Source organism: Streptomyces sp. NPDC058685 (genome assembly GCF_042714725.1).
In the GTDB taxonomy this organism is placed as follows: Bacteria; Actinomycetota; Actinomycetes; order Streptomycetales; family Streptomycetaceae; genus Streptomyces.
In genome coordinates, this window is the sequence record NZ_JBHXSL010000003.1 from 192,121 (window position 1) to 249,506 (window position 57,386).

Annotated in this window: 46 protein-coding genes, 2 tRNA genes and 1 pseudogene (2 of these 49 only partly in view); 28 read left to right on the forward strand and 21 right to left on the reverse strand. The window is 70.0% G+C overall.

Annotation, left to right across the window (positions count from 1 at the left end; all coding sequences use genetic code 11):
- Positions 1-53, reverse strand: the 5' end (the start) of a protein-coding gene (locus tag ACFWU3_RS04030) for a transketolase (protein ID WP_384431020.1). The gene continues 598 nt to the left of window position 1, outside the view; 53 of the gene's 651 nt are visible here — the first part of the coding sequence; it begins with the start codon at positions 51-53; its stop codon lies beyond the left edge, outside the window.
- A gap of 323 nt (positions 54-376) precedes the next feature.
- Between ACFWU3_RS04030 and ACFWU3_RS04035 the strand changes: the two genes are divergently transcribed.
- The 4 genes from ACFWU3_RS04035 (at position 377) to ACFWU3_RS04050 (ending at position 3,502) form a co-directional block, all read left to right on the forward strand.
- Positions 377-453 (forward strand) — tRNA-Pro (locus ACFWU3_RS04035).
- A gap of 83 nt (positions 454-536) precedes the next feature.
- On the forward strand, positions 537-1,292 hold the full coding sequence (locus ACFWU3_RS04040) for a sulfite exporter TauE/SafE family protein (RefSeq protein ID WP_384430714.1): 756 nt from the start codon (positions 537-539) through the stop codon (positions 1,290-1,292).
- A 147-nt stretch (positions 1,293-1,439) separates the two neighbouring features.
- A complete protein-coding gene (locus ACFWU3_RS04045; RefSeq protein WP_384430719.1) occupies positions 1,440-2,663 on the forward strand; it encodes a cytochrome P450 in 1,224 nt (407 codons plus the stop codon).
- Positions 2,664-2,740: 77 nt separating this feature from the next.
- Positions 2,741-3,502: a cobalt-precorrin-6A reductase gene (locus tag ACFWU3_RS04050; RefSeq protein WP_384430722.1), complete on the forward strand. Its 762-nt coding sequence runs from the start codon at positions 2,741-2,743 to the stop codon at positions 3,500-3,502.
- On the opposite strand, the gene cobF is transcribed toward ACFWU3_RS04050, so the two are convergent.
- The gene (gene cobF / locus ACFWU3_RS04055; RefSeq protein ID WP_384430726.1) at positions 3,471-4,226 is read right to left on the reverse strand and encodes a precorrin-6A synthase (deacetylating); all 756 of its coding nucleotides are present in this window, start codon (positions 4,224-4,226) and stop codon (positions 3,471-3,473) included. The genes ACFWU3_RS04050 and cobF overlap by 32 nt on opposite strands.
- 72 nt (positions 4,227-4,298) lie before the next feature.
- On the opposite strand from cobF, the gene ACFWU3_RS04060 reads away from it, so the two are divergent.
- The 3 genes from ACFWU3_RS04060 to ACFWU3_RS04070 are packed head-to-tail and all read left to right on the forward strand — an operon-like array spanning position 4,299 to position 7,053.
- A complete protein-coding gene (locus ACFWU3_RS04060) occupies positions 4,299-5,009 on the forward strand; it encodes a (Fe-S)-binding protein (RefSeq protein ID WP_384430729.1) in 711 nt (236 codons plus the stop codon).
- Complete coding sequence (locus ACFWU3_RS04065) at positions 5,006-6,424, forward strand: LutB/LldF family L-lactate oxidation iron-sulfur protein (protein ID WP_384430732.1); 1,419 nt, start codon at positions 5,006-5,008, stop codon at positions 6,422-6,424. The genes ACFWU3_RS04060 and ACFWU3_RS04065 overlap by 4 nt, the downstream gene beginning before the upstream one ends.
- The gene (locus ACFWU3_RS04070) at positions 6,421-7,053 is read left to right on the forward strand and encodes a lactate utilization protein C (protein WP_384430735.1); all 633 of its coding nucleotides are present in this window, start codon (positions 6,421-6,423) and stop codon (positions 7,051-7,053) included. Before ACFWU3_RS04065 ends, ACFWU3_RS04070 begins: the two co-directional genes overlap by 4 nt.
- Before the next feature lie 10 nt (positions 7,054-7,063).
- On the opposite strand, the gene ACFWU3_RS04075 is transcribed toward ACFWU3_RS04070, so the two are convergent.
- Entirely contained in the window at positions 7,064-7,531 is a 468-nt protein-coding gene (locus tag ACFWU3_RS04075; RefSeq protein WP_384430739.1) for a DUF309 domain-containing protein, read from the reverse strand.
- 124 nt (positions 7,532-7,655) lie between these two features.
- On the opposite strand from ACFWU3_RS04075, the gene ACFWU3_RS04080 reads away from it, so the two are divergent.
- Positions 7,656-7,732 (forward strand) — tRNA-Pro (locus tag ACFWU3_RS04080).
- Positions 7,733-7,860: 128 nt separating this feature from the next.
- Here the strand turns inward: ACFWU3_RS04080 and ACFWU3_RS04085 are convergent.
- Positions 7,861-8,230 (reverse strand): annotated as a pseudogene (locus ACFWU3_RS04085) (thiamine pyrophosphate-binding protein); the annotation flags it as partial.
- A 144-nt stretch (positions 8,231-8,374) separates the two neighbouring features.
- Here ACFWU3_RS04085 and ACFWU3_RS04090 point away from each other — a divergent pair.
- The 4 genes from ACFWU3_RS04090 to ACFWU3_RS04105 all read left to right on the forward strand — a co-directional run bounded on the left by ACFWU3_RS04090 (position 8,375) and on the right by ACFWU3_RS04105 (position 11,407).
- Complete coding sequence (locus tag ACFWU3_RS04090; protein WP_384430742.1) at positions 8,375-8,500, forward strand: hypothetical protein; 126 nt, start codon at positions 8,375-8,377, stop codon at positions 8,498-8,500.
- Between the two features lie 69 nt (positions 8,501-8,569).
- Positions 8,570-9,532 carry a TIGR03557 family F420-dependent LLM class oxidoreductase gene (locus tag ACFWU3_RS04095; protein ID WP_384430745.1) on the forward strand — a complete coding sequence of 321 codons (963 nt, stop codon included), beginning with the start codon at positions 8,570-8,572 and terminating at the stop codon, positions 9,530-9,532.
- Between the two features lie 13 nt (positions 9,533-9,545).
- Entirely contained in the window at positions 9,546-11,078 is a 1,533-nt protein-coding gene (locus tag ACFWU3_RS04100) for an FAD-dependent oxidoreductase (protein WP_384430748.1), read from the forward strand.
- Between the two features lie 140 nt (positions 11,079-11,218).
- The gene (locus ACFWU3_RS04105; protein ID WP_384430751.1) at positions 11,219-11,407 is read left to right on the forward strand and encodes a CsbD family protein; all 189 of its coding nucleotides are present in this window, start codon (positions 11,219-11,221) and stop codon (positions 11,405-11,407) included.
- A gap of 131 nt (positions 11,408-11,538) precedes the next feature.
- Here the strand turns inward: ACFWU3_RS04105 and ACFWU3_RS04110 are convergent, their stop codons facing one another.
- The 3 genes from ACFWU3_RS04110 to ACFWU3_RS04120 all read right to left on the reverse strand — a co-directional run bounded on the left by ACFWU3_RS04110 (position 11,539) and on the right by ACFWU3_RS04120 (position 13,155).
- On the reverse strand, positions 11,539-11,808 hold the full coding sequence (locus tag ACFWU3_RS04110; protein WP_384431023.1) for a DUF3140 domain-containing protein: 270 nt from the start codon (positions 11,806-11,808) through the stop codon (positions 11,539-11,541).
- Between the two features lie 301 nt (positions 11,809-12,109).
- Positions 12,110-12,343 (reverse strand): hypothetical protein, encoded by a 234-nt coding sequence (locus tag ACFWU3_RS04115; protein WP_313942828.1) that lies wholly within the window; start codon positions 12,341-12,343, stop codon positions 12,110-12,112.
- Between the two features lie 62 nt (positions 12,344-12,405).
- Complete coding sequence (locus tag ACFWU3_RS04120; protein WP_384430755.1) at positions 12,406-13,155, reverse strand: SDR family NAD(P)-dependent oxidoreductase; 750 nt, start codon at positions 13,153-13,155, stop codon at positions 12,406-12,408.
- Between the two features lie 263 nt (positions 13,156-13,418).
- Between ACFWU3_RS04120 and ACFWU3_RS04125 the strand changes: the two genes are divergently transcribed.
- Entirely contained in the window at positions 13,419-15,473 is a 2,055-nt protein-coding gene (locus tag ACFWU3_RS04125) for a PQQ-dependent sugar dehydrogenase (protein ID WP_384430758.1), read from the forward strand.
- 71 nt (positions 15,474-15,544) lie between these two features.
- On the opposite strand, the gene ACFWU3_RS04130 is transcribed toward ACFWU3_RS04125, so the two are convergent.
- Positions 15,545-17,074 carry an amino acid permease gene (locus ACFWU3_RS04130; RefSeq protein WP_384430761.1) on the reverse strand — a complete coding sequence of 510 codons (1,530 nt, stop codon included), beginning with the start codon at positions 17,072-17,074 and terminating at the stop codon, positions 15,545-15,547.
- Between the two features lie 100 nt (positions 17,075-17,174).
- Positions 17,175-18,170 carry a hypothetical protein gene (locus tag ACFWU3_RS04135; protein WP_384431025.1) on the reverse strand — a complete coding sequence of 332 codons (996 nt, stop codon included), beginning with the start codon at positions 18,168-18,170 and terminating at the stop codon, positions 17,175-17,177.
- A gap of 278 nt (positions 18,171-18,448) precedes the next feature.
- On the opposite strand from ACFWU3_RS04135, the gene ACFWU3_RS04140 reads away from it, so the two are divergent.
- The 5 genes from ACFWU3_RS04140 (at position 18,449) to ACFWU3_RS04160 (ending at position 24,812) form a co-directional block, all read left to right on the forward strand.
- On the forward strand, positions 18,449-19,915 hold the full coding sequence (locus ACFWU3_RS04140; protein ID WP_384430764.1) for an FGGY family carbohydrate kinase: 1,467 nt from the start codon (positions 18,449-18,451) through the stop codon (positions 19,913-19,915).
- Positions 19,912-21,309, forward strand: coding sequence for an FAD-dependent oxidoreductase (locus ACFWU3_RS04145; protein WP_384430767.1), 1,398 nt, complete (start codon positions 19,912-19,914; stop codon positions 21,307-21,309). Before ACFWU3_RS04140 ends, ACFWU3_RS04145 begins: the two co-directional genes overlap by 4 nt.
- Positions 21,306-22,514 (forward strand): NAD(P)/FAD-dependent oxidoreductase, encoded by a 1,209-nt coding sequence (locus ACFWU3_RS04150; RefSeq protein ID WP_384430770.1) that lies wholly within the window; start codon positions 21,306-21,308, stop codon positions 22,512-22,514. The genes ACFWU3_RS04145 and ACFWU3_RS04150 overlap by 4 nt, the downstream gene beginning before the upstream one ends.
- Before the next feature lie 88 nt (positions 22,515-22,602).
- Positions 22,603-24,066, forward strand: coding sequence for a DNA-3-methyladenine glycosylase 2 family protein (locus ACFWU3_RS04155; RefSeq protein ID WP_384430772.1), 1,464 nt, complete (start codon positions 22,603-22,605; stop codon positions 24,064-24,066).
- Positions 24,063-24,812 (forward strand): 2OG-Fe(II) oxygenase, encoded by a 750-nt coding sequence (locus ACFWU3_RS04160; protein WP_384430775.1) that lies wholly within the window; start codon positions 24,063-24,065, stop codon positions 24,810-24,812. The genes ACFWU3_RS04155 and ACFWU3_RS04160 overlap by 4 nt, the downstream gene beginning before the upstream one ends.
- A 30-nt stretch (positions 24,813-24,842) precedes the next feature.
- On the opposite strand, the gene ACFWU3_RS04165 is transcribed toward ACFWU3_RS04160, so the two are convergent.
- Entirely contained in the window at positions 24,843-25,265 is a 423-nt protein-coding gene (locus ACFWU3_RS04165; RefSeq protein WP_384431028.1) for a DUF350 domain-containing protein, read from the reverse strand.
- Positions 25,266-25,473: 208 nt separating this feature from the next.
- Between ACFWU3_RS04165 and ACFWU3_RS04170 the strand changes: the two genes are divergently transcribed.
- Positions 25,474-25,992, forward strand: coding sequence for a DoxX family membrane protein (locus tag ACFWU3_RS04170; protein ID WP_384430778.1), 519 nt, complete (start codon positions 25,474-25,476; stop codon positions 25,990-25,992).
- Between the two features lie 859 nt (positions 25,993-26,851).
- Here ACFWU3_RS04170 and ACFWU3_RS04175 read toward each other — a convergent pair.
- Complete coding sequence (locus ACFWU3_RS04175; protein ID WP_384430781.1) at positions 26,852-28,837, reverse strand: N-6 DNA methylase; 1,986 nt, start codon at positions 28,835-28,837, stop codon at positions 26,852-26,854.
- Positions 28,838-29,002: 165 nt separating this feature from the next.
- On the opposite strand from ACFWU3_RS04175, the gene ACFWU3_RS04180 reads away from it, so the two are divergent.
- The 4 genes from ACFWU3_RS04180 (at position 29,003) to ACFWU3_RS04195 (ending at position 39,086) form a co-directional block, all read left to right on the forward strand.
- Entirely contained in the window at positions 29,003-29,923 is a 921-nt protein-coding gene (locus tag ACFWU3_RS04180) for a serine/threonine-protein kinase (RefSeq protein ID WP_384430784.1), read from the forward strand.
- Positions 29,924-30,103: 180 nt separating this feature from the next.
- Complete coding sequence (locus ACFWU3_RS04185; protein ID WP_384430787.1) at positions 30,104-31,366, forward strand: serine/threonine-protein kinase; 1,263 nt, start codon at positions 30,104-30,106, stop codon at positions 31,364-31,366.
- Between the two features lie 158 nt (positions 31,367-31,524).
- Entirely contained in the window at positions 31,525-34,767 is a 3,243-nt protein-coding gene (gene drmD, locus ACFWU3_RS04190; RefSeq protein WP_384430790.1) for a DISARM system SNF2-like helicase DrmD, read from the forward strand.
- On the forward strand, positions 34,764-39,086 hold the full coding sequence (locus tag ACFWU3_RS04195) for an Eco57I restriction-modification methylase domain-containing protein (protein ID WP_384430792.1): 4,323 nt from the start codon (positions 34,764-34,766) through the stop codon (positions 39,084-39,086). The genes drmD and ACFWU3_RS04195 overlap by 4 nt, the downstream gene beginning before the upstream one ends.
- 84 nt (positions 39,087-39,170) lie before the next feature.
- On the opposite strand, the gene ACFWU3_RS04200 is transcribed toward ACFWU3_RS04195, so the two are convergent.
- Entirely contained in the window at positions 39,171-39,377 is a 207-nt protein-coding gene (locus ACFWU3_RS04200) for a DUF397 domain-containing protein (RefSeq protein WP_384430794.1), read from the reverse strand.
- Positions 39,374-40,258, reverse strand: coding sequence for a helix-turn-helix transcriptional regulator (locus ACFWU3_RS04205; RefSeq protein WP_384431030.1), 885 nt, complete (start codon positions 40,256-40,258; stop codon positions 39,374-39,376). Before ACFWU3_RS04205 ends, ACFWU3_RS04200 begins: the two co-directional genes overlap by 4 nt.
- 208 nt (positions 40,259-40,466) lie before the next feature.
- Between ACFWU3_RS04205 and ACFWU3_RS04210 the strand changes: the two genes are divergently transcribed.
- Entirely contained in the window at positions 40,467-40,931 is a 465-nt protein-coding gene (locus ACFWU3_RS04210) for an ATP-binding protein (protein WP_384430797.1), read from the forward strand.
- Between the two features lie 67 nt (positions 40,932-40,998).
- Here ACFWU3_RS04210 and ACFWU3_RS04215 read toward each other — a convergent pair whose 3' ends face one another.
- Positions 40,999-41,367 (reverse strand): hypothetical protein, encoded by a 369-nt coding sequence (locus tag ACFWU3_RS04215; protein ID WP_384430800.1) that lies wholly within the window; start codon positions 41,365-41,367, stop codon positions 40,999-41,001.
- Positions 41,368-41,547: 180 nt separating this feature from the next.
- On the opposite strand from ACFWU3_RS04215, the gene ACFWU3_RS04220 reads away from it, so the two are divergent.
- Positions 41,548-43,194 (forward strand): hypothetical protein, encoded by a 1,647-nt coding sequence (locus tag ACFWU3_RS04220; protein WP_384430803.1) that lies wholly within the window; start codon positions 41,548-41,550, stop codon positions 43,192-43,194.
- A gap of 175 nt (positions 43,195-43,369) precedes the next feature.
- The gene (locus ACFWU3_RS04225) at positions 43,370-44,425 is read left to right on the forward strand and encodes an EcsC family protein (protein WP_384430805.1); all 1,056 of its coding nucleotides are present in this window, start codon (positions 43,370-43,372) and stop codon (positions 44,423-44,425) included.
- A 36-nt stretch (positions 44,426-44,461) separates the two neighbouring features.
- Here ACFWU3_RS04225 and ACFWU3_RS04230 read toward each other — a convergent pair whose 3' ends face one another.
- The gene (locus tag ACFWU3_RS04230; protein ID WP_384430809.1) at positions 44,462-45,148 is read right to left on the reverse strand and encodes a hypothetical protein; all 687 of its coding nucleotides are present in this window, start codon (positions 45,146-45,148) and stop codon (positions 44,462-44,464) included.
- A gap of 79 nt (positions 45,149-45,227) precedes the next feature.
- Here ACFWU3_RS04230 and ACFWU3_RS04235 point away from each other — a divergent pair, with 79 nt between their 5' ends.
- A complete protein-coding gene (locus tag ACFWU3_RS04235) occupies positions 45,228-45,647 on the forward strand; it encodes a hypothetical protein (protein ID WP_384430812.1) in 420 nt (139 codons plus the stop codon).
- On the opposite strand, the gene ACFWU3_RS04240 is transcribed toward ACFWU3_RS04235, so the two are convergent.
- The 6 genes from ACFWU3_RS04240 to ACFWU3_RS04265 form a co-directional block, all read right to left on the reverse strand.
- Positions 45,642-48,944: a type ISP restriction/modification enzyme gene (locus tag ACFWU3_RS04240; RefSeq protein ID WP_384430815.1), complete on the reverse strand. Its 3,303-nt coding sequence runs from the start codon at positions 48,942-48,944 to the stop codon at positions 45,642-45,644. The two genes, ACFWU3_RS04235 and ACFWU3_RS04240, sit on opposite strands and share 6 nt — an antisense overlap.
- Positions 48,945-49,113: 169 nt before the next feature.
- Positions 49,114-50,199, reverse strand: a complete 1,086-nt coding sequence (locus ACFWU3_RS04245; protein WP_384430817.1) for a MerR family transcriptional regulator — start codon at positions 50,197-50,199, stop codon at positions 49,114-49,116.
- A gap of 175 nt (positions 50,200-50,374) precedes the next feature.
- Positions 50,375-51,214, reverse strand: coding sequence for a hypothetical protein (locus tag ACFWU3_RS04250; protein WP_384430820.1), 840 nt, complete (start codon positions 51,212-51,214; stop codon positions 50,375-50,377).
- Between the two features lie 14 nt (positions 51,215-51,228).
- A complete protein-coding gene (locus tag ACFWU3_RS04255; protein WP_352208829.1) occupies positions 51,229-51,837 on the reverse strand; it encodes a hypothetical protein in 609 nt (202 codons plus the stop codon).
- A 36-nt stretch (positions 51,838-51,873) separates the two neighbouring features.
- Positions 51,874-54,420, reverse strand: coding sequence for a DUF262 domain-containing protein (locus tag ACFWU3_RS04260; RefSeq protein ID WP_384430823.1), 2,547 nt, complete (start codon positions 54,418-54,420; stop codon positions 51,874-51,876).
- Between the two features lie 103 nt (positions 54,421-54,523).
- Complete coding sequence (locus ACFWU3_RS04265) at positions 54,524-55,357, reverse strand: hypothetical protein (RefSeq protein ID WP_384430826.1); 834 nt, start codon at positions 55,355-55,357, stop codon at positions 54,524-54,526.
- 335 nt (positions 55,358-55,692) lie between these two features.
- Here ACFWU3_RS04265 and ACFWU3_RS04270 point away from each other — a divergent pair, with 335 nt between their 5' ends.
- On the forward strand, positions 55,693-57,386 hold the start of the coding sequence (locus ACFWU3_RS04270; protein ID WP_384430829.1) for an AAA domain-containing protein. Its footprint extends 4,402 nt past the window's final position; only the first 1,694 of its 6,096 coding nucleotides appear in the window; it begins with the start codon at positions 55,693-55,695; its stop codon lies beyond the right edge, outside the window.

Below are 57,386 nucleotides of genomic sequence, written 5' to 3' on the forward strand. Positions count from 1 at the left end.
AGCGTGGAGGTCGCCGCGGGTCCGTGCTTCTCGTCACCCGTCATCAGGGCCATCAGCCGACGGAGGTCCGATGTGTCGAGGTCGGGTGCTCCGAGGTCCGATGTGTCGGGGTGCGGCGCGACGAGTCCGGGTGCGTCGGGGTCCGGTGCTGCGCGCCCGGGCGCTGCGTCGGGGTCCGGTGAGATCGCTGTGCGCGTGGTCGATGTCGTCGTCATGAAGACCACCGTGCAACCTCAGGTTTGGTTGAGGTCAAGCGCTTCTGTGGGCCGGTCCGGTATGCGCCGTCCGTGCGGAAAGCGGTTCGTGACCACCCGGGGAAGTGCGGTATTGTTCTCATGCGCGTTCGGCCGGGGGAAACCCCAGGTCAGACGGGCACCGGGACGTGGCGCAGCTTGGTAGCGCACTTGACTGGGGGTCAAGGGGTCGCAGGTTCAAATCCTGTCGTCCCGACCAGCGACTTCGCAGGTCGGAGGCCGTATCGGAATCATCCGGTACGGCCTTTTCGGTTTTCCGTGGCCGTAGCATCGGTTCCTGGCATGGACATCACTGTGAGCTGGGGACTGGTCGCTCTCGCCGCCGCGGCCGCGCTGGTCGGGTTCTCCAAGACGGCGGTCAGCGGCGCGAACACCGTCAGCCTGGCGGTCTTCGCCGCCGTGCTCCCCGCCCGCGAGTCGACGGGCGTCCTCCTTCCCATCCTGATCGCCGGCGACGTGGTCGCGGTGCTCATCTATCGGCGCCATGCGCACTGGCCGACGCTGCTGCGGCTGTTCCCGGCGGTCGCCGCGGGCGTCGTGGTCGGCACCGTGTTCCTGTTCTGGGCCGACGACCAGGTCGTGCGTACCTCGATCGGGGCGATTCTGCTGCTGATGGCCGGCGTCACCGGACTGCGCCGCCGGTCTTCGGGGGACGAGGAAGCGCCGTCGTCGGAGAGCGGGCGGGGCCGGCTGAAGGCTCGTTCGTACGGGGTGCTCAGCGGGTTCACCACCATGGTGGCCAACGCGGGCGGTCCGGTCATGTCCCTGTATCTGCTCTCCGCGGGCTTCCGGAAGCTGGGCTTCCTGGGCACGTCCGCGTGGTTCTTCCTGATCGTCAACGTGTCCAAGGTGCCGTTCAGCGTGGGGCTCGGGCTCATCGACCGCACCTCGCTCCTGCTGGACGCGGTCCTCGTCCTGTTCGTCCTGCCGGGAGCGATGCTCGGGAAGTGGTGCGCGGACCGCATCGACCAGGTGCTCTTCGAACGGCTGGTGATCGCGGCGACCGTGCTCGGCGGTCTGCAACTGCTGCTGTTCTGACAGCTGTTCGAGGACCTGCTCCGAAAGCCGTACGAGAAGGTCACCCCTGCCGGCGGCGTACTTCTCGGGCGCCCGCAAGCGGGTGCACCATGGCCGGACCGACCGGTGGCCGGCCGCCGGTCCTTCTGCCGCCCCCGGAGGCGCCGCGTGGCCAGAGCCGATCACGCCAGGCTCGACGATCTGTACCGCGACCCCTATCCGCTGTACGAGCGAGCCCGCCGGAGCGCGGGCCTCACCTTCGTCCCCGAGTTCGACGCCTGGCTGGTCGCGCGGGACGAGGACGTACGGGAGGTCCTGCGCAGACCGGAGGACTTCTCCTCCCGGCGGGCCCTCCTGCCCGATGTGCTGCCCTCGCCCCCGGCCCTGGAGATCCTCGGCCGGGGGTTCGGCGGCCGCCCCACCGTGGTCTCCAGCGACGGGGAGGCCCATCAGCGCCGCCGGGCTCCGCTCAGCAGAGGGCTGTCGGCCGCGCGGGTCGCCGCCCTGGTGCCGTTCGCCGTCGAGCGCGCCGAGACGCTCGTCGACAGCTTCGCGGCGGACGGTCGTTTCGAACTGATGGAGACGTACGCCCGGCAGTTGCCCGGCCAGGTCGTCGGTCGGCTGATCGGCCTCGACCCGGTGGACGTACCCGCCGTCGTCCACGGCGGCCACCGCGCCGAGCAACTCCTGTTCCGCCCGCTGGCAACGGACGAACAGATCAGCGCCGCCGAGGACATCGTCGCCCTCCAGAGACTCCTGGACGGCTATGTGCGCGACCGGCGCGAGTGCCCGCGCGACGACCTCTGCTCGGGCATGGTCGCGGCGCTCGCGCCCGGCGACGGCGAACTCACCCTCGACCAGCGCCACGAACTCGCCGCCGACCTCCAGAACTTTCTGATCGCCGGGCACCTCACCACCACCGCGCTGATCGGGACGGCGTTCCTGCATCTGCTGAGCGACCGCCGCCAGTGGGAACTGCTCTGCGCGGAACCCGAGTTGATCCCCGCCGCGGTCGAGGAGGCCGCGCGCTACGACAGCGCCGTGCAGGCTTTCCGGCGGGTCACCACGCGGCCCGTCACCGTCGCCGGGACCGAGCTGCCCGAGGGAGCCACGCTTCTGGTGGCCTACGGATCGGCCAACCGGGACGAGCGCCGCCACGAGCGGGCGGACGTCTTCGACATCACCCGTCCCCCCTCGCGGCAGCACGTGGCCTTCGGGCACGGGCCGCACGGCTGCCCCGGCTCCCGGCTCGCCCGTGAACAACTGCGGCTCACCCTGGAGCTGTTCACGCGCCGTATGCCCGGGCTGCGCATCGACGAGGACCGGCCGGCGCCGGCGATGCTCCCCACGCTGATCCACCGCTCACCGGAAGCCCTGCACCTCGTCCACTGAAAGGGCCGGACCCTGGCCCGGGCGCTCCCGGGGCCCTCGATCGGGTCCATGAGCCGCGGCGACGTAGCCTCGGGGCCATGACCGGCACGCACATCCTGATCCTCGGCGGCACCGCCGAGGCACGGCAGCTCGCCACCGAGCTCGCCGTGCCCGGCGGCGCCCGGGTCACCACCTCGCTCGCCGGGCGGGTGGCACAGCCGAGAATGCCGGCCGGTGACGTGCGCGTCGGCGGATTCGGCGGCACCGAGGGACTGGCCGCCTGGCTGCGCGCCGAGCGTGTGGACGCCGTCGTGGACGCCACGCATCCGTTCGCGGAAGTGATCAGCGCCCACGCCGCCCGGGCCGCTGACCTCACCGGCACTCCGCTCGTCGCCCTGCGCAGGCCCGGCTGGCACGCCGGGCCCGGAGACCGCTGGCACGACGCGCTCTCCCTCGCCGATGCGGCGGCGCGGCTGCCGGCCCTGGGGCGGCGGGTCTTCCTCACCACCGGACGGCTCGGCCTCGCCGCCTTCGCCGGACTCGCCGAACCGCACTTCCTCGTACGGTCCGTGGAGCTTCCCGAGCCGCCCCTGCCGCCGCACACCGAGACGCTCCTGGCCCGGGGCCCGTTCACCGTCGACGGCGAGCTGGACCTGATGCGGAGCCACCGCATCGACGTGCTGGTCACCAAGGACAGCGGGGGACCGGCCACCGCGGCCAAGCTCACGGCGGCCCGGTCGCTGGGGCTGCCGGTCGTCGTGGTCCGCCGTCCGCCGGTGCCCGCAGGAGTACCGGCCGCCGAGGACGTGCCAGGGGTGCTCGCCCTGCTCAGCCGCGCCGCAGCAGATAGGTGTCCATGATCCAGCCCTTGCGGGCGCGCGCCGCGGCCCGCAGTTCCTCGATGCGGTCCGACACCTCCGACAGCCGGCCCGACACCAGGATCTCGTCCTCGGTGCCCACGTACGCGCCCCAGTAGATGTACAGGTCCTGGTCCAGATGGCGGGTGAACGCCTGCCGGGCGTCGAGCATCACCACCACGTCGTCCACGCCCTCGGGCCAGCCCTCGGCGAGCCGCCGGCCGGTGGTGATCTGCACCGGGCGCGCGACCCGGTTCAGACCGGTGCGATGCCTGGCGAGCAGGGCGGAGACGCTGCTGATGCCGGGAACGACCTCGTGGTCGAAGGCGACCGCGCCGCGCTCCAGGATCTCCTCCAGGATGCCGAGTGTGGAGTCGTAGAGCGCGGGATCGCCCCAGACGAGGAAGGCTCCGCACTCGTCGTCGGCCAGTTCCTCGGCGATGAACCGTTCGTAGAGATCCGCGCGGCGGCGGCGCCAGTCGTCGACGGCGGGGGAGTAGTCCGATGTCTGACGGTCCCGCTCCGGATCGCGGGCCTCGACAAGCCGGTATCCGGGGTCGTCGATGTGCGCGTCGAGTATGTCCCGGCGCAGCCGGGTCAGATCCGCCTTCTCCTCACCCTTGTCGAGGATGAAGAAGGCATCCGCCTTGTTCAGCGCCTTGACGGCCTGGAGCGTCAGATGGTCGGGGTCGCCCGCCCCGATGCCGATCACATAGATCTTCCTCACCCCGCCGAGTCTGCCCCATCCGGCTGATCGCGGGACCTACCGGGGTCCGCGGTCGCGGCATATCCTCCGACCATGCGTGTCGCACTCTTCGTCACCTGCGTCAACGACGCGATGTTTCCGGCCACCGGTATCGCGACCACGAGGCTCCTGGAACGACTCGGGGTGGAGGTGGACTTCCCGCCCGGGCAGACCTGTTGCGGGCAGCCCCAGTTCAACACCGGCTACCGGCGCGAGACCCGGCCCCTGGTCGAGCGGACGGCCAGGGTCTTCGAGGAGTACGAGTACGTCGTCACCCCGTCCGGGTCGTGCGCGGCGATGGTGCGCGACCACTATCCGGAGTTCGGGGAGACCGGTCTGCCGTCGCGGACGTACGAACTGACCGAGTTCCTGGTGGACGTGCTCGGGGTCACCGACGTCGGCGCGTACTTCCCGCACACCGTGACCTACCACCCCTCCTGCCACGGCCTGCGCATGCTGCGGCTCGGTGACAGACCTCGCAGGCTCCTCGAAGCGGTCAAGGGCCTGGAGCTGCGCGAGCTCCCCGGCGCCGAGGAGTGCTGCGGATTCGGCGGCACCTTCGCCGTCAAGAACCCCGATGTCTCCGCCGCCATGGGCCAGGACAAGGTCCGCAACGCCGTCGCCACCCGGGCCTCCGTCCTGTGCGGCGCCGACAACTCCTGTCTGATGCACATCGGCGGAATCATCCGCCGCCAGGACGAGCCCCTGCGGGCGCTGCACATCGCCGAGATCCTCAGCGCGACGGAAGAGGAGCCCCACGTATGAGCGGGACGTATCTCGGTATGCCGTCCTTCCCCGTCGCCGCCAAGGCCGCGGTGCACGACGCGACCCTGCGGGCCAATCTGCGGCACGCCACCCACACCATCCGCGACAAGCGGGCCAAGGCCGTCGCCGAGCTCGCCGACTGGTCGCTGCTGCGGGAGGCGGGTAAACAGATCAAGGACCACACGCTCCGTCACCTGGACCGGTATCTGGTGCAGTTGGAGGAGCGGGTGACCGCGGCGGGCGGCGTGGTGCACTGGGCCGCCGACGCCGACGAGGCCAACCGCATCGTCGCGGATCTGGTCAAGGCCACCGGCGAACGGGAGGTCGTCAAGGTCAAGTCCATGGCGACGCAGGAGATCGGCCTCAACGAAGCGCTGGAGGCCGAGGGGATCGCCGCGTACGAGACGGACCTCGCGGAGCTGATCGTGCAGCTCGGCGACGACCGGCCCTCCCACATCCTCGTGCCCGCCATCCACCGCAACCGCGGCGAGATCCGTGACATCTTCCGCAGCCGGATGGCGGACTGGGGGCGGGCGGCGCCCGACGGACTGTCCGACACCCCGGCCGAACTCGCGGAGGCGGCCCGGCTCCACCTCCGCGAGAAGTTCCTGCGCGCCAAGGTGGGCGTCTCCGGGGCCAACTTCATGGTCGCCGAGACCGGAACCCTCGTCGTCTTCGAGTCGGAGGGCAACGGACGGATGTGTCTGACCCTGCCCGAGACCCTGATCTCCGTGGTCGGCATCGAGAAGGTCGTGCCCAGCTGGCGGGACCTCGAAGTCTTTCTCCAGACCCTGCCCCGTTCCTCGACGGCCGAGCGGATGAACCCCTACACGTCCATGTGGACCGGGACGGCGGACGCCGACGGGCCGCGGACCTTCCATCTGGTCCTGCTCGACAACGGGCGCACCGACACCCTCGCCGACGAGGTCGGCCGGCAGGCACTGCGCTGCATCCGCTGCTCCGCGTGCCTGAATGTCTGCCCGGTGTACGAGCGAGCCGGCGGTCACGCCTACGGCTCGGTCTACCCCGGCCCCATCGGCGCCATCCTCAGCCCTCAACTGCGCGGCATCCAGAGCGACATCGACGCCTCCCTGCCGTATGCCTCCTCGCTCTGCGGCGCCTGCTACGAGGTCTGTCCGGTCGCCATCGACATCCCCGAAGTCCTCGTCCATCTGCGGGAGTCGGTCGCACAGAAGGGCGGCAAGGGACACCGCTTGGAGAAGGCCGCGATCATGGCGGCGGGCTGGGTGCTGAACCATCCCGGCGCGCTCGCCGCCGGTGAGCGACTCGCGTCGAGGACCCGCAGGTTCCATCCGGCGAAACCACCGGGCGCCGGCGGATGGACGGCGAGCAGGGATCTGCCCGAAGTGCCCGCGGAGTCCTTCCGCGACTGGTGGAAGAAGAACCGCCGATGACCTCCTCACGCGACCGCATCCTCGGCCGGATCCGAGCCGCCGTCGGCGACGCGCCCGATGTGCCCGAAGCCGCACGCGACTACCTCGCCACCCACACACCGGACGACCCGGCCCTCGTCCTGGACCTGCTGCACGAGAACCTCGCCGACTACCGGGCGATCGTGCACCGCAGTACGCCCGCCGCGTTGCCGGGACTGATCGGCGACCTGCTGGCCGGGCACGGAGCACGCTCCGTCGCGGTGCCGGACGGCCTGCCCGAGGAGTGGCTCGCGGCCACCGAGGCCGAACGGCGCGGCGACGGCGGACCGCTCACGGCGTACGAACTCGACGCGACCGACGCGGTGGTCAGCGGATGCGCCCTCGCGATCGCCGAGACCGGCACGATCGTGCTCGACGCCGGCCCCGGGCAGGGCCGCCGGGCACTGACCCTCGTCCCCGATCTGCACATCTGCGTCGTCCGCGCCCCCGAGCAGGTCGTCGCCTCGGTGCCGCAGGCGATGCCGCGCCTGGACCCGACCCGCCCGCTGACCTGGATCTCCGGCCCGTCCGCCACCAGTGACATCGAACTGGACCGTCTCGAGGGCGTCCATGGCCCCCGCACCCTGGAAGTGATCCTGCTCCAGGGGTGAGGTGCAGCCTTCAGAGCGCCAGTCGGGGAGCCTCGGCGCCCGGGTCCACCGGGCCGTCGAGCCGTCCCGCGAGTTCACGCGCCCACGCGGCGAGACCGGACACGTCGACGCCGTGCGGGTCACCGAACCCGACGATCCGGTCAGCGCCGCGCAGCAGCAGGCGCGCGCCGCCCGTGCCGTTGCCGCGGGCGGCATGCGTCAGACCCACCGCGAGCTGCGCGAGACCCCGCCACAGCTCACGCTCCTCCTCGGGCCCGGACTTCCACGCGTCCTCGAACACCTCGTGCGCGTGGAACGGCTTGCCCTCGTCCAGCAGCCGCTGCGCCTGCTCCAACGTCTCCTCGGGGGAGCGCACGATCCCCTCGGGCTGCCGCTCCACACCGGGCGCGCCGTACGGCAGCGGCCGCCCGAGCCCGTCGCGGGGCCGGGCGTTGCGTGCGCGGCCGTCGTCGTCCCGGTCCCTGCGTGATGCGTCCACGTTCCGATTGTCCCTCCCGCCCCGCCGGACCTGCATCCGCCCGCCCGGCCGGGCGTCCGCCGGTGCCGGAGAGTGGGGTAGTGTTTCTCCTGCGTGCCCGGCCGGGAACGGCGCAGGTACGCATCGGGACGTGGCGCAGCTTGGTAGCGCACTTGACTGGGGGTCAAGGGGTCGCAGGTTCAAATCCTGTCGTCCCGACCAGCGTTTACGCGGGTCAGAGGTCGTATCGGAACATCCGGTACGACCTCGTCGGCGTTCACCGCCCGCCGCGGCCCCGGTTACGTCAGTTGTCGTCCCGGCGGAGGCCGCCCGGCCGCATCCCCTGGTGGAGCCGTGCCCGGACTGGACGGAACCATCGTGAACTCGTGCGTGGGCGGGGTGTATTCGAGCTCCCGGACATCGCCGGGGACGATGACGGCCGTCACCGTCCGCTCGGCGTGGGCCGTCCGGATCGCACGGTCGAGAACATGGGGCAGCTGTTCGGGTGTCGTCACATCTCGCAGAAGTCCGACGCCACGTCCCTGTCGAGCTGAGCAGGTCGACCTCCTGCTGGTACGAGCCACCCATGGCGCTGCGGTTCGTCTGCCCGACGATGGCGACGACGGGCACATGGACCGGCTTCGCGTCGTACAGGCCGTTCAGCAGATGGATCGCGCCCGGGCCCGAGGTCGCCGCGCACACTCCCACCCGGCCGGAGAACACCGAGCCCGCCCGTCCCGCTCGTACGGGTCCCGGCCCCCTTGACAGCCGTGCCGATGCCGGACTGGGACGGCTCTGAGAGGACCGGACTGGGACGCCTCTGAGAGGAGAGGACGCGGCGCACGGCGCCGCGGAGCGCACCTGGTGGCCACCGTTCACCCCTCGGCCGTCCCGCGGGCCACGGACCGGGAGGCGGCGTGCTCCGGGCTGGTCACCGACCTGCGGGTGGCGGCGGGCGTACTGCGCCGAATGAGCGGGCGGGTCGTTTGAGGGGCGGGGGAGCGGTTACTCGCCCAGCGTTCGGTCCGGGAAACGGGGGTGCACCGTCGAAGGAGCATCATGACCACCTACGGATACTTTCTCTCGTCCGAGGAATTCACCCCCGCCGAGCTCCTCGCCCAGGCCAGGGCCGCCGAACAGGCCGGCTTCGAGGCCCTGGCGATCTCGGACCACTTCCATCCGTGGAACGACGAGCAGGGGCAGAGCCCCTTCGTCTGGTCGATGATCGGCGCACTGTCCCAGGTCTCGTCACTGCCCGTGACCACCTTCGTGACCTGCCCGACGGTGCGGATGCATCCCGCGATCAACGCACAGGCGGCGGCCACCGCCGCGGTGCTCACCGAAGGCCGGTTCCGCTTCGGGATCGGCACCGGCGAGGCTCTGAACGAGCACATCTACGGCGACGCCTGGCCGGAGGCCGACCAGCGGATGGAGATGCTGGAAGAGGCCGTCCAGGTGATGAACCACCTCTTCACCGGCAAGCAGGTCTCCCACCACGGCAAGCACTACACCGTCGAGAACGCCCGCCTCTACACCGTCCCCGACCAGCCGCCGCCCCTCTACGTCTCCGGCTTCGGACCGCAGGCCGCCGCCCTCGCCGGACGCATCGCGGACGGACTCGTCACGATGATGCCGGACGAGAGCCTGGTCGAGCGGTTCCGCACGTCAGGCGGCGGGCAGAAGCCGGTGATCGGCGGGCTCAAGGTGTGCTGGGGCACCGACCGCGATCAGGCGGTCAAGACCGTGCACCGGCTCTGGCCGAACCAGTTCCTGCCCGGTGAACTCGCCCAGATCCTCCCCACCCCCAAGCACTTCGAGCAGGCCGGTGAGCTGGTCACCGAGGACATGGTGCGGGACGGCGTGACCTGTGGTGATGACGTCGACGAGCATGTGAGGACCGTCGGGGCCTACGCGAAGGCCGGATTCGACGAGGTCTACGTCAACCAGATCGGACCCGAGCAGCAGGGGTTCTTCGACTTCTACCGCACCAGCGTCCTGCCCCGGTTGCGGGACGCAGGCTGACACCGGAGGAATCATGGCCTTCGCCCAGCGCCCGACCGTCGACGAGTCGTACTGGATGACCACGACAGCCGCCACGGACCATCCGCCCCTGCGGTCGGGGACGACGGCGGACGTGGCGGTGATCGGCGGCGGCATCGCCGGGCTCGTCACCGCCTGGGAGCTCCAGCGGGCCGGACTGGACGTCGTCGTCCTGGAGGCCGACCGGATCGCCGCGGGCGTCACCGGATACACGACGGCCAAACTGACCTCCCTGCACGGACTGCACTACGCACAACTGGAGGCCAGGCACGGCGGCGAGAGCGCTGCTCTGTACGCGCTCTCGCAGCAGGACGCGGTCGAGCACGTGGCCGCGCTCTGCGCCGAGCTGGGCATCGACGCCGACCTGGAACGGGTTCCCGCCTACACCTTTGTGGAGGATCCGAAGCGGGTGGACGAGGTGCGCGCCGAGGCCGACACCGCGCGCAGGGCCGGACTGGAGGCCACTTTCGTGACCGACACCGAACTGCCCTTCCCGGTGGCCGGAGCAGTACGGGTGGAGGGCCAACTGCAGTTCCATCCACGCAAGTTCCTGCTGAGCCTGGCCGAACGGTTCGTCCGGGCCGGCGGCCGTATCCATGAGCGCACCCGGGTCACGGGCCTGCGGGACGGGCGGCGTTGTCACCTCACGACCGAGAGCGGCGCCACGGTCGACGCGAGCGACGCCGTCATCGCCACCCACTACCCGGTCTTCGACCGGACCCTGCTGTTCACCCGGCTCAAGCCCCGCCGTGAACTGGTCCTCGCGGCGCCCGTGCCGACGACGGACGCGCCCGAGGGCATGTATCTGAGCCCGGAGTCGGGGACACGGTCACTGCGCAGCGCGCCGTTCGACGAGGTCCGGCGGCTGGTCATCCTCACGGGTGAGTCGTTCGAGCCCGGCGCGGGCGGGGTGCGGGAGCGCTATGCCCGGCTGGAGGCCTGGGCGGGTGAGCGCATCGCGGGCTTCGCCGCCGCGGAGAAGACCTACCGATGGGCCGCCCAGGACAACGACTCGCACGACCACCTGCCGTACGTCGGTCACGCGCATCCGGGTACGCAGCACCTCTATGTGGCCACCGGCTTCGGCGGCTGGGGGATGAGCAACGGGGTCATGGCGGGGCGGCTGTTGACCGCCCACATCGCCGGTGGACCGCGCCCGCCGTGGACGGAGCTGTACGACCCCCGCCGACTGCCGGCCGTACGGGACACGGCCGAACTGGCCAAGTATCAGGCCGGGGTGGCGAAGCACTTCGTCGGAGACCGGCTGCACACGAGCCATGTCGACTCGGTGGAGGAGGTCGCTCCCGGCAGCGGGGCGGTCGTCCGCGTCGGCGGCAAGCACTGCGCGGTCTATCGCGACGCCTCGGGAGAGGTCCGGTCCCTGTCCGCGCGCTGCACCCACCTCGGCTGTCTGGTGCAGTTCAACGACGCCGAGCGGACCTGGGAGTGCCCGTGCCACGGCTCCCGCTTCGCCACGGACGGATCCGTCCTGCACGGCCCGGCGACCCGGCCTCTGGAAGAACTCTGACGAACGCGTGAAAGGCGCCCTGAGTGCTCTGACCAGGGATGATGGCAGCTACGGTCTGTGCCCGTTTGCGCACTGGGGGTGATGGGGTCAGTGTGAATATGTCGATACATCTCCTTGTGCGACGCACGAAAGGAAACGTCATGGGTAAGGCGAAGGCCAAGGGCAAGCAGGCCAAGGGCAAGATCAAGGAAGTCGCCGGCAAGGCCATGGGCGACCGTGGCATGCAGGCCGAGGGCCACGGCGAGCAGATGGCCGGCAAGGCTCACGAGCAGGTCGAGCGGACCGCCGAGCGCGCCGGCGAGCGCATGAAGCGGCCGTCGGGCCGCTGACGCGGCTCACAGCGGCATCGTGCCCCCGGAACGCGCGTGACGTGCGTTCCGGGGGCACAGCTGTGCGGGAGCGGGGCTCCGTTCCCCGCGAGGGGCCGGGCGCGGTGACCGGGCCGGGTCGTCGTCGCCTCTCAGGGCTTGAGCGGGTCGTGTCCCAGAGTCATCAGGCCCTGCCGCCATCGCTCGTCATCGGAGCCGGACGCCCGCTCCTGCTGGTCCTCGATCTCCTCCACGACCCGCAGCATCAGCTGCACGTCCTCGTCGGTCAGATCGGCACGCCGCTTGTGCAGGAGGGCCACCACCTGGAGTCCGGTGGCCGCGCCGGCGGACTCGGGCAGCGTCTCGGCGGTCTCGGCCGCCTCGCTGGTCCTGAGCCATGCGGTCAGCTCCTGGGATGCCATGTTCACCAACTGGTGAAACTCCTCCCAGAGTGCCTGGCTTTCGAGTGGGTTCAGTTCGCCCATGAGGTCACGGGTGACCGCTCTGCCGCGCGCCAAACGCCTGTGCCGGACGACACACACGGAAGGGGACGGCGCGGCGGGCATCCGCCGAGGCCGTCTCCGCCCGGACGGCGTGTCGGGACGCGGCCGAGCAGCCTCGCGACCTCAGGGCCGAGCGGCCGGCCGCCAGGACGCCCGCGCGGCCTCGCGCCCGACCGGCCGCGCCCGGCCCGCCGCCCCGCCCCGGGCGCGCTCCGGCGGGTCAGGTCACCCGCTGATCCTCGTACAGCACCGGCTGCAACCTGGCCACCAGCCGGAAGAAGCCGGCCTCGTTCCCCGCCATGCCCAGCGCGTCCAGCGCGTCGTCCGCCTCGGCGATCGGGGCCATCAGCAGCGGCATCGGAACGATGGGCTGCTCCGTGTCGGCGAGCACGGCCCGGGTGGTCTGCAGCAGTCGTACGTACGCCTGCGCCGCCGCGAGTTCGGGATCGGTCATGTCAGTTCCCCCCTAGGAGAGGTGTCGGACCGTCCAGCATCTCGCGTGGCACTGACAATCGATCAGCGGCCGAGTGCCGCACCCCCGTTGATGTGCAGAATCTGGCCGGTCAGACAGGCGGCTTCCGGTGAGGCGGCGTACATCACGAGCGCCGCGATCTCCGAGGGGAGGCCGGGCCGGCCGGTCAGCGTCTGACGTACGCGCGAAGCGACGAACTCCGGGGTCGCGCGGTCGCCGAAGAACTCCGTGTCCGTCACGAAGCCGGGGGCGACCGCGTTGACGGTGATGCCCTCCGGGCCGAGCTTCTGCGCGAGTTCGAAGGTGTAGGTGTTGACGGCCGCCTTCGCTCCGCCGTAGGAACCAGGGCCGCGCAGGGCGGCGATCGACGACAGATGGACGATCCGGCCGCCGGGCCGCCGCAGTTGGGGGAGAAGCGCCTCGGTGAGCAGTACCGCGGTGAGAACGTTCGCGGCGAAGTTGCGGCGGTAGCCGTCGGCGATGCCCTCCAGTGTGCCGTCGTGCGAGGAGGCGACATTGCCGCCCGCGTTCGTCACGAGGACGTCGACCGTGTCAGTGCGCTCGCCGATGAAGCGGGCGGCGCGGCGCACCTGTTCGGGTTCGGAGAGATCCGCCGGGCACGAGCTCACGGTGGACTCGCCGTGGGCGGCGTTGAGTTTGTCCGCCGCCGCGCGCAAGACCTCCTCGCGGCGCCCGAGAAGGGTGACCCGGTCGCCGCACGCGGCGAACGCCCCGGCCACGGCGAGCCCGATTCCCGTACCGCCGCCCGACACCACGATCTGCCGTGGACTCACGTACCCCACCGTTCCTCTATGTGACCGGAAGTCTTGTCCGTGTACCGGAAGTTACGTATCGGCCGAAGTGGTGTCAAGGTTCGAGCCGGATGCGCCCCGGACGTCAACTGATATGTGCATGACGGTTGTTCAAGGACGCGGACATCGCTTACATGAATGAGCCCTCGCTCCTCCCCACGCCAAGGAGACCAGTGGTGCCCGCACAGCTCGGCAGTAGGCCCGACAGCAGATCGCTTCGCAGCTCTCCCCTCCTCATCGCCCTCATGGCCCTGGCCCTCCTGGTCCCGGTGCTCACCGCGACCCCCTTCACTGCGCGAGCCGCGGAGGCCGCGGACCCGGTCCGGGACCCCGTCCCGCAACAACCGGTCGAATCCGGTCTCGGCCTGGTCGTCGAGGAGTACGCCGCCTTCCCGAAGACCGAACCCGTGCCCGGTCCGGTCACCGACCCGCGGCTGCGCCGCCACGCCCGCATCAACTTTCTGAGCGAACTGCCCGACCGCTCCGGCCGGATGGCCGTTCCGGACCTCAACGGCAGGCTCTACCTCGTCGAGAACGGCCGCCCGCACCTCTATCTCGACGTCGCGGCTGCCGTCGGCCCCGCCTTCTTCGCCAGCAGCGGCATGGGGTCGGGCTTCGGGTTCGTCACCTTCGCCCCGGACTTCCGCAGGACCGGCAGGTTCTACACCGTCCACACCGAGAAGGCGGACGCCACGACCGCGCGGCCCGACTACGTGCAGCAGGCGGTGACCAACTACCACGGCGTCGTGACCGAGTGGACCGCCCACGACCCGGCCGCCGGCACGTTCGCCGGCAGCCGCCGCGAGGTGCTCCGGATCGGGTTCTCCGGTGGCGGGCACGGCATCCAGCAGATCGACTTCAACCCGACGTCCCGTCCCGGCGACCGCGACCACGGGCTGCTCTACATCGCCGCCGGCGACGGCGCCCAGGGAGTGAACAACGGGGAGCCTCAGGATCTGTCCCTGCCGCACGGCAAGATCCTCCGGATCGACCCGCGCGGACGCGGCAGCGCCAACGGCCGCTACGGCATCCCCGCGTCGAACCCCTTCGTGGGCACCGACGGCGCGCTCGGTGAGATCTACGCGTACGGCATGCGCGACCCGCACCGCTTCAGCTGGGACGCCGCCTCACCGCACCGCCTCTACCTCGGACACATCGGGGAGCACGCCGTCGAAGGCGTCTACGAGGTCCGGGCCGGGGACAACCTCGGCTGGAGCGAGCGGGAGGGAGCCTTCGTCTACGACAAGGCCGCCGCCGACCCCTGCGACCGGCTGCTGCCGCTCCCCGCGGACGACGCGAAGTACGGCTACACCTACCCGGTCGCCGCGTACGACCACGATCCGCCGGCCGGCTGGAACTGCCGGTCCGACCTCGGCCGGGCCATCGTGGGCGGATTCGTCTACCGCGGGACCCTCGCCCCCGCGCTGCGCGGCAAGTACCTCTACGGCGACCTGGTGGACGGCCGGCTGCTGTACTCCGAGACGCGCCAGATGCGACGCGGCTCGGACCGCCTCGCGGACGCCTATCGGCTGATGCTCTTCGACCGCGCCGGCAAGCGCGTCACCATGCCGGAACTGGCCGGGGACTCCCGGGTCGACATCCGGTTCGGCCAGGACTCCCGTGGCGAGCTGTATCTGCTGTCCAAGGCCAACGGAAAGATCTGGAAGGTCACCGGGACACGGCAGTTCGCCGACTGCCGGACCAGCGGCACCACGCTGACACACGTGACCGGGCAGCGGAACTGGACGCCCGTCACCCCGGCGAAGTGGACCTTCCCGCGCGGTCGGGTCACGCTCGCCGAAGCGGGCACCGCCCGTCCCGGCCCGCGCAGGCCGTTCGAGTACGCGGTGCTGAACGCCGGGCCGCGCTTCGGCAACACCCGCATCGACGCCGAGGTCAGACTCGACACACCGGTCGAGATCAGCAACCGCGATGTCGTCATCGTCTTCGGTCACCAGTCGGACACCCGGTTCTACTACGCCCATCTGTCGTCCGACAACACGATCTATCCGCACAACGGCATCTTCGTGGTGAACGACGCGGACCGGCTGCGGCTCGACCACCAGTGGAACGGATCGACCGGTGCGCCGCCCGCCATAACCGACGCCGCCTGGCACGACGTCCGCGTGGTGCACTGCGCCGACAGCGGCGAGATCGCGGTCTATGTCGACGGCTCGAAGCACCCGCTGATGACAGCCGTCGACACGACGTTCGCCGCGGGCCGGGTCGGCTTCGGCTCGTTCGACAACGTGGGCAGCCTGCGGAACCCGAAGGTCTCCGGACAGCGCGCGCGGCAGTAGCCGTCCCGCGACCCCGCACACCTGTGGGCCCCGTCCGCCCGGACGGGGCCCACACGGTTGCGGCGGGAGCGTCAGACGATCTGGTCGGAGATCTCCGCCTGCTCACGGGCGGTGCCGTACGACTGCGGTGTGCCGTACGAGCGACGGGCGACGAACCACCACACGGTCGCCAGGACCAGCACCGTGACCAGCGCGATGGAGGCGTAGTTCATGGTGTCGACCGTCACCGGGCTGGACTGCGGCAGGCAGAACAACACGGTCACACAGGCCACCCAGACCACGGCGATCCAGCCGATGGGCTTGCTCCAGCGGCCCAGGTTCCACGGGCCTGGCTCGAAGCGGTCGCCGGCGCGCAGCTTGAGATAGATCGGGATCGCGTACGCCGGGGTGATACCGATGACGTTGATCGCCGTCACCGCTCCGTAGGCCGTCGTGGAGTAGAGCGAGGGCAGGGCGAGCAGGCAGGCGAAGCCGACCGACAGCCAGACCGCGGGCACCGGGGTCTGGGTGCGGCTGCTGACCTTGCGCCAGATGGCCGACCCGGGCAGCGCGTTGTCGCGGCTGAAGGCGAAGACCATGCGACTGGCCGCGGCCACCTCGGCGTTGCCGCAGAACAGCTGCGCCACGATGACCACCAGCAGCAGTGCGGTGGCGCCTCCCGTGCCGAGCGCGTCAAGCAGGATCTGCGCCGGCGGTACGCCGGTCGAGCTGTCCAGGGTGCCGGCGTAGTCCTGGATGGCGAACGTCAGACCCGCCAGCAGCGCGAATCCGGCGATCCAGGAGACCCAGATCGAGCGGACGATGCCGCGCGCCGCGGAGACGGAGGCGTTGGAGGTCTCCTCCGAAAGGTGTGCGGAGGCGTCGTAGCCGGAGAACGTGTACTGGGCGAGCAGCAGACCGATCGCCGCCACATAGATCGGGCTGTCCCAGCCGGTGTTGTTGACGAACTCGGTGAAGACGAACTCGGGGGACTGGTGGTTCGACGGCACGATGGCGAGCGCGCCGACGATGATCGCCACACCGCCCAGGTGCCACCACACGCTGACGGAGTTGAGCAGGCTGACCAGCCGTACACCGAAGAGGTTCAAGGTGGCGTGGATCAGCAGAATGCACATGAAAATGATCATGGTGGAGCCCGGTGTGGGGTCGAAACCCCACTGAAGGTTCAGAAAGGCGCCGGTGAACAGGGCGCAGCCGTAGTCGATACCGGCGATCGCGCCCAGCAGACCCAGCAGGTTCAACCACCCCGTGTACCAGCCCCACTTGCGACCGCCCAGCCGGTCGGCCATGTAGTAGAGCGCACCGGAGGTCGGGTACGCGCTCGTCACCTCGGCCAGCGCCATACCGACACACAGGACGAACAGGCCGACGCCCGCCCAGCCCCAGAGCATCACCGCCGGGCCGCCGGTGTTCAGGCCGAAGCCGTACAGCGTCATGCATCCCGACAGGATCGAGATGACGGAGAAGCTGATGGCGAAGTTGCCGAAGCCTCCCATGCGGCGGGCCAGAACCGGCTGATAGCCCAGCTCCCGCAGCCGCTCCTCCTCGTCCTTGGGCGGCGACTGGTCCGGCTTCGACCACCTGGGCGGGGATATGGACATCGTTGTACCTCCGGGGGAAAGGAAGATGCACTGAGCGGACAGGGCGAAGGGGAGGTGCTGTGGAGCGAGCGGGACGGAACAGGACGGCGGCAGCGCTCGGTTACGTACCCGCCTCGTGCGCGGCGGTGAGACATCTTCCGCGGGCACGGAGGAAGACCTCCTCCGCCAGGCCCGCGTCGCCGGGACTCTGGGTGCGGTACGACCAAGGGGGTGCCGTGTAGTACGGGCCCAACGCCTCGAACACCCGAGCCGCCTCGGCGAACTGGCCCGAGCCCCACAGCGCGTGGGCGAGGTGGTTGAGGTCGAGCAGCGAGGACCGGGCCGGGTTCACATGGTCGAACCAGCCGTCCAGCGCCCGCGTGGCCTCCCGGGTGGCGTCGTCCGTCACCCAGTGCAGGTCCAGCGCACGCTCATGTCCGTTGTCGCGGCGGTAGCGCTCGACACGGACATAGAGCGGAAGGACGAGAAGGGCGGAACCGGTGGGGGCGGTGGAGGACGCCCACTGCACGAAGTTGACCGCCTCGGACAGATGCCCGCCCGACTTGCGGGCGTACACGAACTGCAGCATGCGGTGGTACGCCTCGCGGTTGTGCGGGTCCCGTTTGTGGGCCTCCGACAGCAGGCCCCACGGTCCGGGGAAGAGCATGGGGCCCGGCGGGATCTGCCGGTGCTCCTCCAGCCGCTGCTTCTCGTCGAGTTGGGCCAGGGCCAGCAGACACACCCACGGCACCGGGTCGTCGGGCCCCTGGTGGGCGGCGATCCGGCACGCCTCCCAGGCCTCGTGCCACAGGTCCTGGGTGCGCTGGTGCTGTTCGCGGTGGGCCCGCAACGCCCGTTCGACGGAGATCCGGCAGTGCATCACGGTCGCGGCGAGGGAGTGCGGTTCCTCGGCCCGCCAGGCCTGTACGGCGTCGGAACCGGCCGCCACCGCGGCGAGGACCTGTGTCCGCTGCGTCCAAAGGCCCCAGTCGGAGGTCGAGGCCAGCAGGTTCCGCATGGATAACCAACGTCCGGTGCGTAAGTCCTGCATGGCGGCGCGCAGTTCATTGTCGTGACCCGCCGGGTGGTACACCGGGCGGTTCTGGTCCTGGGCCATCAGCGCGTAGCCGCCACCGTCGGTGTCCAACGGCGCGGATGTCGCATTCTGGGCGTCATGGGTCCTCTTGGGACAGTGGGGGGTTGGGACCGGAATGGAGTGGTCGCTCCACGGCCCGTAGTTTCGCCGATCTTACTCAACTGTTCGATGACGACAAGAAGTTGATGAAGTATCGGTCGGTGGACGGTTTCGATCGTTACTTGACGACCGACGTGCCCTGATCCAGGCTTCTTGCGTCCACGATCAAGGTTTCCTTCCAGCGAGGGGCGGGGTGGCCGATGACCGGCCCGGTGCTTGCCGTCGACCAGGGCACGTCCGGCACGAAAGCGCTGGTCATCTGCCCCGAACGCGGAGTGATCGGCACCGGATCGACGGCGGTGGAACCCCGCTACGGCGCGGGTGGCAGCGTCGAGGTCGACCCGATGAGCCTGCTGACATCCGTGGTCGACGCGGGCCGCCAGGCCCTCGCCGACGCCGGGGAACCGGTCCACGCGGTCGGGCTCGCCAACCAGGGCGAGACGGTGCTGGCCTGGGATCCCGTGAGCGGCGAACCGCTCACCGACGCCATCGTCTGGCAGGACCGGCGGGCGGAGCCGCTGTGCGAGGAACTCGCGCCGCACGCCGCTGAACTCACCCGGCTGACCGGCCTGCCCCTCGACCCCTACTTCGCCGCGCCCAAGATGGCGTGGATACGCCGTGAACGCACCCGGGACGGCGTCGTCACCACCAGCGACGCCTGGCTGGTCCACCGGCTCACGGGCGCCTTCGTCACCGATGCGGCGACCGCCGGCCGCACCCAGCTGCTCGACCTCGACAAGGTCGCCTGGTCGCCGGAGGCGCTCGGCATCTTCGGCCTGGACGGCGAATGGATGCCGGAGGTCGTCGACGCGGACGGACCTGTCGGCATCACCACCGCCTTCGGCGACGGCATCCCGCTGACCGGGCTCCTCGTCGACCAGCAGGCGGCCCTCCTCGCGCAGAGCGTCACCGAGCCCGGCAGCGCCAAGTGCACCTACGGCACGGGGGCGTTCCTGCTCGCGCAGACCGGATCGAGCCCGCGCCGCACCACGAGCGGCCTGGTCAGCTGTGTCGCCTGGCGGCTGGGCGGACACACCAGCTACTGCCTCGACGGACAGGTCTACACGGCCGCGTCCGCCGTCCGCTGGCTCACCGATCTGGGCGTGATCGCGGGCGCGGCCGACCTGGACCCGGTGGGCTCGTCCGTGCCGGACAGCGGTGGGGTCACCTTCGTCCCGGCGCTCGCCGGGCTCGCCGCCCCCTGGTGGCGCGGCGACCTGCGCGGCTCACTCACCGGACTCGGACTCGACACCGGTCCCGGGCACCTCGTGCGCGCACTGTGCGAAGGCATCGCCGCCCAGGTGGTCGAACTGACCGACGCGGTCGCCGCCGACCTCGGCCGGCCACTGACCGGCCTGCGGGTGGACGGCGGACTCACCCGTTCCGCGCTGCTGATGCAGACCCAGGCCGATCTGCTGCAACTCCCCGTGGAGGTATCGGCGTTGCCCGATGTCACCGCGCTCGGTGTCGGCGCCGTCGCCCGGCTCGGCATGGACGCCGCACTGACCACCGACCAGGTGGTACCGGCCTGGCGGCCCTCCGCCGTCTACGAACCGAGGATCAGTGCCTCGCAGGCGGCCGAACGACTCGGCCGGTTCCGCAATGAGGTGTCCGCGCTGCTGGACCGTACGCCCACGGCCGGGGGAGCCGGGACGGCCGGCGCATGACCGTCACCACCGCCGGCGAACTGCCGGACTCCCTCCACGACGTGATCGTAATCGGCGCCGGGGTCGTCGGGTCGGCCATCGCCCGCGAACTCGCCCGCCGCCGGCTGCGTACCGCCCTGGTGGACGCCTCCGACGATGTCGGCAACGGAACGTCCAAGGCCAACACGGCGATCCTGCACACCGGTTTCGACGCCGTGCCCGGTTCGCTGGAGGCCCGGCTCGTACGCGACGGACAGCGCCGGCTCGCGGCCTACGCGGCCGAGGCAGGGATCCCCGTCGAACCGATCGGCGCGCTGCTCGTCGCCTGGGACCGGGCGCAGCTGGACGCGTTGCCGGCGCTCGCCGCCAAGGCCGAACGCAACGGCTACCACGACGCCCGCCTGATCGACGCCGACGAGGTGCGCCGCCGTGAACCGCATCTCGGACCCGGCGCACTGGGCGCACTCGACGTCCCCGGCGAGAGCATCATCTGCCCCTGGACGACCACCCTCGCCTACGCCACCCAGGCGGTTCGCGGTGGCGTCGACCTGCATCTCAACTGCCGGGTGCAGAGCGTCACCGGTACCACGCATCACGAACTGGCCACCAGCCGCGGTCTGTTGCGCACCCGCTTCCTGGTGAACGCAGCCGGCCTGCACGCCGATGACATCGACCGGCAGCTGGGCCACGACACCTTCACCGTCACCCCGCGCCGCGGTCAGCTCATCGTCTTCGACAAGTTCGCCCGACCACTGGTCCGGCACATCCTGCTCCCGGTGCCGACCGCCCTCGGCAAGGGCGTGCTCGTGTCCCCGACCGTGTACGGCAATGTGATGCTCGGACCGACCGCAGAGGACCTGGACGACAAGCAAGCCACCGGCTCCACGGGCGAAGGTCTCGCGTTGCTGCGCGAGCAGGGCCGGCGGATCCTGCCGGAGCTGGTGACCGAGGAGGTCACCGCCGTCTACGCCGGTCTGCGCGCCGCCACCGAGCACGACGACTACCAGGTGAGGGCCCACGCACGGCAGCGGTACATCACCGTGGGAGGCATCCGTTCCACCGGGCTGACCGCCTCCATGGCCATCGCCGCCCACGTCATGGACCTCCTGTCCGACGTGGGACTCGACCCCGGTCCGGCTCGCGACCTGGAACCCGTGCGGATGCCGAACCTCGGCGAGGCGTTCCCGCGCCCCTGGCAACAGGCCGAGCTGATCGCCGCCGACCCGGCGTACGGCACGCTCGTCTGCCACTGCGAACGCGTCTCCCTCGGAGAGATACGCGACGCGCTGGACAGCACCGTCCCACCCGGCTCCCTGGACGGACTGCGGCGACGGACCCGCGCCCGCGGCGGCCGCTGCCAGGGATTCTTCTGCGGGCCCGCGGTGCGCGCCCTGTTCGAGGAGGAGCGGCGATGACGGGACGCACGGTCGACGTCCTCGTCGTCGGGGCGGGCCCGGCCGGGCTCGCCGCGGCCACCCGCCTGGCCGCCGCCGGAGCGGGCCGGGTCGAGGTCGTCGAACGCGAACAGCAGGCCGGTGGTATCCCGCGGCACTGCTGCCACGGCGGCTTCGGGCTCCGCGATCTGCACCGACCGCTCAGCGGCCCCGAGTACGCCCGCCGGCTCGTCCACGACGCCGTACGCTCCGGCGCCCGGCTGCGCACCGGCGTCACCGTCACCGGCTGGGCGGGCCCGCGCACCCTGGAGACCGTCGGACCCACAGGCCCGGAGAGCATCTCGGCACGGGCCGTGGTCCTCGCCACCGGAGCCCGTGAACGCCCCCGCAGCGCACGGCTCGTCCCCGGCACCCGGCCCGCGGGCGTCCTCACCACCGGCGAACTCCAGCAGGCCGTCCATCTGCACGACCAGTGGGTCGGCAGCCGCGCCGTCGTCGTCGGCGCGGAACCGGTCGCCTTCTCCGCGGTGCGCACCCTGCGCGCCGGCGGCGCCGAGACCGTCGCCATGGTCACCGAACAGCCCCGCACCCGCGTGCCGTCACCGCGCCGACCCGTGCCCGTGCTGGCCAGGACACACGTCGTCGAACTGCTCGGCCGACGCCGGCTGACCGGCGTACGGCTGCGCCACGAGGACGGGCGGACCACCACCCTCGGCTGCGACACGATCGTGTTCACCGGCGACTGGATCCCCGACCACGAACTGGCCAGACGCGGCGGGATCCCGCTCGACGCGGGCACCCGCGGACCTGCCGTCGACACCGCCTTCCGCACGGCCGAACCCGGCGTCTTCGCCGTGGGAAATCTGCTGCACGGCGGTGAGCGGGCCGGTGTCGCCGCGGAGGAGGGCAGCGCCGCCGCGGAGGACGTGCTGCGCCATCTCGCGGGCGAGCCCTGGCCGGGTCCCGGGCTGCCCGTGCGGGTCGAGGACCCTCTGCTGTGGGCCGTGCCGAACATCGTCCGCCCGCACGGTCCCCAGCCGGTGCGGTTCTCTCTGCGCCCCCGTACACCGCTGTCGCCACCGCGCGTGCTGATCAGCCAGGACGGCCGGACACTGCACCGTCAGCAGCTCCTGAGGCCCGCGCGGCCCGGGCGTCCGCTGCATCTGCGAGCAGGCCGGCTCGACGGACTGGACTTCGGCGGCGGCCCGGTCCTGATCAGCCTCTGACCGGACCCGGACAGCTCGTCCGGGCCTGCCGAACGTGACGTCCGAATTCCGCCAGCCCGGCCGCCGGGGCCGTGCCCATACTGGCCGTATGACGATCGAGGACAGCAGGTACGAGGCGGTGAGCAGCCGGGACGCCCGGTTCGACGGCGTCTTCTTCTTCGCCGTCTCCACCACCGGGATCTACTGCCGGCCCAGCTGCCCGGCGATCACCCCCAAGCGCCGGAACGTGACCTTCTACCGCACGGCGGCGGCAGCCCAGGGCGCGGGCTACCGCGCCTGCCGCCGCTGCCGACCGGACGCGGTGCCGGGGTCCGCCGAGTGGAACGCCCGCGCCGACGTCGTGGGCCGCGCGATGCGGCTGATCGGCGACGGGATCGTGGACCGTGAGGGTGTGGCGGGGCTCGCCGGCCGGCTGGGCTACAGCACTCGTCAGGTGCAGCGCCAGCTCAACGCCGAGCTCGGCGCCGGCCCCATCGCGCTGGCCCGGGCCCAACGCGGCCACACCGCCCGCGTACTGCTCCAGACGACGACCCTCCAGGCCGCGGAGATCGCCTTTGCCGCCGGATTCGCCAGTGTCAGGCAATTCAACGACACCATGCGCGAGATCTACGCGGCGACGCCGAGCGAGATCCGCTCCGCCCGCCCCGGGCGCACCTCCCGCTTCGGACCCGTCGCGGCGGCGAACGGGCGCGCCGGCATACCCCTGCGGCTCGCCCACCGCGGTCCCTACGCCGCCGTCGAGGTCTTCGACCACCTCGCCGCCCGTGCCGTTCCGGGCATCGAGGAGATCGTCGGCGAGCGCGGGTCCCGGACCTACCGGCGCACCCTGCGGCTCCCCGGCGGCGCGGGTGTGGCCGAAGTCGGTGAACAGCCGGGCGCGGGCGGGTGGCTGGAATGCCGGCTTCATCTGACCGATCTGCGCGACCTGACGACGGCAACCCAGCGCGTACGCCGGCTGTTCGACCTGGACGCCGACCCGTGCGCGGTCGCGGAACGCCTGGGGGCGGACCCGGCGCTGGCGCCCCTGGTCGCCGCCCGTCCCGGACTGCGCGCCCCCGGCGCGGCCGATCCGCACGAGCTCGCCGTACGCGCCGTGCTCGGCCACCGTGCGACGACCGCGGAGGGACGCCGACGCGGCCACGCGCTCGTCGTCGCACACGGACGTCCCCTGTGCGAACCGAGCGGCGGGCTCACCCATCTCTTCCCCGACACCGCCACCTTGGCGGCGGCCGACCTCGACGACCTCGACCTGCCCGACGCGCGGCGGGCCGCCCTGCACACCCTCACCACCGCCCTCGCCGACGGCACGGTGACCCTCGACCCCGGCGCCGACCGCGACGAGGCCGAACGCCGGCTGCTCGCCCTGCCGGGCATCGACAGCTGGACGGCCGGCTACATCCGGATGCGGTCCCTGGGCGACCCCGACGTCCTCCTCACCGAGGATCCGGCCGTCCGCGCGGGCATGCGACGGGCGGGCGCCCAGGCGTCCGACACCGAGGCGTGGCGGCCGTGGAGTTCGTACGCCATGCACCACTTCTGGAGCACCCCATGACCGTGCGCAGCACCGAAGACCCTGCGACCGGAGCAACCCTCCCCACCGAAGCCGTCCTCTCCACCACCAACTGGACGGCACTCGCGGAGGAGATCGACGCGTACGGCTGCGCCCTGACGCCGCGCATCCTGGATCCGGCCGAGTGCCGGGCGATCGCCGCCCTCTGGGACGAGCCCGAGCACTTCAGGTCCACGGTCGACATGGCCCGCCACCGGTTCGGCTCCGGTACCTACCGCTACTTCGCGGACCCGCTGCCGCGGACCGTCCACGCACTGCGCGCCGCGTTCTACCCGCGGCTGCTGCCGATCGCCCGCGCCTGGGCCGAGCGCCTCGGCCGGCCGGCACCCTGGCCCGACGAACTGGACGACTGGCTGGCCGTCTGCCACGAGGCCGGCCAGACCAAGTCCTCGCAGATACTGCTGCGTTACGGTCCTGGCGACTGGAACGCCCTGCACCGCGACGTCTTCGGAGAAGCGGTCTTCCCGTTGCAGGTGGCCATCGGCCTCGACCGGCCCCGTACCGATTACACGGGCGGCGAGTTCCTCCTGGTCGAACAGCGGCCCCGCGCCCAGTCCCGCGGCACGGCGACCCTGCTGGAACAGGGCCGCGCCCTGATCTTCACCACCCGCGACCGTCCGGTTCGCTCCAGCCGAGGCTGGTCGGCGTCACCGGTACGGCACGGGGTGAGCGCGATCAGGTCGGGGGAGCGGCACACACTGGGACTCGTTTTCCACGACGCGTCGTGACGAGCCCGCGTATCCGTCCCGGCGTGCGCCTCAGGCGATCGACGCGGAGATGATCGCCGACACCGCCAGATTGCACGATGCCGTCACCCACACCGCCGGATGCGGCTCCGGCTCCACGAGGGTCGCGCCCAGTTTGCCCGGCGTCACCAGGTCCACCACCAGGAACGCGACCGCCATCATCACCAGACCGAGGAGCCCGAACGCGGCCGTCGAGGCGAGGCCCTTGCCGAAGTGGTCGTACGTCGTCCAGATCGAGGTGAACACGATGCCGCCGATACCGAGGAGCGCGGAACTCAGCAGCAATGAGGCGTTGCGGTTGCGGTCCTCCCATATCTGACGGCCGAGTTTGCCCGGCGTCAGCAGGTCGATCATGAAGATCCCGAGAATCAGGAGGACCACACCGAGCGCGCCGTACGCGGTCGCTCGGCCAAGTCCGTTGATGATGTCGCTCATTGAGGCGCCGGTCTCCGTGTCGATGGGGTTGATGCCGGTCAAGGGCGCGCAAAATCTACCGCACGGTCCGCGGAATGGATCACGCGCCCACGTCACTCGTTCGGAGTAGTAGTACCGAGGGTGGGCGGCCGGGCGGGACGAGAGTGGTCACGTACGCCCCTGCGGCGGCATCCCACCCTTCGCGCCCCACCGGCACCGGGAGACACTCATGGCCCGCCTCAACCGACGTGACCTCGGACTGCTCGCACTGCGCCTCGGCACCGGCACGGTGCTCGTGGCGCACGGATCGCAGAAGCTGTTCGGCTGGTTCGGCGGGGGAGGCATCGAGGGCACGGCCCAGGGCATGGAGGCCATGGGCTACCACCCCGGCCGCCAGAGCGCGATCGCCGCCGGGCTGGGGGAGGCGGGCGGCGGCGTGCTGCTCGCCCTGGGCCTCGCCACGCCGGCGGCCGGAGCGGCCGCGGCCGGAGCGATGGCCGGCGCGGTGGCGGTCCACGCCCCCGCCGGCTTCTTCGCCACGGAGGGCGGCTTCGAGTACCCGGCGTTCCTCGGCTTCACCGCGGCAACGGTGGGCCTGGCCGGCCCGGGCCGCTACTCCCTGGACCACGCCAGCGGGCATCTCTTCGACCGGGGCTGGACGCTGGCGGCGGCGTTCGTGGGGAGCGCGGTGGGGGCGGCGGTGGTGGTCGGACGGCGGGCGAAGGGGCGGGGGGCTGCGGAGTCGTAGGCGGGCCGGCTGTCCGGCCCCGGCTGAGGTGTTCTGGTGGCTCGACTCCCATTTCGGCGCCGTCGCCGCACTGCACGGGGGCGTGTTCGGAGCGCTGCACCGGGGTTGAACGGTGGTAACGGGTCCGATCACCGAGGCGGGGGCGAGCGCGCTTGGCACACAGAACTGGCCACGAACAGTGCTGTTCGAGGCCACTGGTGAGGGGCGCCTGTGGTTGGGCACATCAAACCGATCGTGCACCACCTGCTGGTCGACGCCGGGTGCCGAGGCTCGGGTGAAGTCTTAACAGCGTTTTCTGGCGGGCGAGCTGGGCGAGCGCACTCACCCGCCAGGATCCCCAAGCGGTGACCACCGTCGTCACCCAGGCGATCCGCACTCTCGCGACGCTCTTCCCCGGCGCACAGATCACCGATCACCTGGGGCCGCGGCGAGTCGGTAACCCGTGCCGCCGGCTCGGCCCACGGCCTAGACGACGGCACGCTGGCTGTCCCGTCTGATCCTCGCGGCATCGCGCTGGCCGGACCCCACCGGGGCCCCTGGCGGGAGGTGGCGCTTCGCGAGCGCGCCGACGACCACATGGCCCAGCTGACCCTGTCGCGAACTACGCATGTTGCTTCCAGATGTGCGACCGGACCAGAGTCCACGTCTGCGAGAACCCACGCGTGGATGATGCTGGGGCCGACGCCGGCTGTACGGCGCCCCTTTCACCGGAACGACTGGGAATCACCCTGCACGAGGAGGCGGCGCCCGATCTGCTCCTGGGGCACCTCGGGTGAAAGGTCCGGACGCACAGCGGCCCGGGCGTGGTGGAGCTGCGGCCGAACCGGCATGGTGCGGGCCGTCGGTTGAGCGGGGGAGGTCAAGCGGTCAGCCCACCTGCCGCAAGACGATCACTCATGTCGCTCACCAGCCCCTTGCCCGAACTGCCGGCTGTGGTGAGCAACTCTTCGAACGCCCGGAGACGACGGAACGTCTCGGCATACTCCGTCTGCTTCTCCAGGGGAAGCTGGAGCACCTGAAGACGCCGGATGTCGACCCTGGACGAACTGGAGGCGTGGGTGCCTGCCTGGCGCCCGTTGGCCGGCGCGCACAGACAGCCGGCGAGGAAGTGTGCTTCCAGCTTCTCCGCGTCCACCCGCAGGATGTAGAGCTGAGGGCCCAGGGCTATCGGCTTTCCTTCGTGGACCCACGCCTTGAAGGCTCGAGCCACACCGGCGACCACGACGTCGCCTTCCTCGGCGATGGATGGGGCCGAGCCGGTGGGGACCACCCCGCTGGGAGTGCCGTCGTGCAGAAGGTCGGCAATGGTGAGGAGTGGAACAGTGGCTCCCCGAGCCGGTGCAACCGACTCCGGCGGCTGCTGGCCGGCGCGCAGTGTCAGTGCTCCGGCTTTGACGAGGTCTCCCACCGTCGCTGTGGTCCGGGGAGTCCCGACCTCGAAGTCGAGTGCGGACAGAAGCCGCGCATCATCGGCCAGATCGGCCAGCAATGATCCGAAGTCGTCCCACCTGCCGGCGAGTTCCTTACGGGACGGCTCAGCAGTCGTCGCGGTGTAGCGCCCCGGAGTGACATCCACCTCGTCGTCGAGAAGGTCAAGGAGGGGCACACGGACGGCGCCCTGCGGCGGCTCCTGGTCCGCCTGCTCGAGGGTCGCCATCGCGGTGAGTACGAACGAACCGAGGCTGTCCCAGTCGGGGCTGGGCTCGCGTGTTCCCGACCTCGCGAAACGTGTGGCGTCCACCAGGAGGGCGTCCTGGCTCGGGGGAGCGGCGGCAGGGCCGGCCGGCGCCGCGCGGAGGATCCACAACTGGAGTGACACGCTGTGCGGTTGCGCGCTGCCAGGAGGCAGGGAGACGACCGCCCGGAGGGCTCCGGTGCGCAACAGCGAGCCGCGGATACGGCGGCCTGCCTTACGTGATGCGACGGCCGGCGGAAGGACGACCACGGCGGCCCCGCCCGGCTTGAGGAGGGCGAGCAGGTGCTGCACCCAGGCCAGTTCGGGCTCGGTGCGAGGGGGGAGGCCGTGCGTCCAGCGCTGGTCGGTGGCGAGCTCCTCGTAGCCCCAGTCACGTTCGTTGAAGGGGGGATTGCACAGCGCGATGTCAGCCTTGGCTCCGGCGAAGGGGTCGTCCCGCAGTGCGTCGGCGGTGGCAATCTGCGTCCGGATGTCGTGGTCGTCCGTGAGGAACTCGAGCCGGCCGGCCGTCAACGCGGCCAGCGCCGGGTCCTTTTCGCACGCGAGTACCTCCAGCGCAGGGCTGTCGTACTCCTGCACGGCCGCGGCGGCCAGGTGTCCGGTACCGCACGCCGGGTCGAGCAGGGTCAGTCCGCCCTGTGCCGGGCCTGGGTGGACGGCGAGGGCGATCCGGGCCATCAGCGTGGCGAGTTGAGGCGGGGTGGTACTGAGCTGTCGGACATGGGTTTCCAGCCATCGTTGCAGCAGGAACTCGAAGGTCTCGCGCGGCCCCTCTTCCCGTCCCACCTTCGCTGCTTGGGCCACCAGGTCACGGGCTCGCGCGGAGAGTTCGGGGTGGGTGATCCGCGCCTTGGGGGAACGCATACGGCGAGCCGCTTCGGCGATGGCGAGCCCGGACTCGTTCCGGCTCCCGAGTGCCTCGAAACGCGGCCACAGGAGTTCCCGGCCGCCGATGTCCCTGAGCTTGCCGTTGCCTCGCAGCCACTGCTCGACCTCTGCCAGCGAGAACTGCGGACTGACGTCGGTGCCCCCGATCCGGCCGGGAAAGGAGTCATGACGGCGCCGCCAGTTGCTCACGGCGGCTCGCCCGACGCCGGCGATCCGGGCGATCTCGGCCAGGCTGACGGGGACGGCGTCATGGGCACTCATGGTTCAGTCTCCGAGGTACTTGGCGGCTGGGCTGGTCGGCGTTCCCAGCGGCCGTTCATGTGGGGAAGGCTACTACCCTCATTGACTTTGTTCACAGCATGTATGTTCCATCGTGTTGTGTAGGGAATGTGGAGGTCGGCAAATATGTGGAGTCCCGTGCCGGGAATGGTGATCCATGACCGCTATCGGCTGGAGTCCATCCTGGGCCGCGGAGTGATGGGGCACGTGTGGCAGGGACGCGACCTGCCTCTTGACCGGCCCGTCGCGGTGAAGACCGTCGCCACGGAACTGCTGGCCGTGGCGAGCAGCCGCGACTCCGCACTCGCACGGTTCGGCAGGGAGACGCGGGCGGCCGCGCGCCTCGACCACGCGAACGTCGCCACGGTCTTCGACGCGTCGATCACGGACGACACGTGCTGCCTGGTGATGGAACTGATCGACGGCGCCACGCTCGAGTACCTCTTCGACCAGCAGGAGGACGGCCGCTTCGATGTGCCCTCGGCGGCCGCCGTCGCCGCCCAGCTGTGCGCGGGGCTGTCCGCGGTCCACGCGGCCGACCTGGTGCACCGTGACCTCAAAACGCAGAACGTCATGGTCCGCCGCGACGGCGTTGTGAAGATCCTCGACTTCGGCCTGGTCAAGCTGCTCAGTGACACCGATCCGCGGCTGACGACGACCGGCGAGGGCGTCGGCAACCTCATCTGCGCCTCTCCCGAGCTGCTGGCCGGCCGGGACCGGCTGGACGGCCGCAGCGACCTGTACGCCGTGGGGTGCCTGCTGCACCACATGCTCACCGGCGAGACGCCCTTTCCCACGGATCAGCCTGCGCTCCTGGCCTCCCACCATCTCGCCTCGCCCCCACCCCTCGTCGCCGACGCGGGGGTGCGTGTGCCCGGGGATCTCCAGGACCTGATCACGGCCCTGCTGGCCAAGCGGCCGGATGACCGTCCCGCGTCGGCGGCCGAGGTCTACGCCGGTCTGGCACCCCACCTGCCGAAGCCGGATCCCGGACTGGCCGTCAGGCGGACTCCGCCCGAGGACCCGCGCCGTCCCTTCCTGGTCCCCCAGGGCCCGGTGCCGCTGTGAGCGACGGAGCCACCCGGTTCCAGAGGGCTCTGATCGTTGCAGCCCGCACTTTCTCGGTCACGCGCGGCACGGGAGTCTCGTGACCGGTGACAGAATGGCCCGGTCGGCCGGGGAGTCGCGACGCTCCCGGTCGCGGGAGGCGGCGGGCGCGGCAGGCACCGGAACTGAGGGCGGGGCGCGATGGGGCGGAGCCTTGGGCGGTACGAGCTGACGCACGAGCTGGGCCGGGGCGGGATGGGCGTCGTCTGGGCGGCCCACGACCGCGATCACGACCGCGAGGTCGCCGTCAAGCTCCTCGCGACCCGCGGCCGTGGTGCCGAACCGAGCACGCTGGAGCGCCGGTTCCTGCGCGAGATCCGCCTGACCGGCCGCTTGCGGCACCCGGGTGTCCCCGCCGTCCACGACCACGGCAATCACGAGGGCGAGCTGTTCCTGGTCATGGATCTCGTCCCGGGCCGCGCCCTGGACGCCGTCCTCAAGAATGATGGCCCTCTGCGTGTCGAGCAGGCCGCGGACGTGGCCCGCCGCACGTCCGAGGTGTTGTCCTACGCCCACGGTCAGGGGGTCGTGCATCGCGACCTGAAGCCGTCGAACCTGATGCTGACCCCCGATGGGGAGATCAAGGTCCTGGACTTCGGGGTCGCCGCGGCTCTGGAGCCCGAGCCCGGCGAGACCCGTTTCACCGCTGCCAACGCCACTCCCGGCACGGTCGTCTACATGGCGCCCGAACAAGCCGTCGGCCGGACCGTGCCCGCGAGTGACCTGTACTCGCTGGGCTGCGTCCTGTACGAACTGCTCACCGGCGCGCCCCCCTTCACTGACGCCAGCCCGTTCATGCTGTACCACCGGCACGCCAACGACCCCGTCCCGCCGCTCGCCGACCGTCGCCCCGGCGTACCGGACGGCCTGCGGACGCTGGTCGAGCGGCTGCTGTCGAAGAAGCCCGAGGACCGGCCCGCCTCCGCCGAGGAGGTGGCCGCCCTGCTCGCCGCCTGGGCGCCCCGACCGGCTCACGCCACTGGGACCACGCCGGCTCACCCACGGCTGGCCGAGCTGGCCGCCCTGCGCCGGGCGGGACGTCCGGCCCGCGCCCTGGAGGAGTACCGCGAGCTGATGGCCGTCCCCGGCCTCGACCGCGCGGGCGCGCTCGCCGCCCGAGCAGGAGCCGCCCTCTGCGCCGGGGCGCTCGGCCGCACCCGCGAGGCCCTGGACGAGCTGAAGTCCGTCCTCGCCGAACAGCGCAGCCTGCTCGGGCCGGGCCACCCCGCCGTGCTGGACACCCGCTACGAGATCGCCGTCCTGCTGATCCGTACTGGGGAACGGCATGCCGCCGAGGAGTTGTTGCGCCGTCTGGCCGACGAGGAGGAGACGGTCCTGCCCGAGTCCGACGACGGGCATGGACGGAGCCGGACGCTGCTGGGGCGGCTGCGTCGCATGGGCTGAGGGCCACCGGTGATCCCACCCTCCGATCCGATGGTTTGTAAGCTCTGTTCACAGCGGAAGGCTCGTGCTAATCTGCCGTCACGTCGTTCCGGAGGGGAGACAGGACACGGGACACTGTCTGCGGACGACGGCAGGGAACACCGAGGAGAACAGCGCCCATGACGCCAGCAGCTCAGCGCGAGACCGAGCGGACGGGGGCGCAGCCGCTCCCCGAAGAAGGGAATCTGGTCGAGGTGCGCGGCCAGTCCTGGGTGGTCGCCCGCGTCGAGCCTTCCCCTGCCGCTCTTGACGACGAGGAGAACCGGCGCCCCGCGACCCTGGTCCACCTCCAGTCCGTCGCCGACGGCCGCTTCGGCGACACTCTCTCCGTGATCTGGGAGGTCGAGCCCGGCCGCCGCGTCCTGCCCGCCGGCTCCCTGCCCGACGCCTCCACGGGCTCCTACGACTCCCCGAACCGCCTCGCCGCGTTCCTCGACGCCGTCCGCTGGTCCGCCGTCGCCTCCGCCGACGCCAAGACCCTCCAAGCCCCGTTCCGCTCCGGCGTCGCCGTCGAGCCGTACCAGCTGGAGCCGGTCTCCCGCGCCGTCGGCGCTCCCCGCGTCAACCTCCTCCTCGCCGACGATGTCGGCCTCGGCAAGACCATCGAGGCCGGCTTGGTCGTGCAGGAACTCATGCTGCGCGGCCGGGCCCGCCGCACCATGGTCGTCTGCCCCGCCGGCCTCACCCTCAAGTGGCGCGACGAGATGGCCGAGAAGTTCGGCCTGGAGTTCACCATCGTCGACTCCGAGCACTGCGCCCGCCTGCGCCGCACCCACGGTACCGCCGCCAATCCCTTCCGCGTGCACCCGCTGACCATCGTCTCCCTGCCCTGGCTGCGCGGCCAGAAGGCCCAGCGTCTCCTCGACGAGGTCATCGGCGCCCCCGAGGAAAGTCCCGACGGCGAGCACAAGCGCTTCTTCGACCTGCTCGTCCTCGACGAGGCGCACCACGTCGCGCCCGCCGCCCCCAAGCAGGTGTACGCCGTCGACTCCCAGCAGACCAAGCTGATCCGGCGCCTCGTCCCGCACTTCGAGCACCGCCTCTTCCTCTCCGCCACCCCGCACAACGGCTATCCCGAGTCATACACTGCGCTCCTCGAACTCATCGACGACCAGCGCTTCGCACGCGGCGTCGACCCCGACAAGGAAGCCCTCAAGGACACCGTCGTACGACGTCTGAAGTCGACGGTCACCAACGCCGACGGCACGCCCCGCTTCCGCACCCGCAAGACCCTCGAACTCTCCGTCGACTACACCCAGCAGGAACGCGAGATCCACCAGCTGCTCGGTTCCTTCGCCGAGTTGCGGCGCGGGAAGCTGACTCCGAAGGCCCGGGGCGGCCGCCGCGCCGCCGACCTGGTGACCCTGCTGCTGAAGAAGCGGCTGTTCTCCTCCCCGGCGGCCTTCCTCCACACCGTCCAGGTCTACCTCTCCCACCTGGAGGACACCGGCCCCGCACGCGGCCGTACGGCAGCCGCCGAAGTCCCCGAGTGGCTGGAGGAGTTCGCGGACCTCGTCGCCGACCTCGACGACACGGGTCTGGTCGACGCCGAGGACGACGCCCTGACCCGCTCCACCTCGCTCACCCCGGCGGAGGACGGCCGGGAACTGGACCTGCTCCAGGAGATGGAGCGCTGGGCCCTCACCCACGAGGCCGCGCCCGACTCCAAGGCCGAGGCGCTGATCGCCGAACTCAAGGCCGTCTGCCGCCCCGACGGCAAGAAGTGGACCAACGAACGGGTCGTGGTCTTCACCGAGTACCGCGACACCCAGAAGTGGCTCCACGACCTCCTCCAGCAGGAGGAACTCACCGACGGGGGCCGCGTCGAGCGCCTGCACGGCGGCCTGTCCGCAGAGGAGCGCGAGCGCATCCGCCTCGGCTTCCAGACCGAGCCGTCCCGCGCGGAGGGCAGGGTCCGCATCCTCCTGGCCACCGACGCCGCCGGCGAGGGTATCGACCTCCAGAACCACTGCCACCGCCTGATCAACTACGACATCCCCTTCAACCCCAACAAGCTCGAACAGCGCATCGGCCGTATCGACCGCTGGGGCCAGAAGCACGACCCGGAGATCACCCACTTCATCGGTTCCGGCTGGCAGCAGGCCCAGGCCGGCTCGTACGAGGCCGACCTGGAGTTCCTCTCCCGGGTCGCCAAGAAGGTCGCGCGCATGGAGCACGACCTGGGCTCCGTCAACGCCGTCCTCGCCGATGCCGTCCAGCGCCGGATGACCGGTGACACCGCACCGGTCGACATCGAGAACGCCAAGCCCAAGCCGATCAAGGGCCGCCGCACGGGCGGCGAGGTCGCCCCGGAGCAGAACGTCACCGCGCAGACGAAGCGGCTCGCCGACCAGTACGACGAGACGGTGAGCGCACTAGGCCTCACCCCGGGCAACGTCAAGCGCGTCGTGGACACCGCGCTGGCGCTGGACAACCAGCCGCCGCTGCTTCCGTCCACGCTGCGGGCGGAGGACTTCGAGCCGGGCCACCTCTTCGACGTGCAGCCCCTGTCCGGCAGTTGGGAGCGGGCCACCCGCGGTCTCGCCCACAAGCTCCGCGAGGGCGAGCAGCGCCCGCTCACCTTCTCCCCGGCGGTGGCCGCCCAGGGCAGGGACGACGTGGTTCTCGCCCACCTCAAGCACCCGCTCGTGGCCCTCTCCACACGTCTGCTGACCGCGGCCGTCTGGAACGCGGACCTGATCGACCTCCACCGCGTCACCGCCGTCGTCTCCGACGACCCGGCCGTGACCACGACTCTCGTCTCCGCGTACGCGCGGTACGTCCTCGTCGGCGCCGACGGCACCCGCCTGCACGAGGAAGTGCTGTACTCGGGAGGCTGGTTCGGCGACACCGGCCGCTTCCGCCGCTGGGAGTCGGTGAACGAACAGGGCAGGGTCCTCTCCGGGGCCCTCACCGAGGGCATCGAGGCGGCCCCGCACCTCCGCAGGGAACTCACCGAGGCCTGGCCTCGGCTCCGCGACCCCCTCTACCGATCTCTGGAAGCTCGCGCCGGCGAACTCGGCCGCCAGCTGGAGAGTCGGCTCGCCGACCGCCGGACAGAGGAGGAACGCCGTATCACCGCGACCCTCGACCGCTTCGAGGCCACCCTGCGCGCCAAGCTCAAGGAGGAGGGCGAGGGAGAGGGCGAACAGCTCGCGCTGCTGTCCACCCACGAGCTGACCGGCCACGAGCGCCGCCAGTTCGAGGACGACCGCCGCCGCTGGGACGACCGCTTGAAGGGCCTCCCCGCCGAACGTGAACGCGAACTCGCCGCCATCGCCGCCCGCTACCGCGAGCCCCGCTCCCACCTCTTCCCCGCCGCCGTCGTCTTCGTGATCCCCGCAAAGGAAGCCCGCCGATGAGCCCCCGCCGCCCCGTGAGCGCCGGAGTAGCCGCCGCCAAGGCCCAGGCCGCCGACGGCCGCAGGCAGCACCAGGAGTGGCTCGACCTCACCGAGGTCTCCGGCCCCTTCCTGACCATGCCCGTCCTGCTGCGCGCCTGGCCCCAGCTGGACGCCCTGGAGAAGGACGAGCGCGCCCGCCTCCGCGCCCGCCACGCCGACTGGCAGACGGACACGACGGCGGGCCGCGACGAGTGGGTGGCCTACGTGCTGGGCCGCCTGCTGGGCTGGGACGACGCGTTGGCGTTCCGCCAGGGCGACTCCGAGGACCCCGGCCTCGACCGCCTCACCCTGCGTGTGGCGGAGCACAACACCGAGGTCCGCCCCGACTTCGCCCTCGTCGAACCCGGCACCGACCTCGCCGCCGAACCCGACGCGGAGTCCGCCGCCAAGCGCGTACGCCTGCTAGGCATGACGGTCCCGGCCGGTACGGCGCCCACGGCCCGCGTCGGCGGTGGCGGCGACTGGTCCGCGGCCCCCGCCGACCGTCTGGCCCGCCTCCTGCGCCACCACGGCGTACCGCTCGGCCTGATCACCGACGGCCGCTGGTGGTGCCTGGTCTGGGCCCCGCTCGGAGGCGTCACGACGACGGCCGTCTTCGACTCCATCGGCTGGAACGAAGCCGCCGAGCGCAACGTCGTCCGGGCGTTCGTGTCCCTGCTGCGCCGCCGCCGCTTCTTCGAGTACGACGAGGCCGAGACGCTGGTCGGCCTGCTCAAGGCCAGCCTCGCGGCGGGCGAGGACGTCACCGAGGCGCTGGGCGTCCAGGTCCGCCACGCGGTCGAACTCCTCGTGGACGCCATAGGGCGCGCGGACGTGCGGGCGGTCGAGCACGGGGCGCCGGGTCTCCACGCGTCCGGTGTCAGCGCGGGCGAGGTCTACCGCGGCGCGGTGGCGGTCATGATGCGCGTCGTCTTCCTCCTGTTCGCGGAGGAGCGGGGCCTGCTCCCGGCGGACAACGAGGTGTACGCCCGCTCGTACTCGGCCCGCTTCCTGCGCGACGAGCTGAAGGCGCGGGCGGACGAGGAGGGTGAGACGTCGCTGGAGCACACGACGTCCGCGTGGCACCGCCTGATCGCCCTCTTCCACGCCGTGCACGGGGGAGTGGACCACCCGGGTTCGGGCTTCCACCTTCCCGCGTACGACGGCTCGATCTTCGACCCGGACAAGTACCCGTGGCTGGAGCGCACCACCCCGCTCCTCCCCATCGACGACCGCACGGTCCTGCACATGCTCCAGGCGGTCCAGGAGGTCCGCGTCGGCAGGGGCAAGGACCGCGAGGTCCGCACGCTGAGCTTCCGCGCGCTGGACGTCGAGCAGATCGGCTACGTGTACGAGGGCCTGCTGTCGTTCGACGGACGCAGGGCCACCGAGCACATGGTGGGGCTGATCGGCCCCGAAGGCCTGGAACACGAGGTCGGTCTGCGCGAGTTGGAGGCGTTGGCGGCGAAGGCCGGCGGTTCCGTGAAGACGCTCGCCAAGTCCATCCACGAGAAGTGGAAGGACCCCAAGCCCCCGGCAACGGCGGGCCAGTTGGAGAAGAAGCTGGCTCCGCTCGGCACGGAGGACGCGGCGGAGGCACGGCGCCGGCTGAACGCGGTGACGAAGGACCCTGCACTGACGGAGCGGCTCCTGCCGTTCGTCGGCATCCTCCGGGATGACCTGCGGGGCCTGCCGACCGTCATCCCGAACGGCGCGCTGTACGTCACGGAGTCCTCCCTGCGGAAGAACACGGGCACGCACTACACGCCCCGCTTCCTCGCGGAGGAGGTCGTGCTCCACGCGCTGGAGCCGCTGGTGTACGAGCCGGGCCCGCTCCAGACGGCGGACACGGGGGAGTGGCGCCTGAAGTCGGCGGACCAGATCCTCGACCTGAAGGTCGCGGACATCGCGATGGGTTCGGCGGCGTTCCTGGTGGCGGCCTGCCGCTACCTGGCCGACCGGTTGATCGAGGCTTGGGAGTCCGAGGGCCGCGCGGACGCGATGGCCTACCGGGCGGGCCGGGCCGTGGACGCGGTGACGGCGGCGGACGCGGAGCAGGACCCGGTGGTCGTCGAGGCACGACGCCAGATCATCGAGCACTGCCTGTACGGGGTGGACATCAACCCGATGGCGGTGGAGATGGCCAAGCTGTCGCTGTGGCTGGTGTCGATGGATCCGGGGCGACCGTTCACCTTCCTGGACGACCGGTTGGTGGCCGGGGACTCGCTGCTGGGCGTGCACAACATGGAGCAGATCCAGTCGGTGCACATGAAGCCAAGCGGGCAGACCGACGTCCTGGCCGAGCAGGCGCGGGAGTTGGTGGATCAGTTGACGCGGGAGCGGTTGGCCATCACAGCCATCCAGGGCGTGGACTTGCCTGCGCTCCAGGAGAAGCGGGAGCGGCTGGAGGAGGTCAACCGGCATTCACGGCGGCTGAGGCTGGTGGGCGACCTGATCGCGGGGGCGGCGCTGGCCACTTGCGCTTCGGGGCGGGTGCCTTGGTACGAGGAGGAGGGCGGGGAGCGGGTTCGGGACCTGTTCCCTCGGGCCGCGTGGATCGTGCAGCGGATCATGGAGGACGGTGTCGAGGACGACTCCGAGGTGGTGAGGGAGGCTCGGGCTACGGCGGAGGAGTGGCTGGGGGCGGAGCTGCCGGAGGGGGCGTTGGAGCGGCGGCCGGTGCATTGGCCGTTGGTGTTTCCCGAGGTGTTCACTCGGCAGGGTGGCTTTGACGCGGTTGTGGGTAATCCGCCATTCTTGGGAGGGCAGAAACTCACTGGCGCAACGGGCGACGCATACCGGGAGTACATGGTCGACTACCTGGCGGGCGGCAAGCGAGGGAGTGCCGACCTGGTGGCGTATTTCGAACTGCGAGCGCATGAGCTGCTGAACGGAAGCGGGCAGACGGGACTCATCGCCACCAACACCCTGGCCCAGGGAGACACGCGTGAGGTCGGGCTCGACCAGCTCGGCGCTGCTGGGGTTGTGATCCGGCGGGCGATCAAGAGTGCTCCGTGGCCGTCGAGTTCGGCGGTGCTCGAATACTGCGCGGTTTGGACTAGCGCAGCGGCTATTGCTGATAGTGCGGCGTACGTGTTGGGGAAATCTGTTGCGCCTAAGGGAATCTCAACCTCGCTAACTCCGGCCACGCGGGAGGGTTTTTGGGGCGAACCCCTTGCGAGTAATGGAGGCTTTTGCTTTCAGGGTTCGATCGTCCTTGGGCTTGGGTTCACGTTGCCTGAGGCTGAGGCCCGCGCTTGGATTGACCATGATCGACGCTATGAAGAGATCTTGTTCCCCTATCTCAACGGACAAGATGTGAACAGCCATCCGGAGCATGGAACAGCGCGATGGGTAATCAACTTTCACGACTGGTCGGAGACTCGCGCAGGAGAGTACGAATTGGCTTACGGAAAGGTTCTGCGTGATGTGAAACCAGAACGATTGAAAGTGAAGTTTAGTAAGTCGGCGCGTGAGCAGTGGTGGCTTTACGAGCGCAGGCGACCGGAGTTGTATCAGCGGATTGTGGCGAATAAGCGTTGCGTCGTCATGACGCGACACACTCATACGGTAATGCCGGTAATGGTGCCTACAGGTCCAGTGTTCAGTGAGGCCACGGTTGTCTTCGCGTCCGATAGCTATGAGCTCTTGGCTTTGCTGAGTAGTGCCCCTCACTATTGGTGGGCTATCGATCGGGCCTCCACGATGAAAGGGGACCTTCGCTATACTCCTACTGACGTTTTCGAGACTCTTGTGCGTCCTCCGTTCACCTCTCGTCTTCGTGTCGCTGGAAGTCGCCTAGATTCCTGTCGTCGCGAAATGATGCGATCGCGCAATGTTGGCCTCACTGAAATTTACAACTTGTTCCATAGGGTCGACTGCCAGGACGGAGATGTGGTCGAACTTCGCCAAATTCATGAGGAGGTCGACATTGCCGCCATCGAGGCTTACGGCTGGCATGACCTACTGGACAAGCATGGGGGGACGGCACCTGTCCATCCGACCCACGAGACCTACCCCCTCGATCACGGCTTCCACGAGACTGACCAGGGCACCCGCTGCACCATCGGTCTCCTCGCCCGGACCGAGATCATCGACCGCCTGCGCCAGCTCAACCACCAGGCATACGCCGACGAGGTCCACCTCGGCTTCCACAAGGGCGTAACGGAGAAGAAGGCGAGGGAGAAGCATCCCGATCTGCCCCCGCCGTCTCCCGAGGCCGTCCGGAAGCGCAAGGAGCAGCTTGCTGCGCGAGGTGGGTCGGATTTCGGTGAGGGCGCTGAGGGCGCCCTGTTCTGAGCCGACGGAATGACAACGGGCCCCTCACGTCACCCCAAGTGACGTGAGCGAGCCCCTTGTTCCGCTCAGGAGCCGTACTCGGCCCTACTCCACTGTGAGCGCCACGAACGCCGCCCACTCGCTCCGGCCGACCCGCATCACCGGCCCGCCATCCGCGACCTTCGAGTCCCGTACGTACACGGCGTCCAGGCCGGCAGCCACCTCCACGCAGTTGCCACCTCCCGAGCCGCTGTAGCTGCTCTTGAACCAGCGCAGCCCGGCCATGTTCTCGGGTACCTGCTCCACACTCATGTCTCTCCAACCAGCCGTTCGATGAGCCGCGCAGACTCGACGCCGTTCAAAGCCTGCGACCGCAGCTTGCCATACCGCAACCCGAAGGCACTGACCTCTGCGGGATCATGCACGACGCACCCGACTTCCTGAGACTCGATGTAGCCGAGGTGCTGGTGCTCCTTGGTCTCCAGCATCACGAACGGGCCGTTCAGACCGGAGTGGAACCCGCCTGCGGCAGGCATGAGCTGGACCTCCACGTTCCGCAACGCCCCTACCACCAACAGGTGTTGCCATTGTCCACGCATCATCTCCCTGTCGCCCACCGGATTCCGCAGTGCCTCCTCGCCGATGATGAAGGACAACTCTGCAAGCGGTACTCGCGTCAGTAGCTTCTGCCGACTCAGCCGCGCTTCCGCGTGCTGGTCGATGATCTCCTCGTTCAGCGGCGGGCAGTGCCCAGCGAACAGAGCCCGCGTGTACGCCTCCGTCTGCAACAGCCCCGGCACCAGCATTGGCTCATACTCGAACCGGCTCACCGCCTCCGCCTCGATCAACGCGAAGTTACGGAAGAACCTTGGCAACTTGGCGCGATCAACCTCCCCCTGAAGCGCGTCCAGTACCCCACCCGCCTCCAACGCCCGTTCCGCCGCCACCGTGAACGCCGCCTTCGCCGGCCGCCGACCCTGCTCCACCGAGGCGACCTGTTCCAGCGAGTAGCCGATCGCGTCCCCGAGTTGCTGCTGGTTCAGCCCGGCCCGCTTGCGCAGGTACTGCAACAGCACCCCATACGCCGACCACACGCCCGGCAGATCGGACCCCTCATCCTTGGTCTTCGTGCCGCGCCCCGTCCGCGTGTCCCGTACGCCCCGTACCGTCCTCACAGTCCCACGCCCTTCCATCCCGCTCCGCACCCCGCCCACGGCCGCGCTCGCCACCGGTCCATGCCCAACGCGACGCACGAGAACCGGGACACGCACCGGACCCGTACAACGCCCGTACAAGCCCCGTACAACCAAGCCCACAGCCCCCCACCCACTCCGTACGACGAGGACGACGTACGGCCGTCGTACCTGGTCAGCCGACTACTCACCCCACCAGGCTGACCCCGTGACCCACCATCAGCTCACCGACGAGGCGAAGCCGCCTCTCACGCCCGTCCGCCAACTGACCCTGCGCTTCAGCAGCACGAGACGTGGCGCTCGCCTCGCCCGCCAGCTCGCCGTCCAACAGTTCACCGAGTGGACCGGCCTCCCGTACGACTCCGACCCCGCCCGCGCCGTCGCCCTCGTCACCGCCGAGCTGGCGTCCAACGCGGTCCGCCACGGCAGCCTCCCCGGCCGGGACTTCCGCCTGGCGCTGCTGCTCCTGCCCGACCGCTTCCGCGTCGAGGTGACGGACACCCGCCCCGAGCGCCTGCCTCCGCCACCCGTGACGCCACAGCCCGCCGACGAGACGTCGGGCCGCGGACTGCTCATCGTCCAGTCCTACGCCGACCGTTGGGGAAGCACGGTCCGCGACGCGTACACGAAGACGGTCTGGGCGGAGGTGCAACTCCGCACCACGGGCTCGTGACGCCGGGCCCGCCCCTCGTCCGGGACGGCCCCGGCGAGAGCCGCCGCAACGCCGACGAAAAGGACCGTCAGTGATCGGCGTAGTGCTCCGCCAGCTTCTCGATCTCCCGGGTCCACAGCACCATGTCGTCGCCCGGCCGCTTGTACGGTGAGCGCCGGGCCGGCTTGAAGAAGCCGCCGGACGGCCAGCCGCTGTCCTTCAGCACCACGAGCGCCGACAGCAGGGGCAGCGATCCGTCCGGGCTTTCCCGGACGGACGCGTCCTCCAAGAGGTAAGGCATGGCGCCCTCGTGGGCGGGGGCGTGATGACCGAGCCGTGCCAGTTCGCTGCTGAGATCGCCGTACGGAATGGGCACCGCGCCGCGGCGTGCCCGCGAGCGCAGGATCTCGATCACGGCGTCCAGAGCCTGCTCGTACTCAAGCGTGCCCTTGTGCATATGCCCTCCCGACCTCGGATTCCGACGGTCGCCGAACCTACGCAACCGGCCACCCGACCGAGGCCCGAATGCTCGAAGTGAACGTCAACCTCTTGTGAACTGAGTGCATGGATCGCATACTGATGGCGATCAACCGCTGCCCGCCCTCCCGGCAGGCGCGCGGACCCCGGGGGGAAATTCATGATCGGCTCAGACGGCAGACTCGTGCAGACCGCGGTGATCGGGAGCCGGAACTCCGGACGCGCGATCATCCTGCCGACGGACGCCGACGAACTGACTCGCTGGCGGCGACGCCACCCCTCCTACACCTACTGGTGCGGCACCCAGCTCGGCGGTTGCGGCAACGAGCTCTCGGACCGCCTGTACCGCGACAAGGTCTGCCACTTCGCTCACCGACCCCACACCTCCTGCCACCGTACGGCCACAGGCGCAGCCAGCGCGGACCACCTCTTCATCAAGGACGACCTCGCCGCATGGGCCGGACGCAACAGGCTGAAAGGGCGGGCCACTTCACGCGACCTCGGTTCCGGACCCGGAGACGCCGTCGACTTCCGAGTGGGCGCGGCGAGGCAGCATGTGCGATTCCAGTTCAGCAGGCTCGCGCACGCCGAGTGGCATCAGGCCCGCCAGCGGCTCTCCAGTGAATCGGCCACCCTCGACTGGGTCCTCGGTCCGGGCACGGCCCAGCCGGAGACGATGGAGGAGCTGTACGACGAGTACGGATACCTGCTCCGCTTCCACTTCGAGACGCACGGTGCGGTACGGCGAATCCGTCTCAGGGCGGAGGACCCCCGGCGCAGCACCGACTGGGTGCCCCTCGACGCCTGTGCGGTGACCCCTGCGGGGCTCCGGGTCCCGGGAGCGGAGCCGCGACGACGTTCGGGACCCGGCCCAGCCGCCGAGGCGGGAGCCGAGCGTGGCGCGGCGCCGGTGCGACGGTCCCGTGAGGACCAGGCGCTCGCGCTGAAGGAGGCGCTGCTGACCGCCGCAAGCTTCCGAACACGGCCCACCTGGGAGGCGCTGGCCCGAACCGCCGGCAGCGACCTGCTCGGGCTGTCCGTCCCGGACCGTGTCGGTTTGCTGGTCGCTGTAGAGCAGGCCGCCGGCGGTGAGGGGAGCCCCCTGCTGTCGGCGCTGATCAGGACCGGGGAGAGCGACCCGCCGCCCTACGTGGGGAACGTGGTCGCCGCTGTCGGTTGCGGGGTTCCCGCGACGGCGGCGGTACTCAGACGATGGTGCCAGCGTGAGGCGGACCGGGCGTTCGCCGTGCACGGGGTGCCGTCCCGCACGGCTCCGCCGCGGCTGCTGCTCACCGTGGACGGTCAGATCGCCGCTCAGCAGAGTGCGGAGCCCGCTCAGCACCAGACCATCGTCCATGTCAAGGGCGGTCCGGTTCGACAGTCCGCGGCCCCGCCGAAGCCGAAGCCGAAGGGGCACGCCGGTGTTCCTGTGCTCCGTGACACGGAGATTCGGCATGCTCTGCGCAGCGCACGGCAGAGGCGCGGCCCCAGGCCCAGGTACGCCGCGGCTCTCATGGCGCGGGCGGAAGAGGCAATGACGAGGCTGCCGGAGCCGCAACGCACCGAGCTGGTCGCGGAGATGGTGACCACCCGCCGTTGGCTGGACAGCCGACCGGACACTCCGGCGCGCAAGCCGAAGGAGAGCCGGCGAGCCAAGAAGACGGCGGACGCGAAGAAGACCGCGGCCGCGAAGCAGACGGCGCGAGCGCAGAAGACGCGGCAGGGGAAGAAGGCGAAGAACCCGTTGCTGGGTGCACGTCCCCTACCCGGAGTCGGCGACGCCCGACCGAAGACGAGGCCGAAGTGAGCGCCGTTCTCACCGCGAACTGCCGCCCTCGGGGCCTCCGGAGCCGTGCAGGCCCGGCGAATCCGGCTGAGGTCACGGAGGGAAGCTGCGACAAGTTCCTCGTCCAGCGGCGTGAACTCATGGCCGCGATCATGCGGGACTGCTTTCAGACACTTTGATACTTGGGGGCGATGACATGACTCTCTCTGCTTACGAACAACAGGAGTGGGACAAACTCCAGAAGCGAAAGGCGGCCTCCCTCAGCAAGGAGGCGAGGAAGATCCTTCCGCAGTCGGCCCGGGACCGACTCGCTTCGCTCGGCCAGAAGGTGAAGAGCGCCCCGGGCGCCGACAAAGTGGCTGCCGCCTATGGCGGAGCCGCAAGGGGTCTCGGCAAGGCTGTGGGAGACACCGCAAGCCGGACCGTGAGCAAGAAGCGTGTCGTCGTACAGTATGGACGTGCCGGACATGACGTCGCCGGGTTGGACGAGATCCGTGAGCTCGACCTGCGCGTCGTCGATGAGGTCACCAGGCACAACCTGCTTCGGTACGGCCACGCGCTCTCGGCAGCTGCAACCGGCCTCGGCTCCGCCGCGGTCGTGACAGGCGGCGAGGTGCTCGCCAGCGCCGGAACAATCGCCGGCGCTGGCGCGGGTGCCGCACCCGGATTCGGAACCGTAGCCGGGGCGATGGCCGCCGACACCGCGATGATGCTTGCCCTTTCCACTCGAACGGTCGCCGCCACAGCTCTCTACTACGGCTACGACCCAAGCGATCCCGAAGAGGAAATCTTCGTGATGTCCGTGATCGCCCTCGGAATGTCCACGGGCACATCGGCGAAGACGGCCGCTTACGCCGAACTGTCTCAACTCACCCAGTTGCTGGTGAGGAACGCTCCTTGGGCCAAGTTGAACGAGAAGGTTCTCACCAAGATCGCCCAGGCCTTCGCGGCGAAGTTCACGCAGCAGCTACCGAAGAAGAAGCTCGGGCAGCTCGTGCCCATCGCCGGCATGGCTGTCGGCGCGGGGCTGAGTTACATGCTCATCGATCGGATCGCCGTTTCGGCGCGCGACGCGTATCGCGAACGCTTCTTGATCGAGAAGTCGGGTGGCGACCTGACCGGTGACCTTGACTACGGCGACGCCGACCTCATGCAGGACGATGACGCGATCGGCGTGTTCGAACTGCTCCGGGAGGAGGATGCGCTGCCGACGTCCACCCCGTCCGACTCCGTGGATCAGCCGGACAACTGAGCTCGGCGTACTACCGCACGAGGCGCTTCCTGGAGATCACGCAAGTTTCTTGCCACGGGCGAACAACGCGGCTTCGATCTGGTCCGGGAGGACACCCACTCCTTGCGCGTACTCGTGGGCGAGGAACAGGTACCGGCGGTACCACGGCGTCGTCCAACCGCTTGTGGGCCACATCTCGCCGGTGTCGGCGGCCCGCAGCGCCAGGGCGACGAAACGGTCCAGGATCAGCGGACGCCACGCTTCCTCGCCCTGCTCGTGACCGGCGAAGTAGATCACCTTTGTGAAGAACGCCGGGCCCAAGTACTTGATGTGCTGGTCGTTGTTGAAGGCGTAGTACGCCGCGACGGGGCCCTCCTCCCGGAGCGTGCCCAACCCTGCCTCCAGGCGCGCGTCGATGTCCCCGGCGGAGGCCGCGAAGATGTCAGCGCGACGTGCGACCGAACGGGCCTTGGTACCCGTGCCCCAGACGAGGGCGGCGATCAGCAAATGCCGACGGCCTTCGACGGTATCCGAGCGACGCGCGACACCAAAGACCGTGTTGCGGTCGACTCTCCGCCTACCGGCCACCGTCGGGCAGTCATCGAGCTCCGGCGGCCACCAGTCGGCGCTGGACAGCAGTGGCATCCAACGGGCCCGGTCGAACGGAATCGCTTGCCCGAGCACTTCGCCACGGTCAGGGACGGGAGTCCCGGTCGGTATCAAGTCCACCTTGGCCGCCGGCATGCTCTGAGTGTTCCGCATCGCCGTATCAACTCCTCTGTGTCGGGGCGCCGGGACGCCCGCCGCGCGCAATACTGGAGGCATGCTTGTTCCCAGCGGTCAACTGTCGCCGCTCCAGCAACACTTGTTGCGGGAAATGGACCTTTGTGACCTCCCGGCTCCCGAGACGGCGCCGGAGTTCTACGCGGCCCGGGACCTCGACACGGACGAGGTCCGGGACGCCTTGCCGACCCTGTTGTGGTCCGGGCTGGTCGAACAGCGCGGTGGCGACCGGGGCACCCTCCGCCTCACCCCACTCGGCGCGGCGGTCCTGCGCGAGGCGGAGTGCGACGAGCTGACGGCTCGCCTGAGCGCGGTGGCGTCCTTCGCCGACACCGTGTCCACGGGCGCGGCGCCCCGCCCCGCCGGACTCGCCCTGAGACGCCTCGCGGAGGGGACGTGGACCCTGGAGCAGGCGAAGTCCTACGTCCGCACGGGTGAGACGGGCGCCGACCGCTCATGACTCGTCCGGCTGGCCGAAGTCCAGGACGACGCGGCGCCGTGCACGAGTCGCCCCGGGCTGCGGCGGGAGCACGCCCGCCGATGTGAGGTCGGTGATGGTGACGACCGGCGAACCCACGATCTTCGTGGTGAGCGCCTGCTGTGTAGGTGCTAAGTCGACCAACCGCCGCAGGACGGACAGCAGGTCGATCAGTTCCTCGGTCCACTCGCTCGGCCAGGACGTGACGTGGATGTCGTCGAGCGGGCTGGTCTTCCGGCTGGTGGGGGAGGCCTTCCGGTAACCGAACCACTTCTTGACGACGTTCATCCCGCCGACTTCGTAGTTCCAGACCTCGGGCGGGACGCCGGTGAAGGTGCCCGGACCCACCCGCAGGGTGCCGGTCTCCGCGTCGTAGGCGAGCGTGTCGGGCACGGTGGAGCCGATCCCGGTCTCGTAACGCACCTGCCGTGGGTCTCCCGCTGGGAAGGCGACGCTCTCCCGGCCCGACTCCTGCCCGGCGGGAGGGGCGCCGGCGTCGCCGTAGGTCGCCGCCCACAGGAACTCGCGGCCGACGCGGACCGCCTCGCTCCAGAGCACCGGATCGCGGGTGAGGGGTAACCGGACGCCGGGAGTGAGCAGTTCCTCGGCGAAGTGCTCCGTGAAAGCACTATGCCCGGCGACGGCCACGGCGTAGGCGGCGAGGTCGTGCACGGTCAGGTCGTCCGTGCCGAGGGCACCGGCCAGGTACCGGAGCAGCCCGCTGGGCACGTTGGCGCTGCCGTCGGGATGGAGCACGGGGTGCACCCTTCCGCCTCGGCCGTTGAAGTGATGGGTGTCCGGTAACAGCGCTGTCGCCACCAACGCGGGACCGCTGCTTATCTCATGGCTGCTCTGCTGGTTGAGGAACACCTGCCCGGGCCGCAGGGACTCCCACAGGTCGGGCCGGGGCCGGTCGATGGCTCGTCCGTCCGCGATGAGCCACTGGCGGTCGAAACTCCGTAGTCCGATCCGCAGAAGCCGTGGGCTGGTGGGAGGCTCATCGCCTATGCGTCGGTCGGGGCGTGTGAACCCCGGCAGGCTCGCCGGGCGGGCGTCGAGACTGCGGCTGTCAGTCTCCTTGAACAGATGGGCCTTGGCCTCGGGGTCCGTCTCACCGGTGAGGCGAGCCCAGCGCTGTTCCAGAACCGTCGCTGAAGGAGAGCTCACCCAGGACCGGTTCGATGTGATGCCAAGGCTGCCCCACGGGAACACGTCATCCAGCGCCGGATAGTCGTCCCACCCCGACAACGTCGCCGGAGTGAACGGCCGCACCCCCCGCGCATGCGCGTCCCGCCAGCCCCCGTCATCCAGACTCACCGCTCGGAGCTGAGCGAACTTCTCCGCCCGCCTGCCCTGCAGAGCCCGGTAGTGAATGCGCGCCGGGCGGCCGGAATCGTGATCCGCCCGCCGTACGAACACGCAGATGGACAACGGCTGGGCGACGTGGGGGAACACGCGGGTCGCCGCGTCCGACCGCTGCCCCTCCGGCGACAGGTTGATGATCCACCCCTCGTCGCACGTCCTGCGTAGGTAGTCACGCATGCCCCGCCCAGCGGGACCGGTGGCGAACGCCGACGGGGTGATGAAGCAGACGACGCCGTGCCGGTCGTCCGCGTGGGCGTCGAAGACCTTCCAGGTGGCCCAGCGCCAGAAGTAGACGTACAGGTTCTTCAGCGCGTGCTCATAGCGGCCGTTGCCCGGATACCGGAAGTCGTCCAGGGGAGGACGGCCCTGACCTTTCACCCGCTTCTCGATCCAACCGCCGCGGTTCTCCGCCTTGTCGTCGTACGGCGGATTGGAGATGACCACGGTGACGGGGACGTTGGCCTTGACGTGGTTGGCGCGGGCGCGTGACACGGAGAGGGCGGCGTACGTCGAGGCGAGTTGCTCCTCCTGGACATAGGGGTCGTCGAGCGTGTCCGTGACGTGGAGGTTGAGTCCGCCCGGCGGGAGTGGGGCGCCGTGCTTCTTCAGCAGGTCGGCCGCGCGGAGTTCGGCGACCGCGAACGGGCCCATCTGGAGCTCGAAGCCGTACAGTCGCTGCGCCAGCCGGCCGATCGCGTCACGTGCCATGGCCTCGCCGTGCCGCTCGGCCGCCTGGCGCGCCACCCGCTCGATGACGGTGTGCAGGTAGGTGCCGGTGCCCATCGCGGGGTCGACGATGTGCACGCTCTCGTCGCCGTAGCCGCGCGCCTTGCCCAGGCGGGTGCGCAGCACCTCTTCGGCGAGCCGGACCATCTCCTCGACGACCTGGTGCGGGGTGTAGTACGAGCCGCTGCGCTGGCGCAGGCTGTCGTCGTAGACGGAGAGGAACGACTCGTACAGGTGGAGGTAGGCGTCCCGGTTGCCCTGCCGGATTGTCTCCCACTTGACGGCCGCGACGGTACGGGCGAGGAGGTTCAAGGTCACTTCGAACCGCTCGTTGACGTTGTCGGTGAGCAGTTGGAGGGCTTTGCCCATCAGGGCGTGGCCCGCGTTGAGACGGCGGCCGATCTCGTGGAAGCTCGTGCCGGTGACCGGGATGGTCTCGGTACGGGCGAGGAGCAGCGCGAAGGTGACCGTCTGGGCATAGCCGTCGGCGAAGGTCGCGTCGTCGGCGGAGGGGAAGAGGAGCCGGCGCCAGTCGCTTCTGAGGCCGGTGAAAGGACGGTCGGCGGCGGAGTCCGCGGCGTTCAGCCCGGCTTCGGCCCGTAGTTGCTCCCTTACGGCCTCGCGCAGCAGGCGGCACAGCGGAGCGATGTGCTGGACGAGCACCGAAACACGACGGATCTCCGGCGGATCCCAGCAGAGCACGGCCTGTGCCAGCGCGTCGAAGGCGGCGAGGTCGACGGCTGTCAGTTTCTCCCCAGCGCTCTTCAAAGCCCCCGACAGCACGACCTCCTCACCGATCTGCGTGCCGTACTGGAACACACGCCAGTGGGTGCCGTTGGTGTAGAGCAGGTTGGGGAGGTCGCGCAGGCGTTCCCACTGCTTCTTGTCGTGACCGGTGAAGGAGTCGGGGTCGATGCTCTTTCCGGGCCGCTTCACCTCGATGTAGCCGGTCACGTCCTTGCCGACGCGTACGGCGTAGTCGGGTCGTACCCCCAGGTGCGGGATGCGGGTCTCCGGGTACCAGCCGATCTCGTGGCGAGCATGGTGCGCGGCTATGGTGAGGAACAGTTGTTCCAGAGGGCTGCGGATGGCCGCCTCGCGGTCACCCGGGCCCAGCAGGTTCCGTTTGCATTCGGCGCCGAAGACGGAAACAGCTTCCTTGAGCCACTGAAGACGTGCGTCAGCCATGATCGTCCCCCCATCCCCCCGGTCCCGGACGAAATACGGGACCAGCCCCTTGGTGAAGTATGGGACAGCAACATCCCAAATGGGCAGGGGTGTGCAGGAGTTCGGCCGAGGTGAAGGTGCGCCCCACAGCAGTTGTCTGCCGGAGGGAACCTGCTGCGCCGGACGGAAGCTAGTTTTCCAACCGCACCGGCATCAGGAGCGAGAAGGCGCCCTCGTCGTCGGGCCGGCGGATCGCGACCGGCGCCGTGGGCGCGGCCAGCTCCAGGATCAGCTCGTCCCGGGCTCCTGCGGTGAGCGCGTGCAGCAGGAACTCGCGGTTGACGGCGACGTTGTTCGAGTCGTCGTCACCGTCGTCGCACACGATCACGGACCCGTTCTCCGTCACCCTGAGCACACTGAGGTCGTACGGCTCGCCGTCCTGCTCCCGTGTCTCGTTCGCGCGGACCGGACCGGTCTCCAGGGCCTCCCGGAATGCCGCCGTGCCGACGGTGGCCTGGCGACCGGCCGGGAGGTGGACGAGGCGACGGTAGTCGGGGAACTCGTGGCCGAGACTCTGGCCGGATGTCTGCCGGTCGCCGGTCTCCAGCGTGACGCGGTCACCGTCCACCGCGATGTGGACGGTCTCCTTGCCGGTCAGCAGCGCCCGCATCGCATCGGTGAGCGGAAGGGGCACGACCACCTGCGTCCTCGGCCCGCCAAACCCGGCTGTCTGTGCTCGCGCGACAGCCATCCGGTAGCGATCGGTGGCTACGAGATAGAGGTCTTCGCCCTCGATGTCGAAGAGGATCCCGCCGAGCATCGGCAACTCGGCGTCGGTACCGGCGGCGAAACGGACCGCGTCCAACGCGGCGGCCAGCTCCTGTGCCGGGACGGACAACCGGGCGGTGACGGTGTGGAGCGAGGTCATGGGGTCTGTCTCCCTGCGGTCGAGTTGAGCTCGGAGCGTGGAGAACTCGCTGCGGGCATCGGACAGCCCCAGCTCGAGACGGCGCAGGTGCGCCTGAAGGAGACCGCGCACCAGGTCCGTGTCCGCGCCGGCCCAAGCGGCCAGCACGAGTCGGATATCTGCCAACGGCACGCCCGCCCGGCGCAGGCGCGCCAGCAACCGGGCTTCCTCCAACTGCTCGGGCTCGTACCAGCGGTAGCCACTGACCGGGTCCACCCAGGCCGGGACCAGCACGCCGGCACGGTCGTAGAACCGCAGCGCGCTCACGCTCAGTCCGCCGTCCCGGGCCATCTCCCCGATGCTGCGCATCTCGTTCTCCACACCCGGAACTCTGAGCCCTCGACCAGGTCGAGGGTCAACCCCGGCCACGGTCCGGATCTGCTGCGCAGGCCGGACAGTCGGCCTGCGTGGTGGCAGTGTCCGAACGGATCATCATGGAGTGGGACCGCTGATGTCCACTACGGCGTAGCGAGAGTACGGCCGGTCAGATCCCGGAGAAGCCGGGTGCCCAGGTGAGTCGTAGGCCGACACCCTCGGCCAGTGCGGTCCAACGGGCCGCGGACGGGCGTTTCTCCAGTACCAGGACAGGATGTATGACGGTGCTCGGGTGCGCGCTCCGGAGCTGGTGGGCGTAGTCGAGGATCTGCCCGATGCCCAAGCGGATCTGCTGGCCCTCGCGCGCCCCGGTGAGGCTCTTGATTTCGGCGACGAAGATGTCCTCTCCGCGTGACCAGCCGGCGTCGAATTCCGGAGCACCGGAGGAGTACGTACATGCCTCGATGCCCTGGCGGGACAGGTGGGCGATGAGCGCTCCGACCGTCGCCTCGTGCACCGCCGTCGCCTCGTCGAGACGGTTGAGGTCCAGCGTGAGATCAGCGGAACTGCGTCGGCCGGTCCTCCGGACTCGGAGGGGGCCGCCGAGGATGTGTGCTTCGGTCGTAGCGGCGGCGACGGGACGAACGCGTCCCGTGCGTGCCCTTCTCAGTTCCAGGCACGGTGCGGGACGCCCCCGCAGCAGTTTCGAGAAGCCGTCTCCGTCCACGACGCAGACATGCCGTCCCCGGCGGCGCTCGGCCTCGGCGTTCACGAGCGTGCTGCTGTAGGTGCGGCTGTCGTCGGTCACGACCTTGCTGGCCAGATCGCCGTAGATGACAAGGGTGACCTTCTGCGAGAAGTCGGTCTTAGGGGTCGCGCCCTCCTGCCTGGCCCTCTCGGCGCAGTGCGTTCTGACCCTCCACTCGTCGTCGACGAGGACTCGACCTGTGAAGCAGATCGTCTGGCCATTGAGCCTGCGAACAATTCCTCGGCACGGTCGGACCGGCACAGACACTGCCTCCCTCAGTCGCCGTCCCGCGACAGCCAGCCGATATGCCGCAGCACGGGCACGATCCGGAAGCGGACGAAGGCGACTACCGGTGTCTCGTCATCCGCGGCGGGAAAGAACAAAGCGTGCTGGAGGGGTTTCTCGTGCTGTGGGTCGTACAGGTCCACCGGAGGCAGATCCGGTCGGTCGAACGCGGCCTCCAACATGACACCCTCCCGAGCGGTCAGCTCTCTGAGATGGTGCAGTCCCATGGCGTCCGCGAGGTCCACTGTGGTGAGGGACTTCTTGATCCGTGGTCTGCCATGAACGTCGACGTACGTGGGGAACACCATGATGCGCAGTTCCCCAGGCCTCGCAGATGCGCATATTCCGGAGCGCAGTCGGTTGTGCAGATTGGAGAGGGCCGCCGGCATCTCGGGGACGACCGTGGGCTTGTGGAGCACCACGTCGCGCTCGCCGTTCACCCAGTGATTGTCATGGACCGTCAGCGACGCTTGCCCGGGGAGGCGTAGCTCCCACTCGACGGCGGTGGCCCTGGACATTTCCCCGGAACAGGTCGTTCCGCTCTTCTCGATGCCCCTTCCGGCGTTTCGGACCAGCGTGAGGTCGTTCAATAACCGCACGAGTGATGCCTCCTTTGGGAAATCCCCACCACGCATTCAGTCCCTCCGTGCCAGATCCAGCGCCGCCACCCCGACGAACCAGTCCAGCACTTCGCAGATCTCGTCCCCGTGCTCCGCGAAGACCCTGACCGGGAAGGACGGACGCAGCTCCAGTTTCGCCTCGGGCAGGTCGATGCCCTCGATCTTGTTGAGGCGGTTCAGGAGTTCCCGGCGCTGCTCCGTGTCGTCGAAGGGGCTGCGGGTCTTCAGGTACTGGAAGACCACCTCGACCGTTCCGCTGACGGGGTAGATCCCGACCGGCCACATCAGGTGCGGCCGACGGCTGGTCCCGAGGTCCAGCATGGGGAGGCAGCTCGTCTCCTCGTGCCGGCCGTAGGTCACATGGCCGCCCTGGCGGCGCCAGAAGTCGAGGGCCGCCACCACTCCGGCGTACGTGTCAGGCCAGTTCTCCCGCAACTGCGCACGGAACCGCTCGGCGGCCACCGCGTCCTCCCCCTCGGGGAGCGGGTCGTGCGCGGTGGGCTGCGTCACGTCCTTGCCCAGCAGGGTGGCCAGCTCGGCGGCGGACAGGCGCTGGGAGGGGTGAGCCCGCCCGAGCGAGTCGAAGCGCACTCCCTCGCTCGTCAGCAGCTCCTGCGGTGGCGGCCGGTCACTGCCGTCCGCCCAGCGGAACGACGGGGAGATCCTGCCTTCCACGGTGAGTACCCGGTAGGCGCCGAGCACGCTCGTGTTGGCGCCCAGGTAGGTCCCCACGGGTACCGGATGGCTGCCGATCAGCTCGGCGACATCGCCGTACGTCGTCCAGGTGCCGCTCGGCATCGCCGTCAGAGCGGCCCGCAGTTCGGCCCAGCCCGGCGATTCCTCACCGGTCGGCTTGACCCCGCCGATCGGACCGGGCCACAGCTCCACGGCGCGGTCGGCCAGGCGGTCGGCACGCTCCAGGATCTGCGCCTTGCCCCAGCGCTGTGCCGAGGCGATCTCGAGGTTCATGCGCAGCGCGCTGGAGTCGAGGATCTGCTGCTTGCGCTCGAAGGGGTGGTTGGAGAGCTTGGCGTTGTCACCGCTCAGCGTCAGGTTGCCGAGCGTGTGTACCAGCAGGTCGTGCAGCTCCTGCGGAGTCTGGTTCGGCTCCGTCTCCTCCGCGAGCAGGTCGAACCACGCGGGAGCGGGGCGTTGCGGCAGGACGTGTTCCACGCTGAGGGAAGCCTTGGCGAAGTCCACGGGTTCGGAGGCGCGGTAGCTCTCCTCCAGGCGGCGCAGGATGTAGCTGCGCTGTGGAGGGCGCCCGGACCAGTAGAACGGTTTGGTGCGGACCGCCTCGCGCAGCTCCTCGTCGCTCGGCCACCGTCGGCGCCGGCCGGACAGGAACCGCCTCACCGCCTCGGCGGCCGGCCGGTCGGTCTCCAGCTCCTTCGGCGCTTCCATGAAGATGCGGTTGAGGTTGGTGGTCGGCGTCTGACAGATCAGGCGTCGCACCAGATACGACTCGACGTAGGCCAGCGCCTGGGCGGCGTCGTCCGACGTCGTCCCGCCGGCGTCGAGAAGGTCCAGCAGGTGCAGCGTGAGCGGGTAGTGCGTCTGGCCACCCCAGGCGGCCAGACGTTCCAGGACCGCCCGAAGGGCGGGGGACCGCTCACGCGAGGGGTCGATGATCCGCAGGAACCTCCCGGCCCGCTCGGCCAGTTGCTCGATCTCGCGCTGCAGGGCGTCCTCGTCGCCGGCCAGCGGCTGAAGTCGCTTTTGCTGCTCGCGATAGATCTCACTCTGCTTGGTCTTGTAGTGGCCGCGTACCACCAGGTCGAGCCAGACCAGGAGTTCGAGGTTCTTCGGGCCGAGGCTCTGCTGCATGGGCAGCCACAGTTCCTGATAGATCCGCTCGCCTCGCTTGGGCAGCAGCATGAACACGTAGTTGCGCAACAGGTCGCTCTGACTGAGCCCGACCCCCGTGTTGTTGATCGACTCGAAGATCCGGTACACGTTGTCGCCCGGCTCAGCGGTGATCTCCACGATGGAGAGCAGGTCCTTGAGCGCCGTTTCGACCGTGGCAGCCCACTGTGCGTCGCCCGCCTCGTGGCCCTCGGTGAGCGCTCCGCGGAAGAACCGGTAGGCAGCTCCGATGTTGTCGCTTCCGCCGGCGTCCGCGCGGGACCGGACGCAGGCGGCGTACGCGTCCCGGTCCGCCTGAGTGGGCAGCAACCGATAGTGGTCCGCGCCCTCGTGGAACTCGTTGACCAGTATCTGGCGGTGCACCCGGTCCACCCCGCGTGCATCACCCGTCTCCTTCAGGTGGTCGCGCAGGGCGGTGAACGCCAGCATCAGTGTGGTCAACCGCTGTTGCCCGTCCACCACCAGCCATCTCTGAACCCCGCCCGCCTGGATCTGACCGGGTGCGAGCACCACAGAGCCGAGGAAGTGCGGCGCGGCCGGTTCGCCGGCCAGATGCTGGTCGACGAGTTCCCCGATGTCCTCCCACAGTCGTTGAAGCTGATCCCGGCCCCAGCTGTACGTGCGCTGGTAGAGCGGCACCTGGAACTGCTTGTCCCCTTGGACGAGCTTGAGGAAGGTGATCTCCTGGGCGCGCATGCGCCTCCCTTTCCTACGGCACCCTGACGGGTGGACAAACCGAGCCCGTTCATGTCCGATGTATCACGGCCCAGAGGCAGTTGTCCGTTGAATCCAGGCTTTGTCAGGCTTCGCTGTCTGCCGATGCCAGGGACGAACGGCTGGAGATGCGCGGCATCGTCTCGTTGGGGGAGCGGCGCAGCAGCTTGATGGTGCGGCCCTCGACCCACGCGTTCCACGCTTTGAGGTAGTAGAGCAGGTGCTCGCGTGAGTCGTCGCGTCGCCGGTGCGTGTTGCCCAGGGCCAGGTTGAGCATGGTGTTGCGCAACGTCAGACGCGGATCGCCCGGCTCCAGGCGGGCGCCGGTGACGACCCCCGCCTCCCAGTCGGACTGGTCGATGTCGGGCCGGGCCTCGCTGGTGACGTACCAGCCGATTGTCGCGGCTGTGACGGTGATACGGCATCCCCGGTTCAGCGCGATGCCGTGGTGCAGGGCGTCGCGGACACCGGGGTGTTCGCTGAGCAGGTTCAGCAGCTGATCGTTGCTGGTGACCGACGATCCGCCGCTCCACGCGGAGTTGGGGGCGTTGCGATACAGGAGCAGTCCGCGCAGGGCTGCCGCCAGGTGGGTCGCGTTGGCCTCCCCCGCGAGGGCCAGCGCGTCCCGGCCGGTGCGCTTACGGCCCGTGTCCATCACGGTGAACGCGGTGCGCGGCACGCCGTGCGTGACGGTCAGGGGCACGGTGATGCCCGCCTTGACGACGGCGGCCAAGCGATGCTGTCCGTCGATGAGAACGTCGTCCTCGTCGAAGGCGATGCCCTGGTGCGTCAGCTGCCATTCCCCGCGCTGGATCTGACCGGCCAATTGCTGCACTGTGCTCTTGCTGAGCGGCCGATTGCTGGTGTTGCGGGTGAGCCACTGCGCCGCCAACTGCGGCGACACGTCAACCACTTGCATGTGCATGGCATCTCTACCTTCCTCTGGGATGACGTCGAGGACAGCCTCTCGCTCCTTGTGAACTAAGTCAACACAGATGTCTGCGAACGGTCGGACTCGAAGTGTTCACGAGGGCGGTCGACGTCATCGGTGATCACTCGTTGGTGGCGATCTGTGCGGGGTGGGCGTCATGGCGTGATGGGTGTCCGGGTTTGCTGATACGCTCACAATGTGTGCTCAGTTCACACTCGAGTTCGTGCGCCGGGGGGTGCATTGTGATCGAGCTCGTGTTGGTCGGGGCGGTATGACCGGACGGGCCACCGGATGGCCCTCAGGAGCAGTAGTGGGGTGGGCGTGTGAGTCAGGATGAGCGCGGGCTGAGCGAAGGTCTGCGGCCGGTCGGTTCCGTCTACCAATACGACGACGGCCTGTATGTGCGGGTGTACGACGTCGTGCCGCACGTACTGGCAGACGCCGAGGACACTCATGGGTACCGGCAGGGTGACGACTTGGTGCGGTGCACCCTGTCTGTGAGCAACGGCACCGGACGGCCGTTCGACCTCGACGGCGTCACCCTGCTGGTGCGGGGAGGGCCGTACGGCAAGACGGGCCGTCAGGTGCAGGATTACCGCAGTGACGTGCTCGACGACGAGCTCGAGGGCACCCTGCGTACCGGGCGCACGGTCTCCGCGACGTGGGCCTACAGCATTCCGGCCGGCACCGCCGGTGACCTGGACATCGAGGTCCGTTTCCCGGCGCGCGACCGGGAGAGCGTCACGTTCAGCACGGCGTCGGCCGCCGCCACGGTGGTCGGCGAGCGCCCCGCACCGATGGCATTCGACCAGTCCGTACTGTTCGGTGAGCATCAGCAGTCGCTGTTCGCGGAGCCGGACGAGGCCCCGGAGCCCGTGACCGGGGCCGGGCACGCGGACTCGGCCGCGGGTGGGCAGCGAGCGACCGCACCGGCCGCGCTCGACGCCGTCCCGGCCCAGCCGACCGGCCCTGGGCGTCAGACCGCCCGGTCACTGGTCCCGGAAATCTCTGCCGACGGTCTGGACGCCGCTCGCGTCCGGCAGATCTTCCGGTTCCTCGCCGAGGCCGAGGAGTCGAAGACGCGCCCCGTGCGCACGCTCGACGGGGCGGCCGGGACCGTGTGGTTCGACGAGTTGCCGGACGACGACGGCGTCGAGGTGATGATCGACGGCGCTCTCGCGGGGGACGACCCCGCCTGGCTGACCGTTGCCCGCCCCGAACGCGAGGACGCGCCGCACCCCAAGGCTCTGCTCGCGCCCTGGGTGGACGAGACCCGCATCCGTGACTTCAAGGAGCCTCGCGCCCCGCACCTGCGCCGGCGTATCGAACCAGACTTCCCGGACTGGTCCCGGGGCATCCCGCTCGACAAGACCTACCACGAGCTGGACCAACACCCCCAGCGGGAGAAGATCGAGAAGCTGTACGCCGCCTGGGAGCAGCAATGGCTCGCCTGGGCGGAACGGCGCCGCGCGATCGACCCCCTGGTCAGACTGTACGACCGGCTGCACAAGATGCACGAGGACGCCGCGGGCCTCGGTGAGGCGTACGAACTCGTGCTCGGGCTGGGCCGGCTCACGTGGCAGACGGCCTCCGGGCAGCGGGTGGAACGGCACCTCGTCACGCACCGCGCCACCATCCAGCTCGACCCGTCCACCGGCACGCTCACCGCCTCCCCCGACCCCACCGGCGCGGGCCTGGAACTCGAAGAAGGCATGCTCGAAGGAGCCCAGCACGTGCCGGGCGCCGTACGCGAGACGATCGTCGAGGTGCTGGAAGGCGCCTTGGACGTGACCGACCCCGAACACCTCGACGCGGTACACACCGCCCTGCGTAGCTGGGTCAACGCCGCCCACAGCGCCGGAAGTTACGCGCCGACCGTCGAGCGCGCCAAGCCACGCAGCCTCGACGTCCCCCAGGTGGGACTCACCCCCGCACTCGTCCTGCGTGAGCGCAGCCGCCGCTCCACCATGGACGCTCTCAAGGCCATCGCCCGGCAGATCGACGCGGGCACGCCGCC

Excerpts from the sequence above, each read along its gene's own strand:
- ACFWU3_RS04195 (WP_384430792.1), top strand. The coding sequence starts at position 34,764 with ATGAGCCCCCGCCGCCCCGTGAGCGCCGGAGTAGCCGCCGCCAAGGCC.
- ACFWU3_RS04065 (WP_384430732.1), top strand. The coding sequence starts at position 5,006 with ATGAGCGGGACGTATCTCGGTATGCCGTCCTTCCCCGTCGCCGCCAAG.
- ACFWU3_RS04230 (WP_384430809.1), bottom strand. The coding sequence starts at position 45,148 with ATGCCGGCGGCCAAGGTGGACTTGATACCGACCGGGACTCCCGTCCCT.
- ACFWU3_RS04070 (WP_384430735.1), top strand. The coding sequence starts at position 6,421 with ATGACCTCCTCACGCGACCGCATCCTCGGCCGGATCCGAGCCGCCGTC.
- ACFWU3_RS04265 (WP_384430826.1), bottom strand. The coding sequence starts at position 55,357 with ATGCAAGTGGTTGACGTGTCGCCGCAGTTGGCGGCGCAGTGGCTCACC.
- ACFWU3_RS04140 (WP_384430764.1), top strand. The coding sequence starts at position 18,449 with ATGACCGGCCCGGTGCTTGCCGTCGACCAGGGCACGTCCGGCACGAAA.
- ACFWU3_RS04095 (WP_384430745.1), top strand. The coding sequence starts at position 8,570 with ATGACCACCTACGGATACTTTCTCTCGTCCGAGGAATTCACCCCCGCC.
- ACFWU3_RS04115 (WP_313942828.1), bottom strand. The coding sequence starts at position 12,343 with ATGACCGATCCCGAACTCGCGGCGGCGCAGGCGTACGTACGACTGCTG.
- ACFWU3_RS04105 (WP_384430751.1), top strand. The coding sequence starts at position 11,219 with ATGGGTAAGGCGAAGGCCAAGGGCAAGCAGGCCAAGGGCAAGATCAAG.
- ACFWU3_RS04060 (WP_384430729.1), top strand. The coding sequence starts at position 4,299 with ATGCGTGTCGCACTCTTCGTCACCTGCGTCAACGACGCGATGTTTCCG.
- ACFWU3_RS04160 (WP_384430775.1), top strand. The coding sequence starts at position 24,063 with ATGACCGTGCGCAGCACCGAAGACCCTGCGACCGGAGCAACCCTCCCC.
- ACFWU3_RS04130 (WP_384430761.1), bottom strand. The coding sequence starts at position 17,074 with ATGTCCATATCCCCGCCCAGGTGGTCGAAGCCGGACCAGTCGCCGCCC.
- ACFWU3_RS04165 (WP_384431028.1), bottom strand. The coding sequence starts at position 25,265 with ATGAGCGACATCATCAACGGACTTGGCCGAGCGACCGCGTACGGCGCG.
- ACFWU3_RS04220 (WP_384430803.1), top strand. The coding sequence starts at position 41,548 with ATGATCGGCTCAGACGGCAGACTCGTGCAGACCGCGGTGATCGGGAGC.
- ACFWU3_RS04245 (WP_384430817.1), bottom strand. The coding sequence starts at position 50,199 with ATGCGCAGCATCGGGGAGATGGCCCGGGACGGCGGACTGAGCGTGAGC.
- ACFWU3_RS04225 (WP_384430805.1), top strand. The coding sequence starts at position 43,370 with ATGACTCTCTCTGCTTACGAACAACAGGAGTGGGACAAACTCCAGAAG.
- ACFWU3_RS04240 (WP_384430815.1), bottom strand. The coding sequence starts at position 48,944 with ATGGCTGACGCACGTCTTCAGTGGCTCAAGGAAGCTGTTTCCGTCTTC.
- ACFWU3_RS04200 (WP_384430794.1), bottom strand. The coding sequence starts at position 39,377 with ATGAGTGTGGAGCAGGTACCCGAGAACATGGCCGGGCTGCGCTGGTTC.
- ACFWU3_RS04155 (WP_384430772.1), top strand. The coding sequence starts at position 22,603 with ATGACGATCGAGGACAGCAGGTACGAGGCGGTGAGCAGCCGGGACGCC.
- ACFWU3_RS04215 (WP_384430800.1), bottom strand. The coding sequence starts at position 41,367 with ATGCACAAGGGCACGCTTGAGTACGAGCAGGCTCTGGACGCCGTGATC.
- ACFWU3_RS04185 (WP_384430787.1), top strand. The coding sequence starts at position 30,104 with ATGGGGCGGAGCCTTGGGCGGTACGAGCTGACGCACGAGCTGGGCCGG.
- ACFWU3_RS04205 (WP_384431030.1), bottom strand. The coding sequence starts at position 40,258 with ATGGAAGGGCGTGGGACTGTGAGGACGGTACGGGGCGTACGGGACACG.
- ACFWU3_RS04150 (WP_384430770.1), top strand. The coding sequence starts at position 21,306 with ATGACGGGACGCACGGTCGACGTCCTCGTCGTCGGGGCGGGCCCGGCC.
- ACFWU3_RS04125 (WP_384430758.1), top strand. The coding sequence starts at position 13,419 with ATGGCCCTGGCCCTCCTGGTCCCGGTGCTCACCGCGACCCCCTTCACT.
- ACFWU3_RS04235 (WP_384430812.1), top strand. The coding sequence starts at position 45,228 with ATGCTTGTTCCCAGCGGTCAACTGTCGCCGCTCCAGCAACACTTGTTG.
- ACFWU3_RS04050 (WP_384430722.1), top strand. The coding sequence starts at position 2,741 with ATGACCGGCACGCACATCCTGATCCTCGGCGGCACCGCCGAGGCACGG.
- ACFWU3_RS04040 (WP_384430714.1), top strand. The coding sequence starts at position 537 with ATGGACATCACTGTGAGCTGGGGACTGGTCGCTCTCGCCGCCGCGGCC.
- ACFWU3_RS04180 (WP_384430784.1), top strand. The coding sequence starts at position 29,003 with ATGGTGATCCATGACCGCTATCGGCTGGAGTCCATCCTGGGCCGCGGA.
- ACFWU3_RS04175 (WP_384430781.1), bottom strand. The coding sequence starts at position 28,837 with ATGAGTGCCCATGACGCCGTCCCCGTCAGCCTGGCCGAGATCGCCCGG.
- ACFWU3_RS04145 (WP_384430767.1), top strand. The coding sequence starts at position 19,912 with ATGACCGTCACCACCGCCGGCGAACTGCCGGACTCCCTCCACGACGTG.
- drmD (WP_384430790.1), top strand. The coding sequence starts at position 31,525 with ATGACGCCAGCAGCTCAGCGCGAGACCGAGCGGACGGGGGCGCAGCCG.
- ACFWU3_RS04110 (WP_384431023.1), bottom strand. The coding sequence starts at position 11,808 with ATGGCATCCCAGGAGCTGACCGCATGGCTCAGGACCAGCGAGGCGGCC.
- ACFWU3_RS04135 (WP_384431025.1), bottom strand. The coding sequence starts at position 18,170 with ATGGCCCAGGACCAGAACCGCCCGGTGTACCACCCGGCGGGTCACGAC.
- ACFWU3_RS04100 (WP_384430748.1), top strand. The coding sequence starts at position 9,546 with ATGGCCTTCGCCCAGCGCCCGACCGTCGACGAGTCGTACTGGATGACC.
- ACFWU3_RS04260 (WP_384430823.1), bottom strand. The coding sequence starts at position 54,420 with ATGCGCGCCCAGGAGATCACCTTCCTCAAGCTCGTCCAAGGGGACAAG.
- ACFWU3_RS04170 (WP_384430778.1), top strand. The coding sequence starts at position 25,474 with ATGGCCCGCCTCAACCGACGTGACCTCGGACTGCTCGCACTGCGCCTC.